The following is a 57,671-nucleotide window of genomic DNA, read 5'->3' on the forward strand; positions in this document are numbered from 1 at the left end:
GCGTTGGCTCCAGAAAGCTGGTGCGCAGGTCGAGGGCGCGGGTGGTGCGGTACTGCGCGTAGTCGGCATCGGCCGTCAGGCTGGCGGCCGATGCCGAGTCGGCAAAAGCGTGCCGCAGGTTCAGGTTGGCGCTGCCGTTGGGCCGCTTTATTTCCTGTGCCACCAGCGAGCGGTACCGCAGCGCCGGCTTGCCGCCCTCGTCGTACAGCCGCGTCTGGGTGTCGTTGGCGGTGGTGGTGCGGCTGAGCAGCCCCGTGAGCGCCATGCCCAGCAGCGTGCGCGGCGTGAGATTAAGGTCGGCGCCCACCTTGGCGCTGTGCGAGCGCAGGTACAGCATGCGCTCGCCCAGCACGTCGCTGCTGGCGGCCGGCAGCCCCGCCAGAGCCCCGTATTGGCGGTAGAATTCCTGCCGGGCAAAGTCGTTGCGATTGGTGTAGCTATAAGAGCCGTAAAAGTTGACGTAATGGCTTCGGTGGTTCAGGGTGAAGCCGGAGGTGAGCTTGCCGTATTCACCACGGCCGTAGCTGGCGTTGGCCGTGCCGTTGGTGCCCAGGCGCAGGTCTTTTTTGAGTGTGAGGGCGATGACCCCGGCTCCGCCCTGGGCATCGTACTGGGCGGGCGGAGTGGTGATGAGCTCAATGGTCTGGAGCTGCTCGGCGGGCAGAGCGCGCAGGTACTCGGTGAGGTCGACGCCCGCCAGGGGCAGGCGTTTGCCGTCTACCAGCAGCAGCAGCCCCTGCCGGCCGCGCAGGGCAATGGCCTCGTTCACCACCACGCCCGGCGAGCGGCCCAGCACGTCGAGGGCCGTGGCGCCGGCCGATAGAGGGCTGTCGGCCACGTGCACCACGGTGCGGTCGGGGTGATGCTCAAACAAGGGCTTGCGCGCCTGCACTGTTACCCCAGCCAGGGCCGTGGCCTCGCTGGCTTGCAGCAGCAGGGCAGGCAGCACCAGGCCGTCTGGTGGCAGAGAAAATGCCGTGCTCCATACGCGCCGGTACCCCACCTGAACGGCCGAAACCAGGTAGCGGCCGCCCGCCTTGCCTTCTAGTAAAAACCCGCCCCGCTCGTCGCTGAACTCGGTTTTTACCACCACCGAGTCGGCGGAGCGGTGCAGGGCAATGGTGGCAAATGGAACAGCGCCTCCCGTCCCGGTCAAAACAGTGCCCCGCGCCACGGCTTGGGCTTGAGCAGCGCCGGCCCAGGGAGCGAGTAGGAGTAGCCCGCCCAGGAGGGCAATACACCCAAAAGGCCCGGCCCGCCACCGGAACGGCAAAAAAGTAGAAAAACGCACGGGGTAGAAGTGGAAAGGCAAATGCCGCCTCGCCTCAACACCAGCCGCAAAAGAAGGCGTAGTTTCTTTTGGCTGATGACGTTAGGCGCTGCCGCGAAGCATAAAGTTGCGGGTTCTGCGGCATTTATCCAAAGCGGCTGCCCGCTGCTGCGGCTTTGCCGGTATTTTTGCGCCATGCTTCCCTCAACCATTGCCGTTTCTTCTGTAGACGAGCTGCCCGCGGCCGCTCGCCGGGTGCAGGCCGCCATCGAGGCCGCCCATTGTTCCGTGGTGGCGTTTGAGGGCGAGATGGGCGCCGGCAAAACCACGCTCATTCGGGCCCTGGCCGCCGCCCTGGGCGTGGCCGACGACGTGAGCAGCCCCACCTTCTCGCTGGTGAACGAGTACCGCGACGCGCAGGAGCGGCCCGTGTATCATTTCGATTTCTACCGCATCGACTCCCTGCGCGAAGCTGAACAGATGGGCGCCGCAGAGTACCTCGATTCGGGGTATCTTTGCTTGGTGGAGTGGCCCGCCCGGGTGGGCCCGCTTTTGCCCACGCCCCGGCTCGAAGTCCGCATCGACGTGGTGGGCCCCGAAGCTCGCGAAATCCACCTGCACCTTATCCCGTAACTTCCCCGCCCCGCATCAATTAGCCTGCCGTTGCCCAGCCGCCCGCCTCGTTAGCCGGCCGGCCCCGCCTGATGCCTGTTAATTGATACTTGCTACCTGAACCTATGCCCGAGCAGCTACCATCCGGTTTTGAGTCTTTGGCCACCAGCCGCGCCTATTTCACCCAGGAATCGATGCTGGCCGTGGAAACCCGGAAGCGCAAGCTTTTTATTGGCCTGCCCCGCGAAACCTCGCTGCAAGAAAATCGCCTCGGCCTCACCCCCGAAGCCGTGCAGCACCTGGTGAGCGCGGGCCACGAAGTGGTGATGGAAGCCGGCGCCGGCGAGCCCAGCAAGTACGCCGACCACGACTACTCCGAAGCCGGCGCCCAGATTGCCTATTCGGCCGAGGAAGTGTACAAGGCCGACGTGCTGCTGAAAGTGGCCCCGCCCACGCTCGAAGAAATTGAGCTGCTACACCCCGGCCAAACCCTGATTTCGGCCCTGCAGATGGGCTCGATGACCCCGGAATACATCGCGGCGCTCTCGCGCAAGAAAATCAACGCCATCGGCTTCGAGCTGATGAAAGACCCCAGCGGCGCCCGCCCCGTGGTGCGCGCCATGAGCGAAATCGCGGGTTCGACCGTGATGCTGATTGCGGCCGAATACCTGGCCCGCTCCAACGAGGGCAAGGGCATCATCCTGGGCGGCATCACGGGCGTGCCGCCGTCGCAGGTGGTCATCCTGGGGGCCGGCACGGTGGCCGAGTACGCCGCCCGCGCCGCCACCGGCCTCGGAGCCGAGGTGAAGGTGTTCGACAACCACCTTTACAAGCTGCGCCGCCTTAAGCACAACCTGGGCATGCAGCTCTACACCAGCACCTTGGATACGTTTGCCCTGAGCCAGCAAATCCGCCGGGCCGACGTCGTCATCGGCGCGCTGGCAGTAGAAGACGGCCGCATTCCCTTCATGGTGCCCGAGGAAATGGTGGCCACCATGTCGTCCGGCTCCGTGGTTATCGACGTGAGCATCGACCAGGGCGGCTGCTTCGAGACCAGCGAAATGACCAGCCACAGCAACCCCGTCTTCCGCAAGTACGACGTGGTGCACTACTGCGTGCCCAACATTGCCTCGCGCGTGCCCCGCACCGCCACCAACGCCCTGAGCAACATCTTCACGCCCATCCTGCAGGAAATCAGCCAGCACGGCGGCATCAACGAAGTGCTGTTCACCAACGAGCATTTCCGCAGCGGCGTCTACATCTACCGCGGCTCGCTGACGAATGCGATGATTGCGAAGAAATTTAACATGCGGTATAAGGAATTGGGGTTATTGATTGCGGTGCGGAATTAAGGACTGCCTTTACCGGCAGCGAGTTGTTTTGAGAACGGCAGAGGTCAAGCTTCCATAGCCAATGCAACATTTCACCAATCAGTTAGTGTGCCGGCCTCTGTTGGAATTTACGTCGGCCGAGGCCTGCGAGGCCATAAACCGTTCTTTTGAAGAATACTTGGTACCCATGGTTTTCGACGCGGCAAGCTTTGAGCGCCGCTTCCGCGGCGAAAACCTCGATGCCCAAGCCAGCAAAATCTGGTTTCGAAACGATGAGCTGGTGGGGCTGGTGCTGATAGCGCGGCGGGGCTGGAACAGCCGGGTGGCCGCCATGGGACTGGTGGTGGGGGCCCGGGGCAAGGGCTATGGCCACGTGATGCTGACTGCTGCCTTGGCCGAGGCCCGCGCCCGCGGCGACCAAAACATGCTGCTCGAGGTGTTCACGACCAACGAGCGGGCGTACCGGCTGTACGAAAAACTTGGGTTTCGAACCACCCGGCAGCTTCACATGCTTCAATGCGAGGCCGGCCGCGCGTATACGCGGGTTTTGAAGCTAAGCGAAACCGACCCACGCGAAGTGGCACGCGTAATTGCCAAGGAAACAGAAGCCGAACTGCCGTGGATGATTGCCGCCGAAACCATGGCTGCGATGGCGCCCCCGGTTCGAGCGTTTCATCTCGAAAACAAGGCCTATGCCGTTGTTCGCGCTGATGCCAACCGAACGTTGTTGCTCTCCTTGGTGGTGCCCAAGCAGTGGCGGCGCCAGGGGCATGGCAGCCAATTATTGCACGAGGTGGAGGCGGCTTACGCACACAATAATCTGATGTGCTACATGCTTTGGGAAGGGCCCGAACTGCAGTTTATGCTTGCGCGAGGGTGGAAGCGGCAGGAGCTTGCGCTTTTTGAGATGGTTGTTCCTCTGGCGTAAACTCAAGCTGAGACACGTTGCTCGTTCAATTTGGCACCTCAAGGAGCAATGCCTTCCACGCTTCCACCAGCCGCCCCTCGCTCAGAAACTGCCTTCCCAACTGCAGCAATTGATTCTTGAACTCCGGCGCATTGCCGTGGTATTTATTGATTAAATAAGCCACCATCGGTTCGGATTTAAACTCTTCGACTTGCTCCGGCGTGGGCAGGGCGTCGCGCTCGATGTTGGCCAAGCGGCCCAGCTCGTTGCCAGTCAGCACGTCGGAGGTGCGCAGGTGTTCGGGCAACTGGTCGAAGCCGATGCCGATGTGGCGGTTGGGCTTGGGCACTTCGAAAAGGCTGGCGCCGCTGGCCCGGCAGTACCAGTCGCCCCCGAGGCGGGCCACGGCGTCCAGCTTGAACGGGTCGATGCCGGTGGCGTCGGGCAGCAGGATATCCTGGCGGAAATGGGCTCGCACCACGCGGCAGATGATGAGGTTGCCGGCGCCGTGGTTCTGGCCCAGCTCGATGATTTGCTCCACCACGCACTCGAAAGCGGCGGGGGCTTCGGCCACCCGCGGCGGGCGCACCTGCTCGGAGGCCAGCTCGGTGAGGCCGGCTTTGGTGAATTCGTTGACGCCTTTTTCGTATTCGGTGCTGGCCAAGGACATTTGCTCCACCAGCGCGAAATCGCAGATGTTGATGACGACTTCGGGCACTTCGCGCACGTTTTGCAGGGTGTGCTTCTGGGTGTTGTCGCGCACGCGGTTGGCGGGCGAGAACACCAGGATGGGCGGGTTGGCGCTGAAGGCGTTGAAGAAGCTGTAGGGGCTCAGGTTCACACGGCCCTCGGCATCAATCGTGCTGGCGAAGGCCACCGGGCGCGGGGCCACCGCCCCCACCATAAACGGGTGCCACTCGCTGGGCTTGAGGTCGGAAGGAGTGAGGGAGTGGAATACGGGAAGGGTGGAGGCCATGAGAAATTGCGTGCGATGCACCAAGCTTGGTTGGCCAAAGCTAAGTAGCTTGGCTGCATGAAGCGGTTTTTCCTCACGGCACTATTGGCGTGCTTGCTAGCGCCCGGCCCCGCGGCTGCCGCCGAAAGCCCCGCGCCGCGGGCCGACACGGCCCGGCTGCGCCAGCACCTGCGGGTGCTCACCGGCACGCGGAAGCCGCGCAATTATGCCCACCCGGCCGTGCTCGACTCAGTGGCAACGTTCATCCGGCAGGAGTTGGGGGCCAGCGGCGCGCACCTGGTGGCCGACCAGCCCTATACGGTGCAGGGCCAAACCTACCGCAATGTCACCGCCTCGTTCGGGCCCACCGACGGCCCCCGGCTCATCATCGGGGCGCACTACGACGTGTGCGGCGACCAGCCCGGCGCCGACGACAACGGCACCGGCGTGGCGGCCCTGCTAGAGCTGGCCCGCCTGCTCGGGCAGGAAAAAACAGTGGCCTACCGCATCGATTTGGTGGCCTACACGCTGGAGGAACCCCCGTTTTTCCGGACTCCGCAGATGGGCAGCTACGTGCACGCGGCTTCGCTCAAAGCGGCAGGTGTGCCGGTACGGGGCATGGTATCGCTCGAAATGCTGGGTTATTTCGACGACCGCCGGGGTTCCCAGCGCTACCCCATCTGGCCGCTAAAATTCATTTACGGCAGGCGCGGCAACTACGTGACCGTGGCCCAGAAATTCGGCAACGGCCGTTTCGGCCGGCGGTTTGCGCGGCACTACCGGGCGGCCGCGGCCCTGCCGGTGAAGCGCTTTAAGGCCCCGGCCTGGCTGCCGGGCATCGACTTCTCGGACCACCTCAATTACTGGAAATTCGATTACCCGGCCGTGCTGCTCACCGATACGGCTTTCTACCGCAACCGAAGCTACCACGAGGCTTCCGATACGCTGGCCCGCCTGGACCTGCGCCGGCTGGGCCTGGCTGTGGATGCGCTGCTGGCCACCGTGCTGGCGGAAGGGAAATAGCGCAGCAGATGATGCTCAGGGCATTGTGCAAACACAAGCCACAAAAATGCCCGCTATGCCACAACGGCAGGCATGGCTTCGGCGCATTTCATTGCGCTTTGGCACCTATCTGCTGCGTTGCGCCCGCGGTTGGGTTGTATGTTGCCGCCCGGATTCCCATTTACCCATCAGGCTGCGAATTACATGGAACAAAGTTTACCCATCTCGCCCGACGTGGCGGATGCCCCGGCGGCGCACGACAACAACAGCGTCGACGAAAAAACCATCTGGAAGGTCATCACCGCGTCGTCGGTCGGGACTGTCATCGAGTGGTATGACTTTTACATTTTTGGCTCGCTGGCGGCCATCATCGGGCCGGTGCTGTTTGGCTCGAAGGGCAAGCCCGAGGAAACCCTGTTGGGGGCGCTGGCCGTGTTTGGGGTGGGCTTCATTGTGCGGCCGTTCGGGGCGGTGGTGTTTGGCCGCATCGGCGACATGATTGGGCGCAAATACACCTTCTTGGTTACGCTGCTGATGATGGGCGGGGCCACCGTGGCCACGGGCCTGGTGCCCAGCTACGACAAAATCGGCTGGATTGCGCCGGCCATCGTGCTGGTGCTGCGCCTGTTTCAGGGCCTGGCGCTGGGCGGCGAGTACGGCGGCGCCGCCACCTACGTGGCCGAATACGCGCCCGATAAGCGCCGCGGCTACTTCACCAGCTACATCCAGATTACGGCCACGGCCGGCCTCATCCTGAGCATTCTCGTCATTGTGCTCACCAAAAAAGCCATGCCCGACGCCGACTTCAAGACCTGGGGCTGGCGCATCCCGTTCCTGCTCTCGGGCGTGCTGATTGTGGCCTCGTACTACATCCGGAAGCAGCTGCACGAGTCGCCGCTGTTTGCCAAAGCCAAGGCTGAGGGCAAAACCAGCACCAGCCCGTTGCGCGATTCCTTCCTGAACCCGGTGAACCGCCGGCTGGTGCTCATTGCGCTGTTTGGGGCCACCATGGGGCAGGGCGTGGTGTTCTACACCAGCCAGTTCTACGCCTATTCCTTCATGCAAAACGCGCTGAAGCTGGACCTCATCGATGCCAGCATCGTGCTGGTGGCCAGCATGGTATTGGCCACGCCGCTGTTCATTTACTTCGGCTCGCTCTCCGACCGCATCGGGCGCAAGCGCATCATCATGGCCGGCATGCTGTGCGCGGCCCTGTTCACGGTGCCGCTTTTTTACGGCCTGAAAGCCTACGCCGGCCCCCTCACCGAAGTAACCCCCGCCACCGTCGACGCCGCTGGCAAAGCCGTAGAAGCCGTGTCGAAAGCCTTGGCGCCCAACCTGTTCATGATGACGGTGCTCACCTTCTGCCTGGTGCTATTCGTGACCATGGTGTACGGGCCCATCGCCGCGTATCTGGTCGAGCTGTTCCCCACCAAAGTGCGCTACACCTCGCTCTCGGTGCCCTACCACATTGGCAACGGCATCTTCGGCGGCTTCGTGCCGCTGGTGGCCACTTGGATAGCCGTGTGGGCCAAGGCCCAGCCCGCGGGCACATTCTTCAAGGAACACGCGGCGTTGTCGGGCCTGATTTATCCGGTTCTGATTGCCGCCTTATGCTGGGTAATTGGCTCGGCCTTAATGAAGGATTCGCGCAACGTGCGCATCATGGAGTAAGCTGAGCGGCTGCAAATTAAAAACCCGCCGGGCCCCGCGCCCGGCGGGTTTTTTACTAAATTGACGCCGTGCACTTCACCTCCTACTTCATTCCCACCCGCCATGAAACGAGCTTGTTCTTACGCCGCCGCCCACGCCGCCAGCCTCGCCGACCCGGCGGGCTTCTGGGCCAACCAGGCCGCCCACCTGCACTGGGACAAAGCCCCTCGGGAAGTGCTCAGCCAGGACGAAAACGGGCATTTTCGCTGGTTCGCGGACGGGGAGTTGAACACCGCCTTTCTCTGCCTCGACCAGCAGGTGCAAAACGGCCGCGCCGACCAGCCGGCCCTGATTTACGATTCGCCCGTCACCCACACCCTGCGTACCTACACCTACGCCGAGCTGTTGGACCTGACGGCCCGCTTCGCCGGCGGCCTGCGTGACCTGGGCGTGCAGCTCGGCGACCGGGTCCTCATCTACATGCCCAACATGCCCGAGGCCGTGGTGGCCATGCTGGCCTGCGCCCGCATCGGGGCCATTCATTCGGTGGTGTTTGGCGGCTTCGCGCCGCACGAGCTGGCCGTGCGGATTGACGACGCCCGGCCCAGGGTCATTGTTTGTGCCTCGGGCGGGATGGAGTTCGACCGCATCATTCCCTACAAGCCATTGGTGGACGAAGCCCGGGCCAGCGCCACGCACCAGCCGGCCCACGTGGTGGTGTGCCAGCGGCCGTTTGTGAAGGCCGAGCTGCAGCCGGAGGTGGATGTTGATTTCGATACTTTGCTGCGTGCCGAGCCCGTGCCGGCCGTGCCGGTGCCCGCCACGCACCCGCTTTACATTCTGTATACCAGCGGCACCACCGGCCGGCCCAAGGGCGTGGTGCGCGACCACGGCGGCCACGCCGTGGCCCTGCGCTTCAGCATGGAAGCTATCTACGACCTCGCCCCCGGCGAAGTCATCTTCACCGGTTCCGACATCGGCTGGGCCGTGGGCCATTCCTACATCGTGTATGGGCCGCTGCTGCGCGGCGCTACCACAGTGTTGTTTGAAGGAAAACCCGTGCGCACGCCCGATGCGGGCACGTTCTGGCGCCTTGTTAGCCAGCACCGGGCCAGCGTGATGTTCACGGCGCCCACCGCCATTCGCGCCATCAAGAAGGAAGACCCCGATGGCGCGCTGGCCCACCAGTACGACCTCAGCAGCCTGCGCCACCTGTTTCTGGCCGGCGAGCGCTGCGACCCCGCTACCTACGAATGGGCCCGCCAGGTGCTGGGCGTGCCGGTCATCGACCACTGGTGGCAAACCGAGAGCGGCTGGCCCATGCTGGCCACCCTGGCCGGGCTGGAAGGCATGCCACCGCCCCGCGCGGGCAGCGCCGGCCACCCCGTGCCCGGCTACGACGTACACATTCTCGATGAAGCCGGCCAGCCCCAGCCCGCCGGCACCACCGGCCTAGTGGCCGTGAAGCTGCCGCTGCCGCCCGGCTGCTTTCCCACGCTCTGGAACGACACCGAGCGCTACGAGGCCTACTTGGAGCCCTTCCCTGGCTACTACTTCAGCGGCGACGGCGGCTACCGCGACACGGAAGGCTACACCTACATCATGGGCCGCGTCGATGACGTCATCAACGTGGCCGGGCACCGCCTGAGCACCGGTGAGATTGAGGAAATACTGGCCGCCCATCCGGCCGTGGCCGAGTGCGCCGTGCTGGGCATTGCCGACGCCCTGAAAGGGCAAATTCCCGTGGGGCTGGTGGTGCTGAAGGACGGCCAAACGATAGGAGAGGAGGCGCTGGAGCAGGAGCTGGCAGCGGCGGTGCGCGCCCGCATTGGCGCGGTGGCCTGCTTCCGGCAGGCGGTGGCGGTGAAGCGCCTGCCCAAAACCCGCTCCGGCAAAATCCTGCGCAAAACCCTGCGCCAGCTGGCCGACGGCGAAGCGTTTGCCCTGCCCGCCACCATCGATGACCCGCTCATTCTGGACGAAATCCGGGCCGGCTTGATGCGGCGCGGCATCGGTTTGGCCTTCGAAAGCACAACGGCTGCTTAGAAAAGGGGATTTACCCATTATTCTTGCGCTTTCCTTAGGGGCATGGCTTCCGCCTTATCCCTTCCCAACGCCCAACACCTAGTCTTTGCTCATGTCCGCCACGCGCACCCGTACCCTCGAAGAATACCACGCCGATTACCAGCACTCCGTTCAGGACCCCGACGCTTTTTGGGCCGCAGCGGCCGAGCCCTTCACTTGGCGCAAAAAGTGGGACAGCGTGCGCGGCGGCGAGTTTTCGCCGGCCGGCACCAGCACCTGGTTTGACGGGGCACGCCTCAACATCACCGAAAACTGCCTCGACCGCCACCTGGCCACCCGCGCCAACAAGCTGGCCATCATCTTCGAGCCCAACGACCCCAAAACCCGCCACCTGCGCCTCACCTACCGCGAGCTGCACGAGCAAGTGTGCCAGTTTGCCAACGTGCTGCTGAAAAACGGCGTGCAGAAAGGCGACCGGGTGGTGCTCTACTTGCCCATGATTCCGCAGCTGGCCGTGGCCGTGCTGGCCTGCGCCCGCATCGGGGCGGTGCATTCGGTGGTGTTTGCGGGCTTTTCGGCCACGGCCATTGCCGACCGCATCAACGACGCCGACGCGGCCTTCGTCCTCACCGCCGACGGCCTGAACCGCGGCGCCAAGCAAATTCCGGTGAAAGGCGTGGTGGACGAAGCCCTGCAAAGCTGCCCCGGCGTGCGCCGCGTCATCGTGGTGGAGCACACCGGCTGGCCCGTGCAGTGGCACGACGGCCGCGACGTGTGGTACCACGACGAGGTGAAGGACGTGGCCAAAGACTGCCCGCCCGCCGAAATGGCGGCCGAAGACCCGCTGTTCATCCTCTACACCAGCGGCAGCACCGGCAAGCCCAAGGGCGTGGTGCACACCCAGGCCGGCTACATGGTGTGGGCCGACTATACCTTCCGCAACGTGTTTCAGCTGGAAGAAAACGACGTGTTCTGGTGCACCGCCGACATTGGCTGGGTCACGGGCCACACCTACGGGCTGTATGGGCCGCTGCTGGCCGGTGGCACCACGCTGCTGTTTGAGGGCGTGCCCACGTTTCCGTCGCCGGGCCGCTTCTGGGAGGTGATTGACAAGCACCACGTCACCATTTTCTACACGGCACCCACGGCCATCCGCTCGCTCATGGGCGCGCCCATCGACCACGTTTTGGCGTATTCGCTGCACAGCCTGCGCATTCTGGGCTCGGTGGGCGAGCCCATCAACGAAGAGGCCTGGCACTGGTACCACCAGCACGTGGGCAAGGGCCGCTGCCCCATCGTGGACACGTGGTGGCAAACCGAGACCGGCGGCATCATGATTTCAGCCATGGCCGGCATTACGCCCTCGGTGCCGGCTCGCGCCGGCCTGCCGCTGCCGGGCGTGCAGCCCGTGCTGCTCAACCAGGACGGCACCGAAATCGAAGGCAACGACCAAGAAGGCTACCTCGCTATTAAAGGCAGCTGGCCGGGCGTGATTCGCACCACCTGGGGCGACCACGAGCGCGCCCGCCAAACGTACTTCCAGCCCTATCCCGGCTACTACTTCACCGGCGACGGCGCCCGGCGCGACGAAAACGGCCTCTACCGCATCATCGGCCGCGTCGATGACGTCATCAACGTGAGCGGCCACCGGTTCGGCACGGCCGAAATCGAAAACGCCATCAACGAAAGCGAGTTTGTGGTGGAAAGCGCCGTGGTGGGCTACCCGCACGACGTGAAAGGCCAGGGCATCTACGCCTACGTCATTTGCCAGAACGGCGTGCCCACCACCGATATCGACATCCAGCGCACCGAGGCCAGCATCATCGAAGCCGTGGTGGCCCAGATTGGCCGCATTGCCAAGCCCGACAAGATTCAGCTGGTGTCGGGCCTGCCCAAAACCCGCTCCGGCAAAATCATGCGCCGCATCCTGCGCAAAGTGGCCGAGGGCGAAACCAGTAACCTCGGCGACGTGACCACGCTGCTCGACCCGCTGGTGGTGGACGAAATCCTGGCCGGCAAGAAATAGTCAGTTTGAGAAGTCAAAAAAACCAAGGGCCACCCGGTACATGTCGGGCGGCCCTTGGCTTTTCCGGGAAGCGCGGCGAGCTTATTCTACCAGCAACTGGCGGCTGATGGCATTGCCGGTAGCCGGCTCCAGCAGCCGCACGACGTACCAGCCCGGGGCCAGGCCGTTGGGCAGCGCCACCGCTTCGGCGCCCGCCGGATGTTGCAGCGTTTGCGGAGTGGTTACCCGACGGCCCAGCGCATCACTCACAGAAAGCGTAAGCGTGCGTGCCGGTCCTGAGAGGTGCAGAACCGGCGCCGCGCCCCGGCCACCAGGATTCGGGGCCAACTGCATTTCCAGGTTGGCAATAACGCCAGGACGGCTGGCCAGGGCCACAAACAGGCCTTCATCGGCGCCAATATCCGGCCGCAGGGGGTTGCGCACGTCCTGGTCAATGTCGTTGTTGACGGGCATGGCCGTGGCCGCGAGGGGCGTGCCGCCGCCTTCGGCTTGGGTGAAAAAGCCGGACTGCAGGTGCGGGTCGGTGGTGGCATTGATGAAGGGCGGCAGCTCGGTGAGCGAGGCTTGCTCTACGCCGGGCACACGAGCCTGGTACTGGGCCAGGGTCTGGTCGAGCCCGGCGGGCGTGGTGCCCACGGCAGCCCCGTAGAAAATCGGCTTTTCGGCCGAGGGCGGGCCGGCGTAGTAGATGTTGTTGTTGGAGCCGGCCGCCACGCTGGTCATCACGGTGTTGTTTTTAAAAAAGGCCGCTGCAATGCCGCCCCCGCCCGCCGGCAGGCCGCTCACCAGGTTCACGAAAATGTTGTTGCGCAAGTCCACCGTTTGGGCGCCCGACATGAACAGGGCGCCGCTCTTGTTGGCCGGGTTGGTGGCGGCGTAGCCGATGACCACCGTGTTGTGGTAGGCATAATTATTCCCGCCCCGGAAGCTGAAGGCCCGCACCGACGTGCCCGCGCCGCTAGCGGCGGCTCGCACGTCGTACACCATGTTGTTGGCCAGGTAGTTCGTGGTGCCCGCCGTGATATCGAAGCCCGCCGCAAAGCCGCTCGTGCCCACGGCTTCAATGTCATAGGCTTTGTTGCGCAGGAAGCGGTGGGTAGTGCCGCTGTTCACGTAATAGCCCATCACAATGCCGGTGCTGCCGCTGCCGCTCATGGCGTGCACGCGGCAATCGGTCACGTCCACGCTGTTGGTGGAGCCCGTGGAATAGATGCCGTACACGCCGCTGGTGCCCGTCACGCCGTTTACTTCGGTGTTGAAGACCTTGGCATTGGTTTGCGACTTGAGGTAGATGCCGTAGGTGGCGAAGGCAATGCCGCCCGGCGTGCCCACGGGCGGCACCCCGATGCTAAGCACCCGGCTGGGCAAAGGAAACCCCGCAACCGGCCCCGGATACGGCCCGATTTCGGTGCCGTCGTCGTACGAGGTGGTGGTGCCCTCCAGGTCGTAGCCGTAGGAGCAGTTCTGCACCGTGAGGCCGTAGAAGTGGTTGTTGTGGTTGCCACCGTTGAGCAACGCCACGCCGTTGGTGCGGTTGGTGTTGGCCCGGTTCAGCGTCACGGTGCCGTTAAGAAAAGTGTTGTTGGTGGCGCCATTTTGCAGCAGGATGCCGTTTTCGAGCTGTTGCACGGCCGTGGTATTGGCGGCCTTGTCTTCCACGTCGATGCCAATGAACTGGACGTAGTCGGCCCCATCGAGCGTGAGCGCCGCGTCGGCAGCGCCCGTACCGGTGCCTTGAATTTTAGGGTTGAGCCCCGCCGAGCCGCTTTTCTGAAAAACGATGAGTCCGGCCGCAGTACCGCTCACCGTGATGGGCGGTACCATTTCGTCGAAGACATATCCCGCCAGCACGTTGAACGTGACCCCTGCGGGCGCAACGCCAGCGGTATTTAGGGCCGTGACAGCTGCCGTAAAGGAGACATAGTCGCCAGGACCTGTACAAATGGGGCATATTCGCTTAATGCCGCTCAATTGCGCCTGTGCAGGCGCTCCGGCCAGCAGCAAAAAGCCAGTTAAAAAGGCGAATAGTTGTTTTTTCATGCGTGAAGAGTGGGGAAGGAAAAACATTCATATTCGTAAATGTAGAAAAATCCCAACTCCTTACCGAAATCACCCAAAAACCTTCACTTTTTCGCCTTTCCGCTTGGTGCGCAAGTGCTGCCGGATAATCTGCTGAATGTCCTTGTTGTCGGTGTAGGGCTGAATCACGTCGCGGAAATCGGCCAATTTGCGGGCTGAAAACGTTTCGTCGACGAAGGCGAAACCGCGGTAGCGCCCGTTTTCCACCAGCACGATGCTCTTTTCCAGCTCCGTGCGGCCCGGCCCAATCACCACGAAGCTTTCGTGCTCGTAGCTGATGCTGTCGATGGCCTCGTCCACGCGCTGGTTGTAGCTCTCGGGCGGCTCCTGGCCCACGCAGGCGCCCTGGCAGCGGTGCACTTGGTAGTCGAAGCAGGGGCCAGTGGTTTTGTAGAGGCCGCACAGCTTCTGGCACAGGTTGTACTTGGCCACTTTGTGGTACAAAAAACCTTGCGCCTTATACTGGTTGCCCAGCGCGATGATGGGAATCTCGGCGTTGCGGGCATCGGCACGGCCGTAAGCCAAGCGCTTGTAGCCCTGCTCATCCACGCGCAGGTAGATGCCCGCCGGAAACACCGAGCGTCGTTGGGCCCGGTTGTAGGCCGGCTTCATCTGCTTAATCAGGTGCGACTCGTACAGCAGCGCCACCAGTTCCGAACCAGTCAACTCCCAGGTAATGTCGGCAATGGAATTCTTAAACTCCAAGCTCTTGCGCGACTTCACATCGATGGCAAAGTGCTGCTGAATGCGCTTGTAAATGTTGATGCTCTTGCCCACGTAAATGACCTCGCCGGCCTCGTTGTGGAAATAGTACACGCCCGTGGCCTGGGGCAGACTGGCCACCAGCTCCGGCGACACCAGCGGCGGCAGCAGCGCCGTGCGAATGGCCTCCTGCATCGCCGCTACGCGCTTGGGCTTGGGGGCTTTGGTGCCGTCGGGCCGGCGGCCGGCGGGGGCCAGGGCATCCACCCGGGCCAAGGTGTGGCTGGTGTTGGTGCCGTGGGGCAGGTCCTCGCTTTCGTTGGTAATCTTCAGCAGCTTGCCGAAGAGCAGGGCCGTGGCGTGGGCATCGCCGGCGGCGCGGTGCCGGTCCTGCAGCGGAATGCCGATGTTTTGGCACAGCTTGCCCAGGCTGTAGCTGGGCTGGCCCGGAATGAGGCTGCGCGAGAGGCGCACGGTGCACAGCGTTTTGCGCGAGTAGTTGTAGCCCAGGTCGGCGAATTCCTTCTTCAAAAACGAGTAGTCGAACCGCACGTTGTGGGCCACAAAGACGCAGCCTTCGGTCATTTCCACCACTTTCTTGGCCACCTCGTGGAACTTGGGGGCGTCGCTCACCATGTCGTTGGTGATGCCGGTGAGCTGCGTGATGAACGGCGGAATGGCCCGGCCGGGGTTGAGCAAAGTGGCGTACTCATCCACGATTTTTTCGCCGTCGTGGATGTAGATGGCGATTTCGGTGATGCGGTCCTGGGTGGGCTGCCCGCCGGTGGTTTCAAGGTCGATGATGGCGTACAAATCGCGGCGCAGTAGGTGGTCGGTAGGAAAGCTAACAAACTTAGCCCGGCAGAAGGTTGCATGAAAAAAGGCAGCCTTACTAGGCTGCCTTTTTTCAGTTGTCAGTTATCAGTGAGCAGTGACCAGTTCGCGTTAGGATAAATAAACGTCCTGTTGACTGCTCTCTACTAACTGTTTACTAAATTATTTGACTTGGCCTTTCAACTGGGTGATTTTGTTTTTGGCGGCCAGAATCTGGCCGTGCTGCTGCTCCACTACGGAGCGCACGTCGCTCGGCAGGTTCGATTTCAGCGCCGCTTCGTAGGCCGTGAGGGCGGTGGCGTCGCCGGTTTCGCACTCGCCCAGAATGGCCGAGTCGCTCTGCCCGGTAATGGCCGACTTGAGGTTAATCCAGCCGCGGTGCACGGCAGCGGCGGCTTCGGTCACGGCGGCTTCTACGCCCCCCACGGCATCGCCGGCCACGCCCAGGCGGTTGGCTTGCTGCTGCAGCTGCGACTCAAACTGCGCGCGTTGCTGCGAGAGCTGGCTGAGCTCGGCTTTGATTTGGGGGTTGCTGGCACCTTCGGCGGCCTCTTGGTAGCCTTTGGCGCCGGTGTGCGCAATGGCGAGCAATTCGCTGAATGCTTGGTTGGAATTATTGGCAGTATCCATCGGAAAGAAATGGGGTTGGTGAATGGAAAGGATGGTAAACTATACTACCAACCCTTGGCCGGGGTTGTCCCCGGCCTCACATCCGCTTAATCATGTGCCAAGCCTTGCCCCAAAAACCGGGCTTGTCGTCCGATTTGTCTTTCTTCGTTTCTTCGCCGTCGGTCACGTCGCCGAGCAGGAAACCCCAGGGCTCGGTGGTCTTGTTGGCATCAAACACCACTTTGAGCACGGCCGTGAGCGGAATGCTCAAAATCATGCCCGGCGTGCCCCACAGTTCGCCCCCCAAAATGAGGGCAATGATGGCCGCCATGGGGTTGATGCTCACTTTTGAGCCCGTAATCATGGGCGTGATGAAATTGCCTTCCAAAAACTGCACAAACACGAACACGCCCACCACGGCCGCCGCCTTGCCCGGCGAGCCCGTTTCGACCAGCGTAATCAGGGCCGGAATGGTGGCGCCCACCATGATGCCGATGTAGGGAATGACGGCCAGCACCGACGCGAAAATGGCGAAGAAGATGGCAAACTTTACGTTGAGCAGCAGCAGCCCGATGGCGTTCAGCACGGCCACAATCACAATCACCGTGAGCAAGCCCGAGATGTAGGCCTGCACCACCGTCTGGATGCTGTCCATGGTGTGCAGCACGCCGGTGCGCTTGTCGGGCGCCACAAACCGGAACATGAACTGCCGCATGTGGTCGCGGTAGTATAGAAAGCAGAAAATGTAAATTGGAATGAGCGTGAGCACGCTGAGCACGCCGGCCGTGGTGCTGAGCGTGCTGCCCAGAAAGCCGCCCGCCGATTTCTTGGCCGAGCTCAGCGAGGAGTCGATGAGTTCGTCCTTGCTCATCACGCGCATTCCAAACTTGTCGTGCAGCCATTGCTGCCCCTGGTCAAACATGACCACCAGCTTCTGCTGAATGAGCGGCAGCTCGGCCTTCAAATCCAGAATCTGCGAGCCGAACAGGATGATGAGGCCCACAATGCCGCCCACCAGCAGCAAGATGGCCACCAGAATGGCCAGCACCCGCGGCCAGCGCCGCGCCTCCAGTCGCGTCACCAGCGGCAGGAGCAGCGTGGCCAGCAGCGCCGAAAAAAACAGCGGCAGCAAAATGCCGTCGAGCTTGTGCAGCACATACACCAGCAGCGACAGCCCAATGAGCAAAAACGTGTAGTGCACCACCGGCGCCAGCTTAGCCTCGGTGGGCGCGGCCGAGTGTTGGGTGGGATGGGGGCGGGGCGTGCCGCGGCTGATTAGAGGAGGGAACATAGAAAATGCCTGACGGGGCTGATAATGGAACAAGCTGAGCGCTTGAGCAAGAAAAAATGCGTGAGCCCGGGCCGGGCCAGGGTAGTGGCGAACTAATTAAATTAGCGGGTGGTTGCTAAGCGGGCTGGCAATAATTCTTGCCCTCCCGCTTATTTCTGCGTTATTTTACCCGAAAACCGGCGAACAGTTGCCCCAATGAACGACGAACTACTTACCGCAGCCCCGGAAGCGCCCGCCAAAGCGCCCGACCACGGCTACAACGAAGACAGCATCCGCTCGCTGGACTGGCGCGAGCACATCCGCCTGCGCCCCGGCATGTACATCGGCAAGCTCGGCGACGGTTCAGCTTACGACGACGGCATCTACGTATTGGTGAAGGAAGTCGTTGACAACTGCATCGACGAGCACGTGATGGGCCACGGCCGCACCATCGATATCAAGATTTCGGACAGCCGTGTGCAAGTGCGCGACTACGGCCGCGGCATCCCGTTGGGCAAGGTGGTCGACGTGGTGAGCAAAATCAACACCGGCGGCAAGTACGACTCCAAGGTGTTTCAAAAGTCGGTGGGCCTCAACGGCGTAGGTACCAAGGCCGTGAACGCCCTGAGCGGCTATTTCCTGGTGCAGAGCGTGCGCGAAGGCACCATGAAGGCCGCCGAGTTTGCCCAGGGCAAGCTCGTGAGCGACCCTAAGCCCCAGAAAACCAGCCAGCGCAACGGCACCCTGGTGGTGTTTCAGCCCGACGACACGATTTTCAAGAACTACCGCTTCATTCCGGAGTACCTCGAAAATCAAATCTGGAACTACGTCTACCTCAACGCGGGCCTGACCATCAACTTCAACGGCCAGAAGTACTACTCCGAAAACGGCCTGCTCGACCTGTTGGCTCGCAAGGCCGACGTGGAAAGCCTGCGCTATCCCATCATCCACCTGAAAGGGCCGGACATTGAGATGGCCATGACCCACGGCAACGACTACGGCGAAGAGTATTATTCCTTCGTGAACGGCCAGTACACCACGCAGGGCGGCACCCACCTGGCCGCATTCCGCGAAGCCGTGGTGAAGGCCGTGCGCGAATTTTACAAAAAAGACTACGACGCTTCCGACATCCGGGCCAGCATCATTGCCGCCATTTCGGTGCGCGTGCAGGAGCCCGTATTTGAATCTCAGACCAAGACCAAGCTCGGCTCGGTGAACATGGGCGAGGACGGCCCCACCGTGCGCGGCTTCATCGTCGATTTCGTCAAGGACAACCTCGACAACTACCTGCACAAGAACCCCGCCGTGGCCGAGGCCCTGCGCAAGCGCATTGAGCAGAGCGAGCGGGAGCGCAAGGACATGGCCGGCGTGAAAAAGCTGGCCAACCAGCGCGCCAAAAAAGCCAACCTGCACAACCGCAAGCTGCGCGACTGCCGCTTCCACCTGGGCGAAAATGCCAAGGACGGCGCCGAAAAGGAACTGCTCACTACGCTATTCATCACCGAGGGCGACTCTGCATCGGGTTCCATCACCAAGAGCCGCAACGTGGAACTGGAGGCCGTGTTTAGCTTGCGCGGCAAGCCGCTGAACTGCTTTGGGCTCAAGAAAAAAATTGTGTACGAGAACGAGGAGCTGAACCTGCTGCAGCACGCCCTCAACATCGAGGAGGGCATCGAGCACCTGCGCTACAATCGCGTGGTGGTGGCCACCGATGCCGACGTCGACGGCATGCACATTCGCCTGCTGCTGCTCACGTTCTTCCTGCAGTTCTTCCCCGACTTGGTGCGCAACGGCCACGTGTTCATCCTCGAAACGCCGCTGTTCCGGGTGCGCAACAAGAAGGAAACCATCTACTGCTACAACGAGCAGGAAAAGCAGGCCGCGATGCGCAAGCTGGGCCGCAACCCCGAAATCACCCGCTTCAAAGGTTTGGGGGAGATTTCGCCCGAGGAGTTTGGCAAGTTCATCGGCGAAAACATCAAGCTGGAGCCGGTAATTCTGCAGTCGGACCGCAGCATTCAACAGGTGCTCACCTATTACATGGGCAAAAACACGCCCGCCCGCCAGGAATTCATCATCGAAAACCTGCGCTTGGAAAAAGACCTCATCACCAGCGACGTGCTACCCGCCGCCGAGGTGCCGGCGGAAGTGTGATAAGTCCGTGCAACCCGGGACGGGCCTGCGCGGTCAAGCCCCTGGCTTCCGCCAGGGGCTTTTTGTTTTTTTTAATGGTACAACCCCTTGGCTAAAAAATTTTCTCAAATAGCCACGCAATGGTGCGATTATTGAGCCGTTACTCACTCGAAGCAAGTAGCTTTGATAAATTTTTATTCCTTTCATAAATGACCACTTTTACCAAACAGGTTGTTCTACTTCTACCACTACTAGGGGCTGTGGGCGCGGTGCGCGCCGAGGCACCCACGGCCGCGCTTCCCTTCGTGGCCAACAAGGGCCAGTGGGAAACCCGGGTGAAATACGCCGTCGACATCCCCGGCGGCCGCCTCTACCTCGAAAACAACGCCTTCACCTACCACCTGTACCCCGGCCTCTCGCACGCTGATGCGCCATTGGCCGAGCGCAAGCCGGTGGCCAGCCACGCCTTTCGCGTGACGATGGTGGGCGCGGCGGCCGCCCCGGCGATGGTTGGCGAAAGCAAGCAAACCGCCTACCGCAACTATTTCCTGGGCAACGACCCCGCCCACTGGGCTTCAGCCGTGCCGCTGTTTGGCGACGTGCGCTACCGGGCCGTGTACCCGGGCGTAGACCTGCGCTGGCACCAGCAGGGCACTGGCCAGCTCGAATACGATTTTGAATTGGCGCCCGGCGCCCGGCCGGCCGCCATCCGGCTGCGCTACGACGGCCTGGACGGCCTGAGCATCACGCCCGAAGGCCACCTGCAGCTGCGCACCAGCGTGGGCGAGGTGCGCGAGCAGGCCCCCGTGGCCTGGCAGTTCTCGGCCACCGGCCAGCGCCGTGCCGTGCCCTGCCGCTTTGTGCTGAGCGGCCGCGAGGTCACGTTTGCCTTGGGCAAGGAGTACAACCCGGCCCAGCGCCTGGTCATCGACCCCGTGTTGGTATTTTCGACCTATTCCGGCTCGCCGGGCGGCGAGTCGGCCAACACGACCGTGGCCGATTCGCAGGGCAACATGTACACCGGCGGCTACGTGCTGGGCTCCGGCTATCCCGTCACGCTGGGCGCCATTAAGTCAACGTTTGCATATGGCAACATCGGCATCTCGAAGCTTTCGGCCGCCGGCAACAGCTTGATTTACGCCACCTATCTGGGCGGCGGCGGCACGAGCTCCTTCGCAACCGTCGACGACTACCCGCTCGATTTCGACATCAACGCCGCCGGCGAGCTGCTGGTGCTGGGCTCTACCATCTCCACCGATTACCCCACCACCAACGGCGCCTACGACCGCACCCTCAACAACGGCAACGGCGGGCGCGACCTCGTGGTGACGCGGATTAATTCTACGGGTACCGGCATTCTGGCTTCTACGTTTCTGGGCGGCACCAGCGACGAGGCGGCTTCCACGTCGCTGATTCCCGGCAGCATCACCACCGACCCTGCTTCCGGCGATGTGCTGGTGGCCAGCACCAGCTTTTCTATCGACTACCCGCGTGTCAATGCCTTTCAAAACACCTCCGGCGGCGGCGCCGACGGCGTGCTCACGCGTTTGTCGCCCACGCTGACGTCCCTGCGGTGGTCTACCTACCTGGGTGGCAGCAACGCCGAGCGCGCCCACGACGTGAAAGTGGCAGCCAACGGCGACGTGTACGTGTGCGGTGCCACCCAAAGCACCAATTTTCCGGTAGGGGCGGGCGGCCTGCTGGCCACGGCCCCGAGCAACGGCGCTTCTTTCAACAGCAACGACGGCTTTGTGCTGCGTTACAGCAGCACCGGCAGCCGCCTCAACGGGACTTTTCTGGGCACTACCAGCAACGACGTGGCCCGTTTCCTCGATTTCGATGCCAGCGGCAACGTGCTGGTGGGCGGCGCCAGCGAAGGCACTTACCTGCGCACCGGCAGCGCTTACGGCGCGTACGTGTCCGGCACCACCGGCATCTTCGTGCACGGCCTGAACCCGGCCCTGAGCAGCACGCTTTTCGCCACGCAAATCTCCGTGGTTGGTTTCCAGGCCCTGAGCAGCTGCAACGTACTCACGGGCTTTGGCCGCGATAACTGCGGGCGCTTGTACTTCAGCGCCTATGCCGGCGCTTTGGCCAACCCCGGTTGCCCGCGCACGCCTGATGCGTATTCGCAGCAGGCCCGCAGCTTGTACCTGTGCGTGCTGGGCGAGAACGCTACTTCGCTGCTCTACGGTACCTACATTGGGGAATTGAACTCCAGCCAAGGGCCTTCTTTTGCCACTCACCTGCACTACGCGGCTTCCAACTACCTCACGCGCGCTGGCGTGATGTACCACATTACCTGCAACACCGGCAAAGCCTTTGGCACCACGCCCGGTGCTTTCTCGGCAGGGCTTACCTCTTCCAACGACGGCGCCGCCTTTAAGTTCGACTTGGCGCCCTCGGCCACCTCGGCCCTGCAGCTGGTGGTGCAGCCCCCCGCCGCCGGCTGTGCGCCGTATGCGCTGCAGTTCGTCAACATCACCAACGGCTCTAATACCTACAGCTGGGACTTCGGTGATGGCTCGCCGCTCGATACGGCCAAAGCGCCGAGTCATACCTATGCTACGCCGGGCACCTACACGGCCCGTTTGGTGGCCACGCGCCGCAACACCGCTACTTCGTGCGGGCCTGCCACGGCCAGCCTCAGCCTGCAAGTGACGGTGGTGGCGCCCGCGCCCATTCGCGCCGTGATTGATACGCTGGGCTGTAGCAAGCAACTGGTACTCGACCCGGCCCGTTTGTCGCCGCCGGTGGTTGGCGGTGCCTTCACTTGGAACAATGGGGCCCAAACCCCGACCCTGACCGTAACCTCTGCCGGCAAATACACCGTGCAGGTGCAGCAGGCGGGGCAGGCTTGCCCTACCACCATCGAATACACCATCGGCAACGCTGTGCCACGACCGGTACGCACCGTTGTTGACTCTCTCGATTGCGGTCAACTGCTAGTACTCGACCCGGCCCGCCTCACACCCTTTGTTTCCGGCCGCGCTTACAGCTGGAGCACCGGGGCGAAAAGCCCGAGCATCTCGGTGACCTCGCCCGGCCGCTACCGTGTTGAAATTGACCAAGGCCTGCTCTGCCCGGCTGTGGTGGAGTTCAACGTGAAACTGAGCAAAACCTTCCAAATTCCTAACATTCTCACCGCCAACGGCGACAACCTAAATGCCAATTTCAAAGTGCCGGCCTCGTACGGCACGCCCGAACTCAAGGTGTTCAACCGTTGGGGCCGCCTGGTGTACGAAACCAAGGCTTACCGCAATGAGTGGACTGGCAGCGACCTGCCGGCTGGCGTGTACCATTATCTGATTCGCCAGCCCGGTTGCAACATCGAATCCAAGGGGTGGGTCGAAATCGTGCGCTAACCCAATTTTATACCGCAGCTTGCCGCTGAGGTAAAAAAATGCGGCGCAAATTAGGTATATAACCAAAAGTTTGCGTACGTTTGAACCGTCGACTAGGGGTAGACTAGTCGGCAAATTCCACGGAAAAGCCCGCGCCCTTGGCGCGGGCTTTTTTCGTTTTAGCGCGTTGTTTCCAAAAGCCGAGCATTTGCGCTGAATGAACGCTGCTGCTTTGGCTATTAGTTTTAGCTTGCTTTTGACGGATAATTTTCGGTAATTTGAGCGAATCCGGCGGTTTTTACTTGGCTTTGTTTGTTTCTGGCATATCAATGCCTGGCTAATAATATTGGGAACTTTCCGCTGTTGCCATTCCTTGTAACGTGTTGCGCTCCGCGCTGATTCTGGTACTTTTGACGGCAATTCGCCGAATCCATTCGCTTCCCCCGTGGCTCCTCTCGATACTCCCGACTCCGATTCTTTGGACCAAAACTTTTTACAACCCGGCGATTCGGTCGATTTTGATTTAAGCGCGTTCTCGCCCGCTGCGGCGGCCGACGCCGAAGAACCCGCCTTCGAACCGGCCGATGCTGCGCCGGTTTTGGAAGACGCCCCGGCGAGCGCCGATTTGTTTGGCGCGCTCACGCCGGAAGTGGAAGCGCCCCCCATCACCGAGCCCGAAACCGAGGAAGAGCCCAAGTTTGCGCCCGGCGAAACCATTCACGACGTGGCCACGGTGCGCGGCATGTACCAGAACTGGTTTCTGGACTACGCCTCGTATGTGATTCTGGAGCGCGCCGTGCCCGCCATCGAAGACGGCCTCAAGCCGGTGCAGCGTCGCATTCTGCACGCCATGAAGGAGATGGACGACGGCCGCTTCAACAAGGTGGCCAACGTCATTGGGCAGACCATGCAGTATCACCCGCACGGCGACGCCAGCATCGGCGACGCCATGGTGAACCTGGGCCAAAAGGACCTGCTCATCGAAACCCAGGGCAACTGGGGCGACGTGCGCACCGGCGACGGCGCCGCCGCACCCCGCTACATCGAGGCCCGGCTGAGCAAATTTGCGCTCGACGTGGTGTTCAACCCCGACACCACCGAGTGGCAGCTCAGCTACGACGGCCGCAAGCGCGAGCCCACCACGCTGCCCGTGAAATTCCCGCTGCTGCTGGCGCAGGGCGTGGAAGGCATTGCCGTGGGCCTGAGCACCAAGATTATGCCCCACAACTTCCGCGAGTTGTGCGAGGCCAGCATCGAGGTGCTGCGGGGGCACGACGTGCAGCTGTTTCCGGACTTTTCGACCGGCGGCCTGTGCGACGTGAGCAACTACAACTCGGGCCTGCGCGGCAGCAAAATCCGCCTGCGCGCCACCATCGAGAAGGTCGACAAGACGATGCTCGTCATTCGCGACATTCCCTACGGCACCACCACCACGGCGCTGATGGAAAGCATCGTGAAGGCGAGTGAGGCCAATAAAATCAAGATTAAGAAGGTGGTCGACAACACGGCCGCCGACGTGGAAATCCAGGTGCAGCTGCCGGCCGGCGTCAGCCCCGACCTGACCATGGACGCGCTGTACGCCTTCACGGACTGCGAAATCAGCATCTCGCCCAACACCTGCGTCATCATCGATGAGAAGCCTCGCTTCGTGGGCGTGGAGGATGTGTTGCGTCAGAGCACCAAGGCCACGGTGCGCCTGCTGGAGCGCGAGCTGGAAATCCGGCAGGATGAGCTATGGGAAAAATGGCACAATGCCTCGCTGGAAAAGATTTTCATCGAAAACCGCATCTACCGCAAGATTGAGGAGTGCGAGACCTGGGAGGAAATCCTCGAAACGATTGACAAGGGCCTGAAGAAGTTTGTGCGCGTGGAAGGGGAGAAGGCCCGGGCCGACGACACCCGCATCCTGCTGCGCCGCGCCATTACCGAGGACGACCTGACGCGCCTGACCGAAATTCGCATCAAGCGCATTTCCAAATTCGACGGCTTCAAGGCCGACGAGTACATTCAAAAGCTGGAGGCCGAAATGGCCGAGGTAGCCGACCATTTGGCCAACCTCACCCGCTACGCCATCAACTACTTCAAAGGCCTGCTGAAGAAGTACGGCGCGGGCCGCGAGCGCAAAACCCAACTCCGCACCTTCGACGTGGTGACGGCCCAGAAAGTGGCCGTGGCCAACCAGAAGCTGTACGTGAACTACGCCGACGGCTTCGTGGGCTACGGCCTGAAAAAGGACGAAAACGCCGTCACCATCTGCGACTGCTCCGACCTGGACGACATCATTGCCATCCGGCGCGACGGCACGTTTACGGTGAGCAAAATCGCGGAGAAGACCTTTGTGGGCAAAGACATCCTGCACGTGGGCGTGTACAACAAGAACGACGACCGGCTGGTGTACAACATGGTGTACCTCGACGGCGCCTCGGGCATCTCGTTCGCCAAGCGCTTCCTGGTGTCGGGCATCACGCGCGACAAGGTGTACGACCTCACCAAAGGCACCAAGGGCACCAAAACCCTCTACCTCACGGCCAACCCTAACTCTGAGTCTGAAATCGTGAGCATTCAGCTCAGCGACAAAGCCCCGGCGCGGGTGAAGCAGTTTGATTTCGACTTCGCCGACCTCGCTATTAAAGGCAAGGGCTCGATGGGCAACATCGTGACCAAGCAGCCCATCAAGAAAATCACTCAGAAAGCCTTGGGCGATTCCACCTTGGGCGGCCGCGAAATGTTCTTCGATAGCGTGGTGGGCCGCCTTAATACGGCCGGTCACGGCCGCTACCTGGGCACCTTCGACACCGACAACACGGTGCTGGTGGTGTTCAAAGACGGTAGCTATGAGCTCACGCCGCCCGACCCGGCCATCCACTACGACGTGCCCAACATTGTGCTGCTGCGCAAGTTCGAGCCCGAAGTGGCGCTATCGGCTGTGTACATGGACGGGGAAACCAAGGTGCACTACGTCAAGCGGTTCAAAGTGGAAACCAGCACGCTCAGCAAGCGCTTCACCTTCATTTCCGAAACCAAAGGTTCGAAGCTGTTGGCTGTGACGGCCAACCCGGAGCCGCTGGCGGAAGTGACCTTGCAACGGGACAAAAAGGCTGACAAGGAAAGGGAAAAAATCGCCCTGCACGAGTTCATCGACGTGAAGGGCTGGAAGGCCATGGGCAACAAACTCAACTACTTCAAGGTGCACGCCGTGGCCCTGCTCACCGACGAAGGCCCCGAGCCCCAGCGCCGCGAAGTGGCCAAAAAGCGCGCTGCCGCACCCAAAACCAGCGACTCTGCCGCGGCCACCGAAACGCCCCGTGCCGAGCCAACCGGCCCGGTCGATGTCACCGATGCCGAAGTGGCCCAGGCCCGCGAGCTATTGAAACGGCCCAAGGCGCAGCTGGGTCTGTTTTAAGCCGGCTCTCAGCTTCGTGCCAATTGTCAAACCCGAAGACCGGGCCTGGAATTTCCGGGCCCGGTCTTCGGGTTTACTAGAAGGCGTTGCGCGGCATGTTGCCTTGAGATAATCCGCGTCAAACGCAGGCGTGTGCCAACCCTGGCCACGCCTTGCCGTTCTTTGCGCAAATTCGCGTATTCCGTTTTTGGCTTGTCTGGTGAAGTGGCTTAAACAACATTGGTGGCTGCCCGCTCTGCTTCTGGGCGTGCTGATGTCTGGCCCGGCCCGGGCGCAGCCGGCCAAGCGCCGGGCGCCGGTTGCCCGCGTGGCGGCACCCCCGCCTGCGCCCGACCCGCCCGCCGTTCGGGCCAAGCTGTTCCAGGCCGCTAGCCTCATCAGCCAGTTCAAAGAGTCGGAAGCCCTGGCCGTATACCAGGAAATCCTGAGCACCGTGCCCACGCATTACCTCGCACTGTGGCAGTCGGCCGTGCTGAGCGTGCGCATCGGCAACCGCTACTCCGACGAAACCCGCAAATCGGCCTACTTCAACGCCGCCCGTCAGTATGCTGACCGCGCCATGCTGCTGCGCCCCGAAGGGGGCGAAAGCAATTACGCCGAAGCACTGGCCCTCTTCAACCAAGCCACGTTGTACAGCGCCGGGGCTCGTTTGGCGGCGTTTCGCGACCTGCGCTCGCACGTGTACCTGGCCACCGAGCGCCGCCCCGACCTCCCCGAGGCCTGGCAGTTGCTGGGCCGTTGGCAATACCGCGTGGCGCACTACAACCTGCTCGAGCGCCTCTACAGCAAGCTGGTGCTGGGCGGCGTGCCCGAGGGCGGCGACAGCCGACAGGCCATCGAGCATCTGGAAAAAGCGCATGCGATGGCTCCGCAGAACCTACAGTTTTGCTACGACCTGGCCCGGATGTGCCGCTACCAAGGACGCCGGCGCCGGGCCATTGAGGTGCTGCAGGAGGCTGAGAAAATTCCTCCCATCACCAGCGACGACCTTGTAATCAGTCGCCTGTGTCGCAAAATGCTGCCGCCGCTGGAGCGCGCCGATGCCCGACGTTCGGAAAAGCCAAGCCCCACGTCAGCGCCCGAGCCTGCGCTTGATAAAGTGCCGCAGCCAGCAGATTCGGCCGGCAAAAAGGAGTCGGGCCCGAAAAGGACAGCGGCTGGCCGCTAGGCCCAACTTGCTGTTTGTATTTTTGTGGGGAGCGGCTTTGCTCTTTCTAATTTAATGGCCACCGTGCTTCTTCCTATGCCGTGCTTCCGGTTTTTGCCGCGGAATTTGCTGCCGGTGCTGGCGCTGGCATCGGCCTGCCAATCCGGCCCGGCTGAGAGGCCCGATACCTTGGTTAATTTGACCACGGTCCAAAGCGGGCCGCGCGTGCAAGCCGATGAGCTGAACGGTGCCATTGCCCGCGCGCCCCGCAATGTAGCCCTCCTGGCCAAGCGGGCTACCTTGCGCTTGGCGGCGGGGCAGCCGCGGGCCGCGTTGACGGACATCGCCACTGCCTTGGAAATTGACGACGCCGACGGCAACCTGTATTTTCTGCAAGCCCGGGCGTTCCGAGCCATCGGGCAATTAAAGGAGGCCCTCGCCGCCGCCCGACAGGCCGCCGAGCACGGCTTTGGCGGCCCCGAGCTGCCTTTGCTGGTGGGCGAAACCCACCTCGCGGCCCGCAACTACGCCGCCGCCCTCGACAACCTGGACCGCACCCTGCGCCTCGACCCGGACCAGCCCGCCGCGCTTTTCTACAAAGGCCTGGCCTACGCCGCCACGGCCGATACCTCCACCGCCGTGCAGTACCTGCAGGATGCATTGGCGCGCGACCCCCACGAAACCGAAATCCTGCACCAGCTGTCCTTTCTGCTCAATGCCTGGCGCATCCCGGCCGATGCTGCCCGCTACGCCGCCCTGGGCATGCGCCTCGACACCACGTCGGGCCTGCTGCGCTACGACTACGGCCGTCAGCTGGAGCTGCAGGGCCGCCCCGACAGTGCCCTGTGGTACTACCGCCGCGCCCTGGCCCTCGACACCACCGTATACCGCGCCGACTACCGCCTGGGCCTCGCCGCTGCCAAAGCCCGCCAGCCCAAAGTCGTCATCCAGCACCTCGTTCGGGCCTTGCGCCGCAACCCGCGCCTGCCCGAAGCCCGCGCCCTGCTGGCCGAAGCGTTCGAATCGCAACATCGGCTGCCCGAAGCCCTGGCCCAATACCGCCAGCTGGTGGCCGAAAACCCCGGCAACGCCCACTGGACGTTTAAAGTCTGGAAAACAAATGAGCAGGTGCAGGCGTCCCTGCCCGATAGCCTGCGCACGGGGCCGCGCTACTATTACCGCCGTCCCGCTGCGCCACGTCTCCGGCCCGCGCCGGTGGAGGCACTGGTGCCCCGTAGCTCGGGGCTATAGCCCGGCGCCGGGACGGCAAATGAGGACCATGGCACTTGGGCGGTGCGGCACGGTGCTTTCAGGGAGGTAAGTGCCCTGGCACCCACCGGGCAAGGCTTTTGGCAGCTGGGGCTTCGTTTCTCCGGCGGCTGGCCGTAACTTGCGCCGGCTTTGCGCTCACTGCGGGCCACCGATTATGCTCAACATCATTCTCCCCGACGGCTCGCAACGCGAGCTCGCCGACGGCGCCAGCGGCTACGACCTGGCCGCCAGTATTTCCGAAGGCCTTGCTCGCAACGCCTTGGCCGTAACGGTCAACGGCGAAGTGCGCGACCTGCACCGCCCCCTGCCCAACAACGCGCAGGTCAGCATCCTCACCTGGAACGACCCCAACGGCAAAGCCACCTACTGGCACTCCTCGGCCCACCTCATGGCCGAAGCCCTCGAAGCGCTGTATCCCGGCGTGAAGCTGGCCATCGGCCCGGCCATCGAAAACGGTTTCTACTACGACGTCGACCTCGGCGAAGGTCGCAGCATCAGCAGCGAAGACTTTCCCGAAATTGAGAAGAAGATGCTGGAACTGGCCAAAAACAAAAGCCAGTACATCCGCAAAGAAGTCTCGAAGGCTGACGCCATCGCCTACTTCACCGAGAAGCAGGACCCCTACAAATTGGAGTTGCTCGAAAACCTCGAAGACGGCAACATCACCTTCTACACGCAGGGCGGCTTCACCGACCTTTGCCGCGGCCCGCACATTCCCGACACCGGCACCATCAAGGCGGCCAAGCTGATGAACGTGGCCGGTGCCTACTGGCGCGGCGACGAGAAGAACAAGCAGCTCACGCGCCTGTACGGCATCACCTTCCCCAAGGCCAAGGACCTCGCCGAGTACCTCGAACGCCTCGAAGAAGCCAAGCGCCGCGACCACCGCAAGCTGGGCAAAGAGCTGAAGCTGTTTGCTTTCTCTGAAAAAGTAGGAGCGGGGCTGCCCTTGTGGCTGCCGAAAGGCACCGCGTTGCGCGAGCGCCTCGAGCAATTCCTGCGCCGCGCCCAGGTGAAGGCCGGCTACTCGCCCGTCGTGACGCCTCATATCGGCGCCAAGGAGCTGTACGTGACCAGCGGCCACTACGAAAAGTACGGCGCCGACTCGTTCCAGCCCATTAAAACGCCCAACCCTGGCGAGGAATTCTTCCTCAAGCCGATGAACTGCCCGCACCACTGCGAAATCTACAAAACCGAGCCCCGCAGCTACCGCGACCTGCCCGTGCGCCTCGCCGAGTTTGGCACCGTGTACCGCTACGAGCAGTCGGGCGAGCTGCACGGCCTCACCCGCGTGCGCGGCTTCACGCAGGACGATGCCCACATTTTCTGCCGCCCCGACCAGGTGAAGGAGGAGTTCATGAAGGTGATTGACATCGTGCTCTACGTGCTCAAAGCCCTCGATTTCCCCGACTTCACGGCTCAGATTTCCCTGCGCGACCCCGAGAACAAAGCCAAGTACATCGGCTCCGACGAGAACTGGGAGAAGGCCGAAAGCGCCATCCAAGAAGCCGCGTTGGAAAAAGGTCTCAACACCGTGACCGAGTACGGCGAAGCCGCGTTCTACGGCCCCAAGCTCGACTTCATGGTGCGCGATGCCATCGGCCGCCGCTGGCAGTTGGGCACCATTCAGGTCGACTACAACCTGCCCGAACGCTTCGACCTCGAATACACCGCCGCCGACAACTCCAAGCAGCGGCCCGTGATGATTCACCGCGCCCCGTTTGGCTCCCTGGAGCGCTTCGTGGCCGTGCTCATCGAGCACTGCGGCGGTAACTTTCCGCTGTGGCTCACGCCCGAGCAGTTCATCGTGCTGCCCATTTCCGATAAGTTCATCGACTACGCCGAGCAGGTGAAAGCCCAGTTGGAGCAACGCGACCTGCGCGGCACCGTCGACGCCCGCGACGAGCGCATCGGCCGCAAAATCCGCGACGCCGAAATGGGCAAAATTCCTTACTTGCTGGTAGTTGGCGAGAAAGAAGCCCAGGACAACATCATCAGCGTGCGCAAGCATGGCGAAGGCGACTTGGGCTCCATGCCGCTGGAAGCGTTTGTCAAAAGCGTGCAAAGCCAGATGGCCGAGGTGATGTAAGGCATTGCCTGACACAAAAAAAGAGCGTCATGCTGTGCCCCCCGCTCAGCATGACGTTCTTTTTTTGTGTCTATCCACAAATAGATTGGCAGCGGTAGTTGCCTTTCCAATTAAAAATGCCGATATTTGCCCCCTGATTGCCAGGCCTTACCCGGCCGAAACAGCCAAGAATCTCATTCCCCGCCACTTTTTTAGCAGGAGGACCAAACCATAGCAGCCCCGAATCGTCGGTACGTGCCCCGCCAGCAGGTGGAAGAGCCGTTCAAAATCAACCAGAAAATCACGGCTCGCGAAGTGCGCCTTGTTGGCGACAACGTGGAGCAAGGCGTGTATTCCATCGACCAGGCCCGCAAGATGGCGCAGGACCAGAATCTCGACCTCGTTGAGATTTCGCCCACCGCCACGCCGCCCGTTTGCCGCGTCATCGACTACTCGAAATTCAAGTACGAGCAGAAGAAGAAAACCCGCGAGCTGAAGGCCAAGCAGACCAAAGTCGTCCTCAAGGAAATTCGTTTCGGCCCCAACACCGACGAGCACGACTTCGCCTTTAAGGTGAAGCATGCCCAAGAGTTTTTGCGCGAAGGCGCGAAAATCAAGAGCTACGTGCACTTTGTGGGCCGCAGCATCGTGTTCAAAGAGCGGGGCGAAATCCTGCTGCTCAAGTTTGCGCAGGCCCTCGAGGACTTGGCCAAAGTGGAGCAGCTGCCCAAGCTCGAAGGCAAGCGCATGTTCCTTTACCTCGCGCCCAAAGCCGCGGCCGTGGCCAAACCCGCTGCCAAGCCGGCGCCTGCCGCTGACGCCAAACCCGAGAAGAAAGCTTCCAAGCCTGCTGAGGCGGCCGAAGCAGCCCCGGCGTCATCCGACGCTGAATAGATTTTACCCGGTTGCGGATGGCTTCCCGACCTCTGGTCGGTGAGCAATCAACAATCAACAACCAACCCTCCAACAACCACTACAATGCCGAAAGTAAAGACGAAATCCGGTGCCAAGAAGCGTTTTTCGCTCACCGGAACGGGCAAGGTGAAGCGGAAGCACGCCTTCAAATCGCACATTCTGACCAAGAAGACCACCAAGCAGAAGCGCGGCCTGACCCACGCCGGCCTCGTGAGCAGCGCCGACATGAGCCGCGTGCGCCAGATGCTGAATTTCTAGTCTCTCGTCTGTAATTAAAATTTCACCAGGCTTCCGGCTCCAAGACCTTAACCCCGTCGCCGGCTGCCAAAAACTCTCAAGGTTATGCCAAGAAGTGTCAACCACGTGGCCTCGCGCCACCGCCGTAAGAAAATCATGCGTTTGGCGAAGGGCTACTACGGCCGTCGCAAAAACGTGTGGACCGTAGCCAAGAACGCCGTTGAAAAAGGCCTCCTCTACGCTTACCGCGACCGGAAAGTAAAGAAGCGCGAGTTCCGCGCCCTCTGGATTCAGCGCATCAATGCCGGTGCTCGTGAGCACGGCCTGTCGTATTCGCAGTTGATGGGCGGGCTGAAGAAAGCCGGCATCGAGCTCAACCGCAAAGTGCTGGCCGACCTGGCCCTGAACCACCCCGAAGCCTTCAAAGGCATCGTGGAAAAAGTGAAGTAACCCCTTCCGGGCGTTACCCATCAAGAAAACGTTGAACCCCGGGTTCAGCGTTTTCTTGTTTTGGGCCCTTGCAACCCGGTTTCGGGCGGTGGCCGGCGCAAGCCAATAAGCTACACCCGGCGCCACCTCGGTCCGCTGGTCACAATCCGGCACAAAACAAAAAAACCGCTTCGGCACACGGCCAAAACGGTTTTTGAAGTAGCGGGGACGAGAGTTGAACTCGTGACCTCAGGGTTATGAATCCTGTGCTCTAACCAACTGAGCTACCCCGCCGGGTTTTGTGGGTGCAAAGGTAACGCGATAATCAGCCCCAAAACAAGGTTTGGGGCTAAAAACACAGTAATTCTCCTGCGCTCCGCCGGTTTACGCCGGTTGTTATTCGGGCGCCCTCGTTTTTTCATTTATGGCTTCGCCTGATATTCAGTCCAAAACGCGTTTCGTGGTGGAATTTCCCATCAACGCTTCTCCCAAAATTCTTTACCCGTATTTGGCTACGGCGTCGGGCCTTTCGCAATGGTTTTGCGACGACGTGCGCTACGTGGAGGGGCAGCGCCTCAATTTTATCTGGGATAACGACAACCACTTCGCCGAGATTACGGGCCAGCGCCTGAACCGCGCCGTGCGTTTTGTGTTCCTCGACGAGCACCGCCAGTCTGTGTCGGATGCCAATTTTCTGGAATTTACCTTGGACTCTTCACAGGTAACGGATGAAGTGTATCTACGCGTAGTGGATTATTCGCTGGCTCAGGACGCCGACGAGCAGCACGAAATGTGGGAAGGCCTGGTGGGCAAGCTGCGCGAGCAGGTAGGAGGGTAGCCCAGGCTACGGGTGGTGGCTGCGGCGTTTTTCACCACCGGCTGGTACTTTTTCTCTTTCTCCGTCGTTTTGGCCTGAGCGGAAACCACTGCTCAGCGTTGCGTTCTATGCTCAAAAAGCTCGACAAACTCATTCTAAAGGCCTTTGCCGGGCCTTTTCTGCTCACGTTTGCGGTGGTGCAGTTCATTCTGCTCACGCACACGCTGCTCAAATACCTCGACGACATCATCGGCAAGGACCTGGGCACGGCCGTGCTGCTGCAACTGCTGTTTTATTTCAGCGTGCTCATTGTGCCCGTGTCGTTGCCCCTGGCGGTGCTGCTTTCGTCGCTGATGACGTACGGCAACTTGGGCGAGCACCACGAGCTGACTGCCATCAAAGCGTCGGGCATTGCACTCACGCGCATTTTGCGGCCGGTGCTGCTGCTCACGCTGACGTTGGCCGTTGGAGCGTTTTGGTTCAACGAGACCATCGTGCCGCGCGCCAACTTGAAAGCCTACAGCTTGCTGTGGGACGTGCGCCAGCAGAAGTTGGCCCTGGACATTCGGGAAGGCGTGTTTTACAACGGCATTCCCGGCTACACCATCAAGGTGGATAAGAAAACGGGCGAAAACGGCGACCAGCTGCACGGCGTCATGATATATGACCACACGCAGAAGTCGGGCAACGCCACGGTGATGCTCGCCGACTCGGGCCGCATGTTCACGCGCTTCAACGGCGGGTATCTGGGGCTGGAGCTCTTTCACGGCCACAACTACGTGGAGCAGCCCGATGCGCAGGACCGGGCCGGGGCCAGCTTTGTGCGCCAGGCATTCGACCACAACATGGTCACGTTTTCGCTGGCCTCCTTCGGCATGAACCGCACCAAGGAGGACCTGTTTAAGCAAAACCGGATGATGCTCAACATCCCGCAGCTGCACTACGCCACCGATTCGGTGCAGAAAAGACTGCGCACCGAAGAGCAGCAGCTGCCCCGGCAAATGAACAGCTACTACGCCTACATTCGCTTCGACACCACCGGCCGGGCCGCCAGCCGCAAAGTGGAAGGCCTGAAAGTGCCCGCCGGCAAGCTGCCCGCGGTTTCGGCTGCCATCGTTCAGCAGGCCGTCAACCGGGCCCGCAACTTGCAGTCGTACGCCACCTCGACGGCGGAGCGGCTGGACGAGTTTGCCCGCAACTCGGCGCTGTTCCGCATCGAGGTGTACCGCAAGTACACGCAATCGGTGGCCGTGCTGCTGATGTTTATGATTGGCGCGCCGCTGGGTTCCATCATCAAGAAAGGCGGCCTGGGGGTGCCCATCCTCATTTCCATTCTGTTTTTCATCGTGTACTATGTGCTCAGCATCATGGGTGAGAAGTACGGCCGCGAGTTTGTGATGCCCGTGGGCATTGGCATGTGGCTCTCGAACCTGGTGCTGCTGCCGGCCGGCCTCTTCTTTCTCTACCAAGCCTACAACGACTCCGGCTTGCTGGAGCTGGACTTCTGGCGCCGCCTGCCGCAGCGCGTGGGCATCCCGGCGCTGCGCAAAATCACGGAGCCGGAAGAAGAGCTGGTGAGCTAATCTTCGTCAGCGGCACGGCCGCGGTTAAAAATCCCGGGTCGTGCTTTTATCCTGTTTTAAAATTGCGTACCTTTGCGGCACCCCAATGTGTGGGGTACTCAATCAACATTTTTTCACGTTCACAATCTAAGACGGGGTAACACCTATCAACCGATGATTCTGACTACCGAAGCAAAACAGGCCATCTTCGAAAAGAACAGCCTGCAGAAAGCCAAAACCGACACCGGTTCGGCTGAGTCGCAAATTGCGCTCTTCACCCACCGCATCAACCACCTGACGGAGCACCTCAAGGTGAACAAGAAGGACCACAGCACCCGCCTGGGCCTGCTGAAGCTGGTGGGCAAGCGCCGCCGCATGCTGGATTATCTGCAGCACCGCGAAATCAACCGCTACCGCGCCATCATCAAGGAGCTGGGCATCCGCAAGTAAGTCCAGAGTCTGAGAGTAGGGAGCCTTCCAACGAAGGTTCCCTACTCTTTTTTTGTTCGGGTCGGTTTGGCGCCGAGGCCGCCCCGGGCACTGTTTTCCTTCGGCGCCTTGTTGCTGTAGAATACCCCTGAGTAACGAACGCCGCTGGCGGCGCTCGTTTTTGGCTGCTCGCCCGCTGTCGCTTTTCCAAGCAAACCCCGCTGATGTCCCAACCCCAAGCCATTACCAAATCCCTGGCGCTGCCCGACGGCCGCGTCATCTCCATCGAAACCGGCCGGCTGGCCAAATTCGCCGACGGCGCCGTAGTGGTGCGCCTCGGCGACACCATGCTGCTGGCCACGGTGGTGTCGGCCCCCAGCCAGCGCGAAGGCGTTGACTTCCTGCCGCTGTCGGTGGACTACCAAGAAAAATTCGGCTCGGCCGGCAAGATTCCCGGCTCGTTTCAGCGCCGCGAAGGCCGCCTGAGCGACTACGAAATCCTGATTTGCCGCCTCGTCGACCGCATCCTGCGGCCGATGTTCCCCAAAGACTACCACTACGAGGTGCAGGTGATGATTAACCTCATCTCGGCCGACAAAGAAGTGCAGCCCGATGCCCTGGCCGCCCTGGCTGCTTCGGCTGCCCTGGCCATCTCGGACATTCCGTTTGCCGGACCGATTTCGGAAGTGCGCGTGGCCCGCATCGACGGCCAGTTCCAGATTAACCCCAAGACTTCGGACCTGGCCCGCGCCGACATGGACCTCATCGTGGGCGCCACCGGCGACTCGGTGGCCATGGTGGAAGGCGAGATGCACGAAGTGAGCGAGGAAGAAATGGTCGCGGCCATTGCTTTCGCCCACGAGGCCATCAAGGCCCAAGTGCAGCTGCAGCTTGATTTGGCGGCGGCCGTGGGCCGCACCGCCGACTCGCCCACCCGCGAGTACCCCAAGTACGAGGAGAACGAAGAGCTGAAAAAGCGCATTCACGACGCCATCTACCAGGGCGCCTACGACGTGGCCCGCAGCGGCAACACCAGCAAAGCCGGCCGCAAGGAAGGTTTCTCGCTGGTGAAAAAGGCTTTCCTGGAGCAGCTGGTTGCGGAGCAACCCGAACTGGACATGAAGATGTTCAGCCGCTACTACGGCTCGGCTGAGAAGAAAGCCATTCGCGACATGATGGTGAAGGAGCGGGTGCGCCTCGACGGCCGCCAGCTTACCGAAATCCGCCCCATCTGGTCGGAAATCAACTACCTGCCCGGCGCGCACGGCTCGGCCATCTTCACCCGCGGCGAAACCCAAAGCCTGACCACGGCCACGCTGGGCACCAAGCTCGACGAGCAAATCATCGACCAGCCGCTGACCAAGGGCTTCTCGAAATTCATGCTGCACTACAACTTCCCCGGTTACTCGACCGGCGAGGTGAAGCCCAACCGCGGCGCCGGCCGCCGCGAAATCGGCCACGGCAACCTGGCCATGCGCTCGCTGAAGCAAGTGCTGCCCTCGGAAGAGGAAAACCCCTACACCATCCGCATCGTGTCGGACATCCTGGAGTCGAACGGCTCGAGCTCGATGGCCACGGTGTGCGCCGGCTCGCTGGCGCTGATGGACGCCGGTGTGAAGGTTCGCGCCGCCGTGGCCGGCATTGCCATGGGCCTGGTGCAGGACAAGGAAACCGGTGAATACGCCGTGCTGAGCGACATTCTCGGCGACGAGGACCACCTTGGCGACATGGACTTCAAAGTGACCGGTACGGAAAAGGGCATTTGCGCCTGCCAGATGGACATCAAAATTCAGGGTTTGAGCAACGAGATTCTGACCGCCGCCTTGCACCAGGCGCGGGAGGGCCGCCTGCACATTCTGGGCGAGATGGCCAAGACTATTTCGGCCCCCGCGCCGGAGCTGAAGCCTCACACCCCGCGCTCGCACAAGATGCTCATCGACAAAGAGTTCATCGGTGCCGTAATCGGGCCGGGCGGTAAGGTGATTCAGCAGATTCAGAAGGACACCAACGCCACGGTGATTATCGAGGAGAAGGACGAGAAGGGCCACGTGAGCATCTACGCCTCCAACCAGGAGGACATGCAGGGCGCCATCGACCGCATCCGCGCCATCGCGGCCCAGCCCGAAGTGGGCGAGGTGTACAAAGGCAAAGTGCGCAGCATTCAGCCCTACGGCGCTTTTGTGGAGATTATGCCGGGCAAAGACGGCCTGCTGCACATTTCGGAAGTGACGCACGAGCGGATTCAGACGCTGGAAGGCCTGTTGGAAGTGGGCCAGGACATCGACGTGAAGCTGGTGGAAATCGACAAGAAAACGGGCAAATACCGGCTCTCGCGCAAGGTGTTGCTGCCGAAGCCGGAGGCCGCGGCCGCCAGCAACGGCGAGGCGAAAGCCTAGCCAGACGCTTGGGCGCCGAACTAATGTCAGGGGGAGTCTGTTGGCTTCCTCTGACTTAGGGACTGGCCGGGCGGCTTTTTCTTACGTATAACCCCATCAGATATCGTTCTTACCTAGTCCCATGAGACAGCTAAAAATTAGTAAGCAGATTACCAACCGCGAAAGCCAGTCGCTGGACAAGTACCTCCAGGAGATTGGCAAGGTTGATTTGCTCACGCCCGACGAGGAGGTAACGCTCGCGCAGCGTATCCGCGACGGGGACCAACAAGCATTAGAAAAACTAACCAAGGCCAACCTGCGCTTCGTGGTGTCGGTGGCTAAACAATACCAGAACCAGGGCCTGAGCCTTGGTGACCTCATCAACGAGGGCAACCTCGGCCTCATCAAAGCCGCCAAGCGCTTTGACGAAACCCGCGGTTTTAAGTTCATTTCGTACGCCGTGTGGTGGATTCGCCAGTCCATCCTGCAGGCCCTGGCCGAGCAGAGCCGCATCGTGCGCCTGCCCCTGAACCGCGTGGGCTCGCTGAACAAAATCAGCAAATCCTTCTCGGAACTGGAGCAGAAGTTCGAGCGCGAGCCGTCGCCGGAGGAAATTGCCGAGGTACTGGAACTGACCACTTCGGAAGTGGTGGATACGCTGAAGATTTCGGGTCGCCACGTGTCGGTGGATGCGCCGTTTGTGCAGGGCGAAGAAAACCGCTTGCTCGACGTGCTCGAAAACGAAGACGAAGAGTCGCCGGACATGGCCCTGATGAACGACTCGCTCCGCAAGGAAGTGCAGCGCGCCCTGAGCACGCTCACCAAGCGCGAAGCCGACGTGATTACGCTGTATTTCGGCCTGAACGGCGAAGCCGCCCTCACGCTGGAAGAAATCGGCGAGAAGTTTAACCTGACCCGTGAGCGGGTGCGCCAAATTAAGGAGAAAGCCATTCGCCGCCTGCGCCACACCTCGCGCTCGAAAGCGCTGAAGCCGTACCTGGGCTAACTTCTGCGTAGTTTTGTTGTTGAAAAACCCCGGCTGTAAGGTTGGGGTTTTTTGTAGCACTTGCTTTCGCGGGTGCCTTTCACATCGACTTTAATATGCGCAAGCGGAAGCCTGCGCTCCCGTATGGAACACATCAAGTGCCTGATTATCGGCTCCGGTCCGGCTGGTTATACTGCCGCTATTTACGCCGCCCGCGCCAACATGGCGCCCGTAATGTACATGGGCCTGCAACCCGGTGGCCAGCTCACCATCACGAATGACGTGGAGAACTTCCCCGGCTATCCCGATGGCATCATGGGCCCCGAGATGATGGAAGACCTCAAAAAGCAGGCCGCCCGCTTCGGTACCGACATCCGCTACGGCATTGCCACGGCGGTTGATTTCTCGGTGACGCCGCGTCGCGTGACCATTGATGAAACCACCGAGTTGACGGCCGACGCCGTGATTATTGCCACCGGCGCCTCGGCCAAATGGCTGGGCATACCGTCGGAGGCCAAACTGAACGGCTCGGGCGTGTCGGCCTGCGCCGTGTGCGACGGCTTCTTCTACCGCGGGCAGGAGGTGGCCATTGTGGGCGCCGGCGACACGGCGGCCGAAGAAGCCACTTACCTGGCCAACCTTGCCAGCAAAGTGACCATGATAGTGCGCAAGGGCGAGATGAAGGCCTCGAAAATCATGCAGAAGCGCGTGCTGGATAACCCCAAGATTGAGGTGCTGTTCAACACGGTGACGGATGAGATTCTGGGCGAGCACTCGGTGGAAGGCGTGCGGGTGAAAAACCTGCTGACCCACGAAACCAAGGAAATTCCCCTGACCGGCTTCTTTGTGGCCATCGGCCACGAGCCGAATTCTAAGATTTTTCAGCCCTACCTGCACCACGACGAGCAAGGCTACCTGAAAACCATTCCGGGCACGAGCAAGACCAACGTGGACGGCGTATTTGCCTGCGGCGACGTGCAGGACTACACTTACCGCCAGGCCGTGACGGCTGCCGGTTCGGGTTGCATGGCGGCCCTCGACGCCGAGCGCTACCTGACGGCCGTGGGCATACACTAAAATTTGCCTTGTTGAGTTAGTGAAGGCGTGTTAGAAAAGACGAGCTTTGTGGTTCGTTTTTTCTAACACGCTTTGTTTAGACCAAACGGCACTCCGGCGCACGGCTTCACGGTTGCGCCGGAAGCCTTTTTCTGTTCGCTTTTGACTTTCCTGAAAACAACTTACTGGCGCCCGGCGCTGCTGGTGCTGGGCCTGCTGTTGTGCCTGGCCGGGCTAACCCCGGCGCAGGCACAGCGCCGCAAGCCGCCGCGCACCAAGGCCAAGGCCGGCAACACGTCGGGCCGGTCCGACTTTTTCCGCATCAAGACGCCCAAGATGCGCTACGTGCGGCCCGATACGACCACGGTCATCGAAACCGAGGAAATTCCCGACGAGAATTCCGACGCCGCGAAGTCCATTTACTTCAACCCGGCCAAGAAGCTCAGCATTGTGAGTGAAGACACCACGACGCTGAACGACGGCGGCACGGAAATCGTGGAGATGTCGGAAGAAGTGCTTATCGACTCGTCGTGGGTAAAGGTGGCGGGCTACTACTCCATTTGGGACACGCACCGGGTGAACCCTTACCGCGTGGACGGCCGCAGCTACCGCGACTCGCTGAAGCTGCGCCTCACCGACCCGCCGCGGCAGCGCTACGCCAAAATGCCCCTAGTGACCACGCCCATCACGTCGGGCTTTGCCTTCCGGGGCTACCGCTGGCACTACGGCATGGACCTGGACCTGGAAACCGGCGACTCGGTGAAATCCGTGTTCGACGGCGTGGTGCGCATTCAGGCCTGGGACGGCGGCGGCTACGGCAACTACATTCTGGTGCGGCACTACAACGGCCTCGAAACCGTGTACGGCCACCTCAGTAAATCCCTCGTGACGGTGGGCACCTTCGTGAAAGCCGGCCAGCTCATCGGCTACGGCGGCAGCACGGGGCGCAGCACGGGCTCGCACCTGCATTTTGAGGTGCGTTACCAAGGCAACCCCATCAACCCGGTGCTGATGTACGATTTCCCCGGCTACAAGCTGCGGAAAGACAATTTCACCATCACTTCGCAGCTCTTCAATTATTATAGCCGGGCGCTGGGGCACCGCAGCAGTGGCAGCCGCAGCAGCGGCCAGCCTACGCGGGCCCGCCAGACGGTGACGCACAAAGTGCGTTCGGGCGACACGCTCTCGGAAGTGGCCGAACGCTACGGCGTGCGCGTCAGCACCCTGCGCAAGCTGAACCCTGGCGTGAAAACCTTGCAACCGGGCAAAAAGCTGCGGATTAAGTAAGAATTCGTGGTCGGTTGGTCGGCCGTTTGGCTTCGACTGCGTTTGGCAACGGACAACTTTCAACCTCCAACTGAATGAAACTCGATATTCTGGCCTTGGGTGCCCACCCCGATGATGTGGAAATGTCTTGCACCGGTACCCTGCTGGCCGGCATGGCGGCTGGCAAAAAGGTGGGCATCGTTGACTTCACCCGGGGCGAGCTGGGCACGCGCGGCACCCCGGCCACCCGCGCCGAGGAGGCCGCCGCTTCCAATAAGATTCTGGGCATTGATATTCGGGAAAACCTGGGGCTGCCCGATGGTTTCTTCCGCAACGACCGGGAGCACCAATTGCCGCTTATTGCCGCCATTCGCCGCTACCAGCCCGAGGTAGTGCTGGCCAACGCCGTCTCGGACCGCCATCCCGACCACGGCCGCGCCGCCCAGCTGGCCATTGATGCTTGCTTTCTGGCCGGCCTGCGCATGATTGAAACCCTGGGCGATGACGGCCAGCCCCAGGAGGCCTGGCGTCCCAAAAACGTGTACCACTACATTCAGGACCGGCAGCTGCCGCCGGCATTTGTGGTCGATATCACGCCGCACTGGGAAAAGAAGTGGGCCGCCATCCAAGCATTCAAAACCCAATTCTTTAACCCCGACTTGGATGCGCCGCAAACCTATCTTTCCAGCCAGGCTTTTGGCCGCTTTATGGAAGCGCGGGCGCGGGAGTTTGGTCACATCATCGGGGTGGAGTTTGGCGAGGGCTTCACCACCGCACGGCCGGTGGGCGTGCGCGAGGTAGGGGATTTGTTATAAGCACACGGAGGCAACGACACGGGGAGTCGGTTTGGGGCGTGAGGCGGTTATACCGCCCGCAGCATCCACGTGGCTTGCACTTTGGGGGGCGGTTCCTGGCGGTTGCGCGCTTCTTCGGGCAATGACTGCAGCAGTTGGGGCAGCACCGCCAGGCGCTGATAATCCGGCACTGCTTCGGCCGCTACCTCAAAGCCCTGCTCCGCAAAGAAGGCCCGGGCGGCATCGTAGCTATCAAACTTGTTTTCTTCGATGTGGTGCTGCTCGAAAAAGCGACGCTCGCCAGCGCTTTGGGGCAGTTCTATCTGCATTTCGGCAGTTCGTTTTACGTACACGTCGGCCGTTATCCAGCAGCCGCCCCGCTGCTTCAGGATGGCGTGGATGGTCCGGCACAGGCGCACTTTTTCTTCGAGGCCCAGGTACATCAGCAAGCCTTCGTTGACAATGCTGAGCGGCCCGGTGCCAAACCGTTGGACTGCGCGGTCGAAGGCCGGCGCCTCCAACGCATTCAGGGGCAGTAACTCGAAGTTTGGGTCCGGGTTTTGGTCCAGTTGCAGCTGGGTCAGCAGGTCGCGCTTGGTGGCAATTACTTCCGGTAGGTCGGTGTCGATGTAGTGAATGCTGCGGTCGTTGGCGCAACGGGCCAGTCCGCGGAAGGAATAGCCGGACGACAGCTCCAGGATATTTTTATGGCCGGCCAGCTGCAACAGCTGGTCGATGCTCCAGTAGCGCAGCTCAAAATGCATGACCCGCAGCCAGAACCACAGGTCTTTTGCCCCAAAGTCCAGGTCGAACACTTCGGCGCCCGGCATGAGCGCCGCCGTTTCTTTGGCATACGGGATGTTGGTGTAGCCCTTCAGTAGCAGCAGCGACTTGGCGGAGGGGCTGATGGTGCTGTAATCCTTGGGTGGCTGATTCATAAGCGGAGCCTTGGGTTGGGGAGGCGAACGGAAGGTATACGCGAAGAGTATGCCCGAAGGAACTATCTCTACTACGCTTTGCGCAGTTCGTGCTCGCGCCGCAGGTGGTTGCTCGTTCATACCAAGCACAGGCCCGCTTTCAGCGCGGCGGCGTGAAGAAAATCCACGCCCTGCTCGGTACCCTGGCCGCCATGTTTCTGGTGCGGCAGGTGGAGGGAGAGCGGGCATATGCGAGGTAGAGGAAGCTGCTAAAAGCAGGACCCTGTCAGCAGGTTGGTGAGCGTTTTCCGTCGTATTAGCGCGAAACTACGCCCGCCCAATCTGCCCAAGGTGAGTATCTTTAAAGCCGGTGACGTACTTCAGGCCGTAGCCCAGCACCCGGTCGAAGGCACTGTGGAAGAACAGCACGGTGCCTGCCAGGAGCAGCAGCGGCAGCCCCAGCGCCCAACCGGCCAAGCCCACCGCTACGGCCAGCGCCTTGTGGTGAAATAAATTGTAGGTGGCAGTGCCGACCCGGGGCCCCGCTAGGTAGCCCAGCATGCTCAGGTCGGGCAGCAGAAACGTGGCGGGCAGCACCCACCAAGCATACGGCAGCTGAATAAATACCACCGCGGCCAGCAGCATTTCGGCCAGTTCTTCGGTTTTCAGCAGGTTTTTCATGGGGCAAAAGGGTTGGGTGAATGATGACCCAAAATTCCGACGGCCCCGTGCCCATTCTCGTTAACAAAAGCTAAGAAATGCAGAATGGTCTTAAACTATCCGGACAAAAAAGCCGTCATTCCCGCCACGCGCATTTCACCGCTTTTTCACTACTTCCTGCTGGTTCCCCGCGTCACCCGCGCCCGGATGCGGCTCAGCGATACCGGTGTTATGCCCAGGTAGTTGGCCACCAGGTGCTGCGGAATACGCTCCAGAATCTTCGTTTTGCCGCTGCGCAGCAGGGCTAGGTACCGCTCTTCGGGCGAGAGGAGCAGCTGCTCAACGAGCCGGGCATCGGTGCCCAGCAGGTGGTACTCGGCCACGAGCCGGCCAAACCGCTCGTACACCGGCCACTCATCGTAGAGCCGCCGCAACACCGCGTAGTCGAATACCACCAACTCGCAGTCCGTCAGCGCCTGAATGCTTAGCTGGCTTGGCTGCCCGGTCAGGCAGCCGGGGTAGTCGCCCAGCAGGTGGTTTTCGAAGAAGAAGTAGGTGGTGCGCTCCTCGCCATCGGGCCGCGGGTAGTAGAGGCGGCAGGCCCCGTGCAGCAGCAGGGCCAGCTCGGACCGCCGCTGCCCGGCCTCCACGAAGTGCGCCCCCCGCACCAAGTGGCACGGCTTCAAGGCTGCCGCCAGCGGAGCCCATTCGGCATCGCTAAGGCTGGGAACGAAGCGTTGGAGGTAGGCGCGGAGGGGGTGAAGCATGCTGGTGGCAAAACGGTATTGACAATTAAAAATAGCCAACGTAGAATCTTCGGGAGAAAGCGAATCGGTAATTCAAGAGGCTACGCCTATCGCCTCGCAGCTGCGTTCAGCTTCCCGCCGTGGCCTGCCTGGGCGGTGCCGGCGCCGGCCAAATGCTTCCTGCTGCTTAGCTTGGGGTAGAAAAGCGCGAACGCTGCGCTCATTCCACCCTAAGCCGGAGCCCATGAAGCCGGAATACTTCCAAGTGCAGCGCAGCTTGCAGCCGTTCGTGAGCCACATCATGGTGGTGGATGTTCGGCTCGATGGCCCCGCCCATAGCCGCCTGGCCCCGTTTCCGCCTACGCCCCAAAACTGCCTCAACTTTTACCCCGCCGACGCCACCCGCAGCCGGCAGGGGCAGCAAGCGTTTCACGACCTGCCGGCCTGCACCATCGTGGGGCCCCAAACCACCAAAGTCGACTTAGCGCTGGGCACCCGGCACCGGTTCGTGTCGGTGGCCTTCCGGCCCGGCGGCTTGTTTCGCCTCCTGCGCATTCCTCTGCACGAGCTGCTCAATGTGCCCCTCAACGGGGCCGACCTGCTCGGCCGGGAGATGCGCGAAGTCTGCGAAAAGCTCCAAGCCGCCACCCAGCCCTTGGCCCTGAAAAACATTGTGGAGGCCTACCTGCTGCGCAACGTCAGCCCCGCCGCCGCCAGCCCGTTCGAGCAGGCCCTCCAACTGCTGCACGGGCCGGTTGCCTATACCATCGATGAAATTGCGGCGCTCGCCTGCCTCAGCACCCGGCAGCTGGAACGCAAATCCCAGGACGTGCTCGGCTACTCGCCCAAGTTCTTCGCCCGTCTGGTGCGCTTCTCCAGGGCCTACCGCCTAAAAGTAAATCAGCCCCAGGCCAGCTGGACCGCCATTAGCCACCTCAGCGGCTACTATGACCAAATGCACTTAATCCGCGATTTTAAGGAGTTCACCGCCACCACGCCCAAGCTCCTGGCGCTGGAAGCGCTGCGGTCGCCCCTGAAAATTCAGGACGACCTGCGTATTTAATGGCGCGGCTGGCCCCGCGGTAAATGCCCCGCGAAAGATGTCGTTTTCATACTATTTCCCGGCCCCAGCACCCGGTACTTTTGGCCCACTACCAACGCGGCTACCATGAAAACCACCAGCCTAATCATCCTCTCCCTACTGGCCACCACCCGCGCCTTCGCCCAGCTAGACACCGTGAGCTACGCCAAAGAGCGGCGCGAGATAAAGGCGCTGCTGCACAGCCCCGGCGCAGCCAACGGCCCGGCCGCCTGCACCGACATCATCATGGTGGGCGCCAAAGGCGATATCTCCTTTTCGGCCCAGGAACACAAAGCCGTGCAGACTAAGGAAAAGCTGATTTTTAAGTCCGTCAAGCCCGTGCCCGGCACCGAAATCATTCGCGTTTACGGCGGTACTTCGGCCGTGGTCAACTGGCTGGCCGATGTGCAGCTGAACGTGGATGGGCGCGACCTGGCCCTCAAAGTGCGCCGGCTGGAGGTGTACGTGAAGAAGGCCGCGGGCTGGTGCCGGGTGGCGGGCCAGGGGACCGAGGTCGACGAAAAGATGTTTCCCGTTCGGTAAGGAATCAGCTGGGGCCGCCTCACGCGCCCAGCAGCGTGAGCACCAGTGAGCGGCGGCCGCCGTGGTCGCGGTGTTCGCCCAGGTAAATGCCCTGCCAGGTGCCCAGCGCCAGCCGCCCGTTCGCGACCGGAATGCTCACGCTGCTGCCCAGCAGCGCGGCTTTTAGGTGGGCGGGCATGTCGTCGGGGCCTTCGGAAGTATGGTGGAAGTAGGGGGCATTCTCGGGCGCCGCACGGTTGAAAAACTGCTCGAAATCGTGGCGCACCGTGGGGTCAGCGTTCTCGTTGAGGCACAAGCTGGCCGACGTGTGTTGGATGAAAACCTGCAACAGACCGGCCCGCACCTGCGCCAGTTCGGGCAGTTCCCGCAGCACGTGCTCGGTGATGAGGTGGAAGCCCCGCCGCATGGCCGGCAGCCGCAGCTGTTTCTGGAAAACCATAGGTGAATGACGTCGGAAGTACAGTCGGTATACGCAGCGCCGGCCCACCAGGAGGCAACACCGACGAGGGCGCTGGGGATTAGCGCTCGAACTCGAAGGTTTCGCAGTGCAGCACGGTGGGCTCGAATTCGAGCAGGTACTGGGCATCCTCCGGATAGTAGCGGGCCTGCTCGTACTGCTCGCCGGCAAAGCCCTTGATGCTCTCGTAGCTGTCCCAGCGGCTGACGGTCCAGAAGTGGCACCGGTCGTTTTCCAATCGCCGCAGCACCTGCACGCCCAGGTTGCCCGGGGTGCGCTGATAGTCGGCAATGCCCGAATTTTTCAGGTAGTGCAGGTACGTCTCGGCATGCTGGGCCAGAGTAACTCCGTGCCAGATGCGGGTAATGATAGTGGGCATGGGGCAATAAACTAAACTAGTTGAAGCGACGGAGCCTGCATGCGTACAGCAAGCGCATCGCGCGGTGCCAACCCGTCGCTCATGGCAGCTCCGGCACCGGTTGGGTAAAGTGTTGTTCAAACACTACCACCCGCCCAGGATAGAAAGGGGAGTAGTAGCAGTGGAATAGGCTAACGCAAGCACACAATGGCAGGTTGGACCACCCGCCATCTGCATCGCGCGCACCTACTTGAGGAAACGAAAAGGAAATATTTCCCGTTGCTACGGAAATATTTCCCATCTTTGAGAAAGAATAAATTCTGCACTCATGACCGCCACTGCCACCCCGCCCGCCGCCGTGTATTCGCCTGCCCTGCGCGGCCTGCAAGCCACCGTTGCCGATTCCTTTGCCCTCGTGATGGAAGCCCGCACCGGTGTGCCGGCCAAAATCGCCTTCGACGTGGCCGCCCTGCTCAAGCTCAGCGCCGACGAACTGGCTGCCCTCCTGCATACCACCACCAAAACCCTGCGCGCCTACCGCGAGGGCAAAAAACGCCTCGGCCCCGCCGCCAGCGAGCAAGTTCTCAAACTGCTGGCCCTCGCCCGCCAGGGCGAAGAAGTGTTCGGCGCGCTGCCGGCCTTCCGCCGCTGGCTCGACAAGCCCGCCTACGGCCTCGACAACCAGCCGCCGCTGGCCCTGCTCGAAACCAGTGGCGGCATCGACTTGGTGGCCGACGAAGTCGACCGCATTGCCCACGGCGACTTGGCGTAGAGTGGAAATCTACCGCATCTGCCTGGCCAAGTACGCCGGTGAGCTCGTGGCCTCCGGCAACCCCGGCCGCTGGAACCTGCGCGGCCAGCTGGTCATCTACACCGCCGGCAGCCGCGCCCTGGCCTGCCTCGAAAACGTGGTGCACCGCAGCGGCGAAGGCCTCAACAGCCTCTTCAAAGTCATCCGCATCGAGGTGCCCGACGCGCTGCCCATCGAGGAGCTGACGCTGGCCCAGATGCCCGATGAGTGGCAGCTGCCGCGCCACTACGCCCGCTGCCAGCCTTTGGGTGATGATTGGTACCGCCGCCAAACGGCGGCCGTGCTGCGCGTGCCCTCGTCCATCATTGCCCACGAGCACAACTACGTGCTCAACACCCGCCACCCAGATTTCGGGCAGGTGAAGATTGTGGGGTGGGAAGATTTTGCGTTTGACCCGCGGATTAAAGAGGGCTAGTGGGCATCGTCTGATTTACGCGCCCGCTCTTGGCAACCCTAAAGGAGAACGGTTTACTATAAATGCATTGCCCATAAAAAAGCCCGGCTTTATGCCGGGCTTTTCGCTTTATAGAATAACGGCAAGGCCTACCGCACCCCCAGCCGATTCCGCCGCCAGCCCGAAGCTTCCGCGCCAGTAGTTTCACCAGTCGCTGCAGCCGCTTTGGGCTTCTTGGTTTCCAGCAGCATGGCACCGAGCGCGGCGGCAACCCGGGCCGTGGCCTCGTCCGGCGCGGCGGGGGCGAGGGTGGTGGGCGTGAAATGGTCCTTGATGAAGTTGGTGTCGAAATCGCCGCTCACGAAGGCAGGGTGCGTCAGCACGTAGGTACCAAAGGCCAGCGTGGTTTCAATGCCCGTAATTTGATACTCCTCGATGGCGCGCAGCATGCGGGCAATGGCCTCGGCGCGGTCGGCCCCAAAGGTGACCAGCTTGGCAATCATCGGGTCGTAATAAATCGGAATGTCCATGCCCTGCTCAAAACCGTCGTCGACGCGCACGCCGGGGCCCTGGGGGCGCACGTAGGTGCTCAGGGTGCCGATGTCGGGCAGGAAGTTGTTTTGCGGGTCTTCGGCGTACACGCGCAGCTCCAGGGCGTGGCCGGTGATGGTGAGGTCTTCTTGTGCGAAAGGCAAGGGGTAGCCCTCCGCCACGCGGATTTGCTCCTTCACCAGGTCGAGGCCGGTGATTTGCTCCGTCACGGGGTGCTCCACCTGCAGGCGGGTGTTCATCTCCAGGAAGTAGAAATTGCGTTTGTCGTCGAGCAGGAACTCCACCGTGCCAGCCCCGGCGTAGTTGCAGGCACGGGCCACGTCGACGGCGCAGCGGCCCATTTCGGCGCGTAGCTCGGGCGTGAGCACCGACGAGGGCGCTTCCTCAATCACCTTCTGGTGGCGGCGCTGAATGCTGCACTCGCGCTCGAAGAGGTGCACAATGTTGCCGTGCTCGTCGCCCAGCACCTGAATCTCGATGTGGCGCGGCCCGGTCACGAACTTCTCAATGAACACCGCCCCATCACCAAACGCCGACACGGCCTCGTTGATGGCCAGCTGCATCTGCTCCTCAAACTCGTTGGCCCCGTTCACGATGCGCATGCCCTTGCCGCCGCCGCCGGCCGAGGCTTTAATCAGGATGGGAAAGCCCACTTCCTCGGCAATCTGCTTGGCCGCCGCCACGTCGGAAATGGCCTCGGCCGTGCCCGGCACCAGCGGAATGTTGTAGGCTTGCACGGCCTGCTTGGCCGAGAGCTTGTCGCCCATGATTTCCATGGCCTCGGGGCTGGGGCCCACGAAAATCAGCCCGGCCTCGCGCACCATGCGCGCGAAGCCGGCATTCTCGCTCAGGAAGCCGTAGCCGGGGTGAATGGCGTCGACGCCCAGCGCGCGGCACACCTCAAGAATTTTGTCGCCGCGCAGGTAGCTGTCTTTTGAGGCGGGCGGGCCCACGCACACGGCCTCGTCGGCGTAGCGCACGTGCAGGGCGTTGCGGTCGGCTTCGGAGTAGATGGCCACGGTGGCAATGCCCATTTCTTTGGCCGAGCGCAGCACGCGCAGGGCGATTTCGCCGCGGTTGGCGACGAGCAGCTTGGATATTTTTTTCATGGGTGGGAGTGGGGCGGAGAATGGTGAGCGTATCAGGCCGTCGGGCAAAGGGGAGCGACGCCCGAGGGCCGGATTTGCGCCGTTTCGCTAAAGTCTGGCGCAAAGAAACGGGCTAAGCGCGCGCCCTCCTCAAACATCGGCCCTGCCAAACCGTTATTAAGCCCAAATTATGTACAACGGCGGCCCGGGGTTACCTTTGTGATTAGGCAGGTATTGGGTTTTTGAAAATTGACCATTTCACCTGCTTACCGCCCTTTACTTCACCTCCATACCGTTTTTTCAGTGGATATTTTCGACCGGATTTCGGCGAACCGCGGCCCGCTCGGCTCGCACTCGCACTACGCCCACGGCTATTTCACGTTCCCCAAGCTCGAAGGCGAAATCAAGCCGCGCATGATGTTCCGGGGCAAAGAAGTGCTGACCTGGAGCCTCAACAACTACCTGGGCCTCGCCAACCACCCCGAAGTGCGCCAGGCCGACCGCGAAGGTGCCACCGATTACGGCATGGCCTATCCCATGGGCGCGCGCATCATGAGCGGCAACTCGACCCTGCACGAGCAGCTGGAGAACGAGCTGGCCGATTTCGTGCACAAGCCCAGCGCCCTGCTGCTCAACTTCGGCTACCAGGGCGTGGTGAGCATCATCGACGCGCTGGTGAGCCGCCACGACGCCATTGTGTACGACGCCGAGTCGCACGCCTGCATCATCGACGGCGTGCGCCTGCACCAAGGCAAGCGCTTCGTGTTTCCTCATAACGACATCGCCAACCTCGAAAAGCAGCTGGAGCGCGCCAAGCGCCTCACCGACGAAACCGGCGGCGGCATCCTCGTGATTACGGAGGGCATGTTCGGCATGTCGGGCAACCTGGGCAAGCTGCGCGAAATCGTGGAGCTGAAGAAAAAGTACGACTTCCGCATCTTCGTCGACGATGCTCATGGTTTTGGCACGCTGGGCCCCACGGGCGCCGGAACGGCCGAACATTTGGGCTGCGTAGAGGGCGTAGACCTAATTTTTTACACCTTCGCCAAGAGCATGGCCAGCATCGGCGCGTTCGTGGCCGGGCCGGAAAGCGTTATTGAATATTTGCGTTACAATATGCGCAGCCAGATTTTCGCCAAATCGCTGCCCATGCCCCTCGTAATTGGTGCCCTGAAGCGCCTGGAGCTGATTCGCAACCACCCCGAATACCGCGAAAACCTCTGGACCGTGGTGCGCGCCCTGCAAAGCGGCCTGAAGGAAAAAGGCTTCAACATCGGCACCACCGAGTCGCCGGTGACGCCCGTGTTCCTGAACGGCGAAATTCCCGACGCTACGGCCCTAACCTTCGATTTACGCGAGAATCACGGCATTTTCTGCTCCATCGTGGTGTATCCGGTGGTGCCCAAGGGCGTGATTATGCTCCGCCTTATCCCCACGGCGGTGCACACGTTGGAGGACGTACAAGAAACGATTGCGGCGTTTGAGGCCGTGGCGACCAAGCTCGATAAGGGTCTTTACAGCAAAGCCCCCGCGGCCACGCAAACCGCCTAAAACGGCCCGCCAAGGCACATGGCGCCGGCTTCCCGAGAGGGAAGTCGGCGCTTTTGTTTTTGAACTATTCTAAGCTAAGGGGTTTAGCGCTACTTGCTGGAATCAAGGTTTTTTTTCCGAAAATCGGCCTCTGAAAGCCGGGAAGAGGGTTTTGAAAAAAAAGTGAAAAACTTGCTTGCATTTGAAATCCCTGTATATTAGGGCCGGCTTAACCGCTTAATACGCTCATTTTTCACCCCCAAACCCCAAACCCCAATGAACAACTTTGGTAAATTGAAGGACCTCGTAATGTCGCTGGAAGACGATTTCTCGAAATTCTATGACAAGCAGAACGCTGCCGCCGGCACCCGCGTGCGCAAAGGCATGCAGGAGCTGAAGACGATGGCTCAGGCGTTCCGCACCGAGGTGCAGAACACCAAGAACGCCGCTGCCGGTGCCGCTAAGGCTCCTGCTGCCGGTGGTGCCAAGAAGGCCGCTCCCGCCGCCAAGAAGGCTGCTCCTGCTGCTGCCAAGAAAGCTGCTCCTGCCAAGAAAAAGTAATCACGGATTCGCCGGATTCGGCGAATGTTGTAGATGACGAAAAAGGCCCCGCCAACTGGCGGGGCCTTTTTTTGTGGTGCCTGGGTGCGTCGGGCATGGGCGGTGCCCGCCTGACGCGCGACTTGTTTACACCAATTCTACCAGGAAGTAGTCCTTCTTGCCCTTTTTTACCACCAGGTACTTGCCGTGCAGCGGGGCCAGGTCGGGGACCGGGGTTTCGGGCGAGGTGAGCTTGGCGCCGTTCACGCTCAGACCGTTGGACTGGATGAGCTTGCGGGCTTCGCCGCGCGAGGGCAAAATCTGCTTCTCGGTGGCGTCGCTCAGGAGCACGGCCACGTTGAGGTCGGCGGTGGCGGCGCGGGGCACGCGCAGGTGCGGCAGGCCGGCAAAGGCGTCGAGCAGCGTGGCTTCGGCCAGGGTGCTCAGGTCGCCGCCTTTGCCAAACAGCACCTCGGACGCGGCCACGGCGGCCTCGTAGGCAGCTTCGGAGTGCACCCGAATGGTGACGTCCTTGGCCAGGGCTTTCTGCAGGGTTTTGAGGCCGGGGTTTTGGGCGTGCTCGGCTTCGAGGGCCTCGATTTCCGCTTGGCTCAGCAGCGTGAACACGCGAATGAGGCGCGGGGCGTCGGCGTCTTCGGCGCGCAGGAAAAACTGGTAGAAGTGGTAGGGCGTGGTGAGGGCGGGGTCGAGCCACACGGTACCGGTTTCAGACTTGCCGTACTTGGTCCCGTCGGCTTTGGTGATGAGCTGGCCGGTGAGGGCATAGGCCTTGGCTTCGGTGCCTTCAGCGTTGGCCATGCGGCGAATGAGCTCGGTGCCGGTGGTGATGTTGCCCCACTGGTCGCTGGCGCCCATTTGCAGGGTCACGCCGAGGGTTTTGTTGAGGTGCACGAAGTCGTAGCCCTGCAGCAGCTGGTAGCTGAACTCGGTGTAGCTGATGCCGCCGCTGTCGCCGTCCTCGCCGCCGCCAATGCGGCGCTTCACCGAGTCCTTGGCCATCATATAATTCACGGTGAGGTGTTTGCCCACCTCGCGCAGAAACTGTAGAAAGCCGAAGTCCTTGAACCAGTCGTAGTTGTTCACGACCAGCGCGCCGGTGGGGCCTTCGGAGAAATCCAGAAACTTCTCCAGCTGGGCCCGGATGCCGGCTTGGTTGCGGCGCAGGGTTTCTTCGTCGAGCAGGTTGCGCTCGGCCGATTTGCCGCTGGGGTCGCCAATCATGCCGGTGGCGCCGCCCACCAGGGCCACGGGGCGGTGGCCGGCGCGCTGCAGGTGCACCAGCAGCATGATGGTGGCCAGGTTGCCGATGTGCAGCGAGGCCGCCGTGGGGTCGAAGCCGATGTAGCCGGTGATGGGGGCATTCGTGGCCAGGTGCTCGGCGGTGCCGGGCATGGCGTCGTGGTACATGCCGCGCCAGGTTAGTTCAGGAATGAAATCCAAGGGGTAAATGCGTAAATGAGTAAATGAGTAACGTGGCGTGCTTCGGGGCATATTTCCAATGCGGCGTTGCGCGGTTGCGCCCTCGTCCGCAAAGGTACTAGGTGGCTTTACCTTTGCCAGCCCGGAAGAATGGCCCCTCTATCCATTCACTCATTCACCCATTCAGCCGTTCCCCCCTTGATACTCGAAGCCGACGCCATCCTCAAGCAGCTGCAGCAACGGCAGTTTCAGCCCGTGTATTTTTTGCAAGGCGAAGAGCCGTACTACATCGACGCGGTGGCCGATTTAATTGAGAAAACGGCGCTGGCCGAGCACGAGCGCAGCTTCAACCAGGTGGTGGTGTATGGCAAGGACGTGGACGTGACGGCCATTCTGGGCCAGGCCAAGCGCTTTCCCATGATGGCCGAGCGCAGCGTCGTCCTCGTGAAGGAAGCCCAGACCGTGGCCGACCTGGAGCAGGAGCGGAGCTGGCCTTTTCTGGAGGCTTACCTCAAAAACCCGCTGCCCAGCACCGTGCTGGTGTTTTGCTACAAGCACAAAACCCTCGACAGCCGCAAAAAGCTGGGCAAGCTGCTCGCGGGCAAGGACTCGCCGGCCGTGCTGATGACCAGCAAAAAGCTCTACGACAGCCAGGTGCCGCAGTGGCTCACGGCCAACGTGCGGGCGCGCAACCTGCAAATCACGGGGCAGGCCACCGCCATGCTGGCCGAGTACATCGGGGCCGATTTGGGCCGGCTGGCCAATGAGGTAGACAAATTGGTGCTCAACCTCAAGCCCAACCAGCCCATCGACGAAGAGCTGGTGCAGCGGCTGGTGGGCATCAGCAAAGACTACAACATTTTTGAGCTGCAAAAAGCCCTGGTGCAGCGCGACGTGCTGAAGGCCAACCGCATTCTGGGCTATTTCGCCGCCAATCCCAAAGCCAACCCGTTGATACCGAACCTCACGCTGCTGTTCAACTTCTTTACCAAGCTGCTGGTGCTGCATCAGGCCGGCGCCAACCCGCCCGATGGCGTGTACAAAAGCCTGGGCATCCTGAACAGCTTTGCCCAGAAGGAATACCAGCAGGCCCTGCGCGCCTACCCTATAGAGCGGGTGGTGGGCATCATTCACGACATCCGGCGGGCCGATGCCCAGAGCAAAGGCATTGAAAGCGGCTCGATGGACGACGCCGAAATTCTGCGGGAACTGGTGTGGCTGATATTGCACCCGGTGCCGGCCGGGGTGCTGGGGTAACAACCGGCCCGGCGGGGGCGTAGAAGGCGGGTATTTCACCTTAAACCTGATTTCACTCATGAGCAATACCCTTGGTGGCATGATTGCCGGCCTGTTTGGCGGCCGCACAAACGAAGACGGCACGCGTGCCGGTGGTTCTACGGGCGGCAGCCTGGTCAAAGGCGCCCTGCTGGCCGCCGGTGCCGCGTACCTCTACAAGCGCTACAAAAACGGCAACCTGAACCTGCCCAACGTGCCCAAGTTCAAGTAGTCGAACGACGCTTCAATTGGAAAAAGCCCCGGTAGCACCTGCTGCCGGGGCTTTGTTGTAGGGGCGGGGCCCGCCCCTCCGTGGTTCGGGACCACGAAGTCATTTCAGACAGGCAAGGGCTGAAAAGCCAGTCAACGCTTCCGTAAGCCAGTCAACGCCTCTGGAGATACGTCCAACGGTTCCGCAAGGCATTCAGTGGCTCCGGAAATGCTGTCAATGGCTCCGCAAGCCAATCAACAGCCCCGAAACTTCATCCAACGGCAACTGTACTTTCGTCAGTCGTTTATTTCAAGCTCTCATGCGCGCCCACATTCACTTCCATCGCGGCATTCCGCAAAGCGTCAACAACTACCTGGCAATGGACGGCTTCCAGCAGATGGGCTGGGAAATCGTGCCTTACACCGATGCCGAGCCTGTGTGCGAGCATGCGCCGGATGAGGTGGTGGTGGGCCACATTGCGGCCGTGCGGGCCAGCCTGCGGGCGCTGGGCCGGCCGGTGCCGCCCGAACTGGGCTACCCGGCGGCGCTGCGCCCGTTTCTGGGGCGGCGGCTGTGGCAGAGTACCATCAATGCCGTGGCGGCCGATGCCAGCCTGTGGCCGGTATTCGTGAAGCCGATGCACGAAACCAAAAAGTTTACGGGCGTACTGGTGCGCCGAATCGGGGACTTAGTGGGGTGTGGCGACCAGTATGAGGATACACCGGTGTGGTGTGCCGACCCCGTGCGAATGGTTGCCGAATGGCGCTGCTTTGTGCGCTACGGCCAAGTGCTGGATGTGCGGCCGTACAAAGGCGACTGGCGTGCCCACTTCGACCAGCAAGTAGTGGAGCAGGCCCTGGCGGCATATTTGCCCGAGGCGCCGGCGGCTTTTGCGCTGGACGTAGCGGCTACCGCCACCGGCGCGACGGTAGTAGTGGAAGTGAACGAAGGGTACGCGCTGGGCGCCTATGGCCTGACGCCGCTAGCCTACGCCAAATTTCTGTCGGCCCGCTGGGCCGAGATGACGGGCAGCGTGGACTACTGCCGCTTCTGAGTGCCCCGCTGCGGCCCCGGGTTGGCAATGAAACCCCTAATTTGCCGTTAGCGGGGCAACCTACGGGCATTTATCGCTACTTTTGGCCAGTTCCCGGGCCCGGTGCGGCCCCTCCACGCAAGGTATTTACATGAAGCTATTTCCCCGGCTGGCGCTAGCCGCCGCCCTGAGCGCGGCGGCCCCGCTGGCAGCGCAGGCCCAGCAGTCCCAGGTTTTTGCGTCCGACGAACGGCATTTTCAGGAAGGGTTGGAGCTGTTTGACCGCGGCCAGTACGGGGCCGCGCAGGAGGCCTTTCGGCAGTACCTGGCCATCGAGCCGGTGCACACCAGCCAGGGCGGCGCCGCGGCCCGCGACCGCACCGCCGACGCCGAGTATTACGTGGCCGTGAGCGGCCTCTACCTCTCGCACCCCGACGCCGAAGGCCTCATCCTCGATTTTGCGGCGCAGCACCCGGCCCATCCGCGCGCCGCGGCGGCCTATTTCGAACTGGGCAAGTTCTATTTCGACCAGAAAAACTACGAGGCCGCCATTCGCTATTTCCAGAAGGTAGCGCCCGACAACCTTAGCAATGACCAGCGCGCCGAGTCGGACTTCAAGCTGGCCTACAGCTATTTTGAGCAAAAGGACTACGAAAAGGCCCGCCTGCTTTTCGACCGCAACAAGCAGGTGCAAAGCCAGTACAAGTACGCCAGCTCGTATTACGCGGGCTACTTGGCCTACCGCGCCGGCGATTACGCCGCGGCCCGCACCGACTTGGCCGTGGCCGAGCAGAACGATGCCTACCAGCCCGTGGTGCCGGCCGTAATGACCCAGATTTATTACCGCGAAGGCAACTTCGATGGCCTGATTGGCTACGCCACCAAGGCCCTGCAAAACACCCCGCCGCCGCAGAACTCCGACGAAATCCAGCTGCTGCTCGGCGACGCCTACTACCAGAAAGGCCAATACAAGGAGGCGGCCGAGAACTTCGATAAGTACGCGGCCATTCACAAGGGCAAAATTGAGCCGGCGCTGCAGTACAAAATTGGCTTTGCCAACTACAAGATGGGCGACTTCAAGGGCGCCATCGCCAGCCTGCGCAACGTGGCCGTGCGCCGCGACTCGCTGGGCCAGAATGCCGCCTACCATCTGGGCCTGAGCTACCTGCAGACCAACCAGAAGCCGCAGGCGGTCACGGCCTTTGAGGCGGCGCGGCAGTCGACGTTTGACAAGGGCATTGCCGAAAACGCCACGCTCAAGCTGGGCCAGGTGCAGTACGAGCAGGGCAATCTGCCCGAAACCATTGCCGTGCTGCGCGATTTCCGCAAGAAGTTTCCCCGCTCCAAAAACCAGCCCATCGTCGACGACCTGCTGAGCAACAGCTTCCTGTCCTCGACCGACTACAACCAGGCACTGACTTACCTCGAAGGCCTGGAAGACCGCAGCGCCAAGCTGGACGCCACCTACCAGCGCGTGGCCTACTCGCAGGCCGCCACGCTCTACAACAACGGCAATTACTCCGAGGCGCTGCCGCTGCTGGACAAGTCGCTGAAATACCCGGCCGACGACGCCCTCCGCGCGGCGGCCCAGGTGCTGCGGGGCGAAATTTTCAGCGTGGGCCAGAAGTACCAGGAGGCCATCACGGCCTACGTAGCGGCGGCCCGCTCGGCCCGGCAGGGCGGCGTGAGCCCCGAAGAGGCCGACTTTGAGCAGAAAGCCCGCTACGGCCTGGGCTATGCCTACTACAACACCAAGCAGTACGACCGCGCCCGGCCGCAGTTCCAGGCCTATGTGAGCGACAGCGACGCCAAGCCCTCGGACCCGAACTACTACGACGCTACGCTGCGCCTGGCCGATACCTACTACGTGGCCAAAAGCTACCAGCAAGCGCTGGATTTGTACGACAAGGTCATCAAGGCCAACGCCGCCGACAAAGACTACGCCTACTACCAAAAAGGCCGCACGCTAGGCCTGATGGGCCGCCGCGACGAAGCCAGCTCGACCCTGGCGGCCCTGCTCAAAACCAGCCCCAACTCGCGCTACGCCGAGGAGGCGGTGTTTCAGCAGGCGCAGCTATCGTTTGAGGCCGGCGAGTACCAGCCGGCCGTGGACGGCTTCACCAGGCTGATTGCCAACCGCCCCAACAGCCCGCTTATGCCGCAGGCCCTGCAAAAGCGCGGCGTGGCCTACGCCAACCTGCAGCAGCAGGAAAAAGCCGTGGCCGACTTCCAGAAAGTGCTGACGGACTACCCGCGCAGCGAAGCCGCGTCGCAGGCCATCTACAGCCTGCAGGAAAGCCTGACGGCCCTAGGCCGCACGGAGGAATTCGACGCCGCGCTGGCGTCTTTCAAGATTCAAAACCCGGACAGCAAGGCCACCGAAAGCGTGGAGTTCGAAGCGGCGAAGTCGCTGTATCTGGCTGAGAAATACAAGCCCGCCATTCTGCGCCTGGAGTCGTACTTGAAGCAGTACCCGCAGTCGGCCCTGGGGCCGGATGCCCGCTTCTTCCTGGCCGATTCTTACGTGA

44 protein-coding genes, 1 tRNA gene and 3 pseudogenes (1 of these 48 running past the window's edge) are annotated in these 57,671 nt (G+C 61.7%); 34 read left to right on the forward strand and 14 right to left on the reverse strand.

Annotated features, from left to right (window positions below):
• Window positions 1–1,156 (reverse strand): annotated as a pseudogene (locus JAO73_RS19065) (TonB-dependent receptor); the annotation flags it as partial.
• 309 nt (window positions 1,157–1,465) lie between these two features.
• Here JAO73_RS19065 and tsaE point away from each other — a divergent pair.
• From tsaE to JAO73_RS19080, 3 genes are all read left to right on the forward strand, one after another.
• On the forward strand, window positions 1,466–1,903 hold the full coding sequence (gene tsaE / locus JAO73_RS19070; RefSeq protein ID WP_198978892.1) for a tRNA (adenosine(37)-N6)-threonylcarbamoyltransferase complex ATPase subunit type 1 TsaE: 438 nt from the start codon (window positions 1,466–1,468) through the stop codon (window positions 1,901–1,903).
• Window positions 1,904–2,007: 104 nt separating this feature from the next.
• Window positions 2,008–3,234, forward strand: coding sequence for an alanine dehydrogenase (locus JAO73_RS19075; protein WP_198978893.1), 1,227 nt, complete (start codon window positions 2,008–2,010; stop codon window positions 3,232–3,234).
• A 61-nt stretch (window positions 3,235–3,295) separates the two neighbouring features.
• Complete coding sequence (locus JAO73_RS19080; protein ID WP_198978894.1) at window positions 3,296–4,141, forward strand: GNAT family N-acetyltransferase; 846 nt, start codon at window positions 3,296–3,298, stop codon at window positions 4,139–4,141.
• Between the two features lie 25 nt (window positions 4,142–4,166).
• Here the strand turns inward: JAO73_RS19080 and JAO73_RS19085 are convergent, their stop codons facing one another.
• Window positions 4,167–5,096 carry a flavin reductase family protein gene (locus tag JAO73_RS19085; protein WP_198978895.1) on the reverse strand — a complete coding sequence of 310 codons (930 nt, stop codon included), beginning with the start codon at window positions 5,094–5,096 and terminating at the stop codon, window positions 4,167–4,169.
• A gap of 57 nt (window positions 5,097–5,153) precedes the next feature.
• On the opposite strand from JAO73_RS19085, the gene JAO73_RS19090 reads away from it, so the two are divergent.
• From JAO73_RS19090 to acs, 4 genes are all read left to right on the forward strand, one after another.
• The gene (locus JAO73_RS19090; protein WP_198978896.1) at window positions 5,154–6,098 is read left to right on the forward strand and encodes a M28 family peptidase; all 945 of its coding nucleotides are present in this window, start codon (window positions 5,154–5,156) and stop codon (window positions 6,096–6,098) included.
• 183 nt (window positions 6,099–6,281) lie between these two features.
• Window positions 6,282–7,751 carry an MFS transporter gene (locus JAO73_RS19095; protein WP_198978897.1) on the forward strand — a complete coding sequence of 490 codons (1,470 nt, stop codon included), beginning with the start codon at window positions 6,282–6,284 and terminating at the stop codon, window positions 7,749–7,751.
• Window positions 7,752–7,853: 102 nt separating this feature from the next.
• The gene (locus tag JAO73_RS19100; RefSeq protein WP_198978898.1) at window positions 7,854–9,776 is read left to right on the forward strand and encodes an AMP-binding protein; all 1,923 of its coding nucleotides are present in this window, start codon (window positions 7,854–7,856) and stop codon (window positions 9,774–9,776) included.
• A gap of 91 nt (window positions 9,777–9,867) precedes the next feature.
• Window positions 9,868–11,781: an acetate--CoA ligase gene (gene acs, locus JAO73_RS19105; RefSeq protein WP_198978899.1), complete on the forward strand. Its 1,914-nt coding sequence runs from the start codon at window positions 9,868–9,870 to the stop codon at window positions 11,779–11,781.
• 81 nt (window positions 11,782–11,862) lie between these two features.
• Here the strand turns inward: acs and JAO73_RS19110 are convergent, their stop codons facing one another.
• From JAO73_RS19110 to JAO73_RS19125, 4 genes are all read right to left on the reverse strand, one after another.
• On the reverse strand, window positions 11,863–13,605 hold the full coding sequence (locus JAO73_RS19110) for a hypothetical protein (RefSeq protein WP_198978900.1): 1,743 nt from the start codon (window positions 13,603–13,605) through the stop codon (window positions 11,863–11,865).
• 285 nt (window positions 13,606–13,890) lie between these two features.
• Window positions 13,891–15,375: an exonuclease domain-containing protein gene (locus tag JAO73_RS19115; RefSeq protein ID WP_190922575.1), complete on the reverse strand. Its 1,485-nt coding sequence runs from the start codon at window positions 15,373–15,375 to the stop codon at window positions 13,891–13,893.
• Window positions 15,376–15,558: 183 nt separating this feature from the next.
• Window positions 15,559–16,026 (reverse strand): PA2169 family four-helix-bundle protein, encoded by a 468-nt coding sequence (locus JAO73_RS19120; protein ID WP_190922574.1) that lies wholly within the window; start codon window positions 16,024–16,026, stop codon window positions 15,559–15,561.
• Between the two features lie 76 nt (window positions 16,027–16,102).
• Window positions 16,103–17,296 carry an AI-2E family transporter gene (locus tag JAO73_RS19125; RefSeq protein WP_198978901.1) on the reverse strand — a complete coding sequence of 398 codons (1,194 nt, stop codon included), beginning with the start codon at window positions 17,294–17,296 and terminating at the stop codon, window positions 16,103–16,105.
• A gap of 195 nt (window positions 17,297–17,491) precedes the next feature.
• Between JAO73_RS19125 and JAO73_RS19130 the strand changes: the two genes are divergently transcribed.
• The 9 genes and pseudogenes from JAO73_RS19130 (at window position 17,492) to rplT (ending at window position 32,244) form a co-directional block, all read left to right on the forward strand.
• Window positions 17,492–19,429, forward strand: coding sequence for a DNA topoisomerase IV subunit B (locus tag JAO73_RS19130; protein WP_198978902.1), 1,938 nt, complete (start codon window positions 17,492–17,494; stop codon window positions 19,427–19,429).
• A gap of 188 nt (window positions 19,430–19,617) precedes the next feature.
• Entirely contained in the window at window positions 19,618–22,773 is a 3,156-nt protein-coding gene (locus JAO73_RS19135; protein ID WP_198978903.1) for a DUF7948 domain-containing protein, read from the forward strand.
• Window positions 22,774–23,401: 628 nt separating this feature from the next.
• Window positions 23,402–26,155 carry a DNA gyrase/topoisomerase IV subunit A gene (locus JAO73_RS19140; protein ID WP_410505000.1) on the forward strand — a complete coding sequence of 918 codons (2,754 nt, stop codon included), beginning with the start codon at window positions 23,402–23,404 and terminating at the stop codon, window positions 26,153–26,155.
• Between the two features lie 199 nt (window positions 26,156–26,354).
• Window positions 26,355–27,323: a tetratricopeptide repeat protein gene (locus tag JAO73_RS23415; protein WP_198978904.1), complete on the forward strand. Its 969-nt coding sequence runs from the start codon at window positions 26,355–26,357 to the stop codon at window positions 27,321–27,323.
• Between the two features lie 177 nt (window positions 27,324–27,500).
• Window positions 27,501–28,553 (forward strand): tetratricopeptide repeat protein, encoded by a 1,053-nt coding sequence (locus JAO73_RS19150; protein WP_198978905.1) that lies wholly within the window; start codon window positions 27,501–27,503, stop codon window positions 28,551–28,553.
• A 175-nt stretch (window positions 28,554–28,728) separates the two neighbouring features.
• Window positions 28,729–30,663 (forward strand): threonine--tRNA ligase, encoded by a 1,935-nt coding sequence (gene thrS, locus JAO73_RS19155; protein WP_198978906.1) that lies wholly within the window; start codon window positions 28,729–28,731, stop codon window positions 30,661–30,663.
• A 210-nt stretch (window positions 30,664–30,873) separates the two neighbouring features.
• Window positions 30,874–31,428: pseudogene (gene infC, locus JAO73_RS19160) on the forward strand (translation initiation factor IF-3); the annotation flags it as partial.
• Window positions 31,429–31,620: 192 nt separating this feature from the next.
• Entirely contained in the window at window positions 31,621–31,815 is a 195-nt protein-coding gene (gene rpmI, locus JAO73_RS19165; protein WP_190922567.1) for a 50S ribosomal protein L35, read from the forward strand.
• Window positions 31,816–31,899: 84 nt separating this feature from the next.
• Window positions 31,900–32,244, forward strand: coding sequence for a 50S ribosomal protein L20 (gene rplT / locus JAO73_RS19170; protein ID WP_068195169.1), 345 nt, complete (start codon window positions 31,900–31,902; stop codon window positions 32,242–32,244).
• Between the two features lie 199 nt (window positions 32,245–32,443).
• Here the strand turns inward: rplT and JAO73_RS19175 are convergent.
• Window positions 32,444–32,517: transfer RNA gene (locus JAO73_RS19175), tRNA-Met, on the reverse strand.
• 130 nt (window positions 32,518–32,647) lie between these two features.
• Between JAO73_RS19175 and JAO73_RS19180 the strand changes: the two genes are divergently transcribed.
• The 8 genes from JAO73_RS19180 (at window position 32,648) to bshB1 (ending at window position 41,528) form a co-directional block, all read left to right on the forward strand.
• Complete coding sequence (locus JAO73_RS19180) at window positions 32,648–33,061, forward strand: START-like domain-containing protein (protein ID WP_233169291.1); 414 nt, start codon at window positions 32,648–32,650, stop codon at window positions 33,059–33,061.
• Window positions 33,062–33,168: 107 nt separating this feature from the next.
• Window positions 33,169–34,623 (forward strand): LptF/LptG family permease, encoded by a 1,455-nt coding sequence (locus JAO73_RS19185; protein WP_198978907.1) that lies wholly within the window; start codon window positions 33,169–33,171, stop codon window positions 34,621–34,623.
• A 153-nt stretch (window positions 34,624–34,776) separates the two neighbouring features.
• Window positions 34,777–35,052: a 30S ribosomal protein S15 gene (rpsO, locus tag JAO73_RS19190; RefSeq protein ID WP_190922565.1), complete on the forward strand. Its 276-nt coding sequence runs from the start codon at window positions 34,777–34,779 to the stop codon at window positions 35,050–35,052.
• A gap of 203 nt (window positions 35,053–35,255) precedes the next feature.
• Window positions 35,256–37,427, forward strand: a complete 2,172-nt coding sequence (gene pnp / locus JAO73_RS19195) for a polyribonucleotide nucleotidyltransferase (protein ID WP_198978908.1) — start codon at window positions 35,256–35,258, stop codon at window positions 37,425–37,427.
• A 121-nt stretch (window positions 37,428–37,548) separates the two neighbouring features.
• Window positions 37,549–38,412, forward strand: a complete 864-nt coding sequence (locus JAO73_RS19200) for a sigma-70 family RNA polymerase sigma factor (protein WP_035566352.1) — start codon at window positions 37,549–37,551, stop codon at window positions 38,410–38,412.
• A gap of 123 nt (window positions 38,413–38,535) precedes the next feature.
• On the forward strand, window positions 38,536–39,468 hold the full coding sequence (trxB, locus tag JAO73_RS19205) for a thioredoxin-disulfide reductase (protein WP_190922563.1): 933 nt from the start codon (window positions 38,536–38,538) through the stop codon (window positions 39,466–39,468).
• A 141-nt stretch (window positions 39,469–39,609) separates the two neighbouring features.
• Window positions 39,610–40,734: a peptidoglycan DD-metalloendopeptidase family protein gene (locus JAO73_RS19210; RefSeq protein ID WP_233169292.1), complete on the forward strand. Its 1,125-nt coding sequence runs from the start codon at window positions 39,610–39,612 to the stop codon at window positions 40,732–40,734.
• Window positions 40,735–40,808: 74 nt separating this feature from the next.
• Window positions 40,809–41,528, forward strand: coding sequence for a bacillithiol biosynthesis deacetylase BshB1 (bshB1, locus tag JAO73_RS19215; protein ID WP_198978909.1), 720 nt, complete (start codon window positions 40,809–40,811; stop codon window positions 41,526–41,528).
• A 47-nt stretch (window positions 41,529–41,575) separates the two neighbouring features.
• Here the strand turns inward: bshB1 and JAO73_RS19220 are convergent, their stop codons facing one another.
• The 3 genes from JAO73_RS19220 to JAO73_RS19230 form a co-directional block, all read right to left on the reverse strand.
• Complete coding sequence (locus JAO73_RS19220) at window positions 41,576–42,445, reverse strand: hypothetical protein (RefSeq protein ID WP_198978910.1); 870 nt, start codon at window positions 42,443–42,445, stop codon at window positions 41,576–41,578.
• Between the two features lie 306 nt (window positions 42,446–42,751).
• Window positions 42,752–43,105, reverse strand: coding sequence for a DUF4260 domain-containing protein (locus JAO73_RS19225; protein WP_198978911.1), 354 nt, complete (start codon window positions 43,103–43,105; stop codon window positions 42,752–42,754).
• Window positions 43,106–43,254: 149 nt separating this feature from the next.
• Window positions 43,255–43,851 (reverse strand): Crp/Fnr family transcriptional regulator, encoded by a 597-nt coding sequence (locus tag JAO73_RS19230; protein ID WP_198978912.1) that lies wholly within the window; start codon window positions 43,849–43,851, stop codon window positions 43,255–43,257.
• Between the two features lie 223 nt (window positions 43,852–44,074).
• On the opposite strand from JAO73_RS19230, the gene JAO73_RS19235 reads away from it, so the two are divergent.
• Entirely contained in the window at window positions 44,075–44,893 is an 819-nt protein-coding gene (locus JAO73_RS19235; protein WP_198978913.1) for a helix-turn-helix domain-containing protein, read from the forward strand.
• Window positions 44,894–44,998: 105 nt separating this feature from the next.
• Window positions 44,999–45,454, forward strand: a complete 456-nt coding sequence (locus JAO73_RS19240) for a hypothetical protein (RefSeq protein ID WP_198978914.1) — start codon at window positions 44,999–45,001, stop codon at window positions 45,452–45,454.
• A 19-nt stretch (window positions 45,455–45,473) separates the two neighbouring features.
• Here the strand turns inward: JAO73_RS19240 and JAO73_RS19245 are convergent, their stop codons facing one another.
• Window positions 45,474–45,893, reverse strand: coding sequence for a secondary thiamine-phosphate synthase enzyme YjbQ (locus tag JAO73_RS19245; RefSeq protein WP_198978915.1), 420 nt, complete (start codon window positions 45,891–45,893; stop codon window positions 45,474–45,476).
• Between the two features lie 79 nt (window positions 45,894–45,972).
• Window positions 45,973–46,290, reverse strand: a complete 318-nt coding sequence (locus tag JAO73_RS19250; RefSeq protein ID WP_198978916.1) for an antibiotic biosynthesis monooxygenase — start codon at window positions 46,288–46,290, stop codon at window positions 45,973–45,975.
• A 307-nt stretch (window positions 46,291–46,597) separates the two neighbouring features.
• On the opposite strand from JAO73_RS19250, the gene JAO73_RS19255 reads away from it, so the two are divergent.
• Window positions 46,598–47,041, forward strand: coding sequence for an Xre family toxin-antitoxin system antitoxin (locus JAO73_RS19255; protein ID WP_198978917.1), 444 nt, complete (start codon window positions 46,598–46,600; stop codon window positions 47,039–47,041).
• Window position 47,042: 1 nt separating this feature from the next.
• Window positions 47,043–47,495: an RES family NAD+ phosphorylase gene (locus JAO73_RS19260; protein ID WP_198978918.1), complete on the forward strand. Its 453-nt coding sequence runs from the start codon at window positions 47,043–47,045 to the stop codon at window positions 47,493–47,495.
• A gap of 128 nt (window positions 47,496–47,623) precedes the next feature.
• Here the strand turns inward: JAO73_RS19260 and accC are convergent, their stop codons facing one another.
• Window positions 47,624–49,135: an acetyl-CoA carboxylase biotin carboxylase subunit gene (gene accC / locus JAO73_RS19265; protein ID WP_198978919.1), complete on the reverse strand. Its 1,512-nt coding sequence runs from the start codon at window positions 49,133–49,135 to the stop codon at window positions 47,624–47,626.
• A gap of 282 nt (window positions 49,136–49,417) precedes the next feature.
• On the opposite strand from accC, the gene JAO73_RS19270 reads away from it, so the two are divergent.
• Window positions 49,418–50,665, forward strand: a complete 1,248-nt coding sequence (locus JAO73_RS19270; RefSeq protein WP_190922557.1) for an aminotransferase class I/II-fold pyridoxal phosphate-dependent enzyme — start codon at window positions 49,418–49,420, stop codon at window positions 50,663–50,665.
• A gap of 255 nt (window positions 50,666–50,920) precedes the next feature.
• Window positions 50,921–51,094, forward strand: a pseudogene (locus tag JAO73_RS23420) (BF3379 family histone-like protein); the annotation flags it as partial.
• Window positions 51,095–51,331: 237 nt separating this feature from the next.
• On the opposite strand, the gene tyrS reads toward JAO73_RS23420, so the two are convergent.
• Window positions 51,332–52,645 (reverse strand): tyrosine--tRNA ligase, encoded by a 1,314-nt coding sequence (tyrS, locus tag JAO73_RS19280; protein ID WP_198978920.1) that lies wholly within the window; start codon window positions 52,643–52,645, stop codon window positions 51,332–51,334.
• A 177-nt stretch (window positions 52,646–52,822) separates the two neighbouring features.
• Here tyrS and holA point away from each other — a divergent pair, with 177 nt between their 5' ends.
• The 4 genes from holA to JAO73_RS19300 all read left to right on the forward strand — a co-directional run.
• Window positions 52,823–53,881 carry a DNA polymerase III subunit delta gene (gene holA, locus JAO73_RS19285; protein ID WP_233169294.1) on the forward strand — a complete coding sequence of 353 codons (1,059 nt, stop codon included), beginning with the start codon at window positions 52,823–52,825 and terminating at the stop codon, window positions 53,879–53,881.
• A gap of 58 nt (window positions 53,882–53,939) precedes the next feature.
• Window positions 53,940–54,131: a hypothetical protein gene (locus JAO73_RS19290; protein WP_190922553.1), complete on the forward strand. Its 192-nt coding sequence runs from the start codon at window positions 53,940–53,942 to the stop codon at window positions 54,129–54,131.
• A 298-nt stretch (window positions 54,132–54,429) separates the two neighbouring features.
• Window positions 54,430–55,164 (forward strand): ATP-grasp domain-containing protein, encoded by a 735-nt coding sequence (locus JAO73_RS19295; protein WP_198978922.1) that lies wholly within the window; start codon window positions 54,430–54,432, stop codon window positions 55,162–55,164.
• A 130-nt stretch (window positions 55,165–55,294) separates the two neighbouring features.
• Window positions 55,295–57,671: the 5' portion of a tetratricopeptide repeat protein gene (locus JAO73_RS19300; protein WP_198978923.1), read on the forward strand. Its footprint extends 860 nt past the window's final position; only the first 2,377 of its 3,237 coding nucleotides appear in the window; it begins with the start codon at window positions 55,295–55,297; the stop codon falls past the right edge of the window.

This window comes from Hymenobacter miniatus (assembly GCF_016427455.1).
Classification (GTDB): domain Bacteria; phylum Bacteroidota; class Bacteroidia; order Cytophagales; family Hymenobacteraceae; genus Hymenobacter; species Hymenobacter armeniacus.

Excerpts from the sequence above, each read along its gene's own strand:
- tsaE (WP_198978892.1), top strand. The coding sequence starts at position 1,466 with ATGCTTCCCTCAACCATTGCCGTTTCTTCTGTAGACGAGCTGCCCGCG.
- JAO73_RS19075 (WP_198978893.1), top strand. The coding sequence starts at position 2,008 with ATGCCCGAGCAGCTACCATCCGGTTTTGAGTCTTTGGCCACCAGCCGC.
- JAO73_RS19080 (WP_198978894.1), top strand. The coding sequence starts at position 3,296 with ATGCAACATTTCACCAATCAGTTAGTGTGCCGGCCTCTGTTGGAATTT.
- JAO73_RS19085 (WP_198978895.1), bottom strand. The coding sequence starts at position 5,096 with ATGGCCTCCACCCTTCCCGTATTCCACTCCCTCACTCCTTCCGACCTC.
- JAO73_RS19090 (WP_198978896.1), top strand. The coding sequence starts at position 5,154 with ATGAAGCGGTTTTTCCTCACGGCACTATTGGCGTGCTTGCTAGCGCCC.
- JAO73_RS19095 (WP_198978897.1), top strand. The coding sequence starts at position 6,282 with ATGGAACAAAGTTTACCCATCTCGCCCGACGTGGCGGATGCCCCGGCG.
- JAO73_RS19100 (WP_198978898.1), top strand. The coding sequence starts at position 7,854 with ATGAAACGAGCTTGTTCTTACGCCGCCGCCCACGCCGCCAGCCTCGCC.
- acs (WP_198978899.1), top strand. The coding sequence starts at position 9,868 with ATGTCCGCCACGCGCACCCGTACCCTCGAAGAATACCACGCCGATTAC.
- JAO73_RS19110 (WP_198978900.1), bottom strand. The coding sequence starts at position 13,605 with ATGGTACCGCCCATCACGGTGAGCGGTACTGCGGCCGGACTCATCGTT.
- JAO73_RS19120 (WP_190922574.1), bottom strand. The coding sequence starts at position 16,026 with ATGGATACTGCCAATAATTCCAACCAAGCATTCAGCGAATTGCTCGCC.
- JAO73_RS19125 (WP_198978901.1), bottom strand. The coding sequence starts at position 17,296 with ATGTTCCCTCCTCTAATCAGCCGCGGCACGCCCCGCCCCCATCCCACC.
- JAO73_RS19130 (WP_198978902.1), top strand. The coding sequence starts at position 17,492 with ATGAACGACGAACTACTTACCGCAGCCCCGGAAGCGCCCGCCAAAGCG.
- JAO73_RS19135 (WP_198978903.1), top strand. The coding sequence starts at position 19,618 with ATGACCACTTTTACCAAACAGGTTGTTCTACTTCTACCACTACTAGGG.
- thrS (WP_198978906.1), top strand. The coding sequence starts at position 28,729 with ATGCTCAACATCATTCTCCCCGACGGCTCGCAACGCGAGCTCGCCGAC.
- rpmI (WP_190922567.1), top strand. The coding sequence starts at position 31,621 with ATGCCGAAAGTAAAGACGAAATCCGGTGCCAAGAAGCGTTTTTCGCTC.
- rplT (WP_068195169.1), top strand. The coding sequence starts at position 31,900 with ATGCCAAGAAGTGTCAACCACGTGGCCTCGCGCCACCGCCGTAAGAAA.
- JAO73_RS19180 (WP_233169291.1), top strand. The coding sequence starts at position 32,648 with ATGGCTTCGCCTGATATTCAGTCCAAAACGCGTTTCGTGGTGGAATTT.
- JAO73_RS19185 (WP_198978907.1), top strand. The coding sequence starts at position 33,169 with ATGCTCAAAAAGCTCGACAAACTCATTCTAAAGGCCTTTGCCGGGCCT.
- rpsO (WP_190922565.1), top strand. The coding sequence starts at position 34,777 with ATGATTCTGACTACCGAAGCAAAACAGGCCATCTTCGAAAAGAACAGC.
- pnp (WP_198978908.1), top strand. The coding sequence starts at position 35,256 with ATGTCCCAACCCCAAGCCATTACCAAATCCCTGGCGCTGCCCGACGGC.
- JAO73_RS19200 (WP_035566352.1), top strand. The coding sequence starts at position 37,549 with ATGAGACAGCTAAAAATTAGTAAGCAGATTACCAACCGCGAAAGCCAG.
- trxB (WP_190922563.1), top strand. The coding sequence starts at position 38,536 with ATGGAACACATCAAGTGCCTGATTATCGGCTCCGGTCCGGCTGGTTAT.
- bshB1 (WP_198978909.1), top strand. The coding sequence starts at position 40,809 with ATGAAACTCGATATTCTGGCCTTGGGTGCCCACCCCGATGATGTGGAA.
- JAO73_RS19220 (WP_198978910.1), bottom strand. The coding sequence starts at position 42,445 with ATGAATCAGCCACCCAAGGATTACAGCACCATCAGCCCCTCCGCCAAG.
- JAO73_RS19225 (WP_198978911.1), bottom strand. The coding sequence starts at position 43,105 with ATGAAAAACCTGCTGAAAACCGAAGAACTGGCCGAAATGCTGCTGGCC.
- JAO73_RS19230 (WP_198978912.1), bottom strand. The coding sequence starts at position 43,851 with ATGCTTCACCCCCTCCGCGCCTACCTCCAACGCTTCGTTCCCAGCCTT.
- JAO73_RS19235 (WP_198978913.1), top strand. The coding sequence starts at position 44,075 with ATGAAGCCGGAATACTTCCAAGTGCAGCGCAGCTTGCAGCCGTTCGTG.
- JAO73_RS19240 (WP_198978914.1), top strand. The coding sequence starts at position 44,999 with ATGAAAACCACCAGCCTAATCATCCTCTCCCTACTGGCCACCACCCGC.
- JAO73_RS19245 (WP_198978915.1), bottom strand. The coding sequence starts at position 45,893 with ATGGTTTTCCAGAAACAGCTGCGGCTGCCGGCCATGCGGCGGGGCTTC.
- JAO73_RS19250 (WP_198978916.1), bottom strand. The coding sequence starts at position 46,290 with ATGCCCACTATCATTACCCGCATCTGGCACGGAGTTACTCTGGCCCAG.
- JAO73_RS19255 (WP_198978917.1), top strand. The coding sequence starts at position 46,598 with ATGACCGCCACTGCCACCCCGCCCGCCGCCGTGTATTCGCCTGCCCTG.
- accC (WP_198978919.1), bottom strand. The coding sequence starts at position 49,135 with ATGAAAAAAATATCCAAGCTGCTCGTCGCCAACCGCGGCGAAATCGCC.
- JAO73_RS19290 (WP_190922553.1), top strand. The coding sequence starts at position 53,940 with ATGAGCAATACCCTTGGTGGCATGATTGCCGGCCTGTTTGGCGGCCGC.
- JAO73_RS19295 (WP_198978922.1), top strand. The coding sequence starts at position 54,430 with ATGCGCGCCCACATTCACTTCCATCGCGGCATTCCGCAAAGCGTCAAC.